This is a genomic window from Pseudovibrio sp. Ad26, from assembly GCF_001623285.1.
Classification (GTDB): Bacteria; Pseudomonadota; Alphaproteobacteria; order Rhizobiales; family Stappiaceae; genus Pseudovibrio; species Pseudovibrio ascidiaceicola.
The window spans coordinates 57,672-98,715 of the sequence record NZ_LMCE01000043.1 but is presented as its reverse complement, the minus strand read 5'-3'; the positions used below and the strand labels follow the sequence as shown (position 1 = coordinate 98,715).

The window sequence follows — 41,044 nt, the reverse complement described above, 5'->3', positions numbered from 1 at the left end:
TCAGACAAACCTGAGATCTTCAACGTATGTTTTGCAGCAAACACAGTCGCAAAAATCGACTTAACATCATAACATGACCGTCACCCATGTCCCCGAACAAACGTCAACCATCTCTCCGGGACAAACACTCGGGGCTGGGTATCCACCACAAATATCCATGCCCCCCTCGCAATCCGCCAAGGCCTGTTTCAGTGAAATCAGACGTAATGAGGCTTGTCCAGTTTTCTTCAAGAATGTGTTGTCTGCCAGCAAGTCCGCGATTGAGATAGAGATTTCCAATTCTTGCAAGGTCACGCGAAGACATTTTGAACATCGCCGCCCTATGCTCAGACTGCTGAGGATCAAAGGTATAAGACACGGCGGAGCGTTCAAAATCTTGCATTCCGACTGGTTGTGCTATCCCGATATCAAACGCCTCTGCAACCTCGGAGCCTGTTGTATTTTCAAAAACAGTCGTCAGCGCGTTATAGTCCCAGTTGTTGTAAGCCCAGATAGTACCTAGCTGGTTTTCTGTGTGTCCCAAACGCCTGTCGATATCTGCTTGCAGACTACCCGATGCGGCAGCCGGGTGATTAATACCTGAAACACTATGCAGCAAATGACGCACGGTTGTCTGTCGCTGCAACTCCGTCAGCGAAATCGGGGCGTCATCAATTCCCAGCTCCAGAAGTGTGGCATCAGGGTGCAGTTTGTTTGTAGGCGAAGCCAGTTTCTGGCCGAATAGAGCGCTTAGAAGAGGTTTTCTTATAGAATGAATACTGTAGGGTTTTGAAAGATCACCGAAGGCACCAACTCTTTGACCATCGGTGATGATCATGAAGGAATCTGTGCTTAAACTAGCAGCGTAGTTGAAAACTACATCCAACCCTTTTGCATCCCAACCTAAATTCTTTATTTTAGTTGCGTCAAGTTGAATCACGCCCAAACTTCGGGTAGGCCGCGCTTGACGTCCTAGTCCACGTTCTCCGGTCTGTATGAGATAAGTCAGCACGGATGCAGCAATCAATACGAAGGCTAGCACAACTAACAGATAACGGCGATTCATGCTAAGTACACTCCCAAAAATTCAGCCCTTGGAATTCAATTTCCAGCCACCTACAAGACATGTCCCCGTGCTCCAAGGCCTTTAAATGATGCCGACGTTGCAATGAAATCACTTAGGTTGGCACCAGTCACAGTAGCGAGTGTAACATGCTTCTCTTGGTTGATAGCACTGCTAGGAACAAGAAGTACCGTTGGCAATGTGGGCATATGAACTGGAAAGGCAGAGATTTTGCCGTGATCCGTGGCAGGCGTGATGATTTGAGGGGCAACAGCCCATAACTGGAGTGTCGGGCCATCAGCAGACCATCGAGCGGTTCCATCATTGGTTAAGGCGACACCACAGAAGTGATGCAATAGAGCTCTTACGACAATAGTAACTGGATGAACAACGGAAGAGCGGGCCAAATCAGAAGTTGAATGGTAGCTGCTGGGACGCTAAAAGAACGAAATGAACGCAAACTGGCTTGTCACTCCCTTTTTCTTCGATGAACGCGATGAGCGCTTGAAAGAAGCTGTGCCGTTGCCTTTGTCTTACACAACCAATGACTCCGAAGGCGTAGTGGACAGAACACCAGAAAGCTTATCCAAGGTACATCGCCCAATTGCTGATTTCGTATGTTCAGTGGTCAAGCAGAGCAGAGTTCCTGTCTCAATTGCTGGCGATTGTGCTGCAAGCCTGCCGGTCATGGCAGGATTGCAGCGAGCGGGCTTGGAGCCGATACTCGTCTGGCTTGACGCTCATGGAGATTTCAACACTCTCGAGACATCTCCCTCGGGCTTTTTGGGCGGCATGCCATTAGCGATGATGGTTGGACGCGGCGACCTTTTGATTGCTCAGAAATCAGGGCAAACACCAGTCCTAGAAGAAGACGTATGGTTGATTGGTGCTCGCGACCTTGATCCGTTTGAAGAAGTTGCCCTCGGATCATCTCAGATAAATCGTAGATCTTTAGACAGTCTGGACGAGTTAGTATTCGACAGACAGGTCTATCTCCATGTCGACAATGACATTATCGATGCAGAGGACGTACCCGCAAACAATTACCCAGTACCCAACGGCCCCAGTCTCTCTGAGACCATCGAAAAATGCATGACCTTCGCGGCGCGGAACTCAATATGCGCAGTTTCACTTAGCGGATGGAACGGATACCTGGATCACGATGGAAGAACGGGGCGCGCTTGCCAGAAACTGCTTTCTTCTATTGTTTCTGCAGCACGTTGATTGATGCCATCCGAGTGGCGACTTCGTTCTGCAATCCGTTTGTGGAAACGAAATGAACCAGTATTTCTGCCTCGAGCAACGAGATATTTGATATCGACTTTAAGTTGATCTTTTACTTGGATTGAGACTGTCTTAGCTCAAAGTCAAAATCCGCAATGGTCACGCTACTACATGCTAGAAATGTCTAGAAATTTGTCCGGTGGTTTCAACTGGTCGCGGCAACACACTGTGAGAACTTCTCAGCTGGAGTTTGATATTGCAAGGTCTTGCATGGTCGTTCGTTGAGTTGTCTTGCGATTGCATCAAGTTCAGGCCGCGTGTGTACAGATAAGTCAGTGCCACGGGGCAAATACTGCCGCAGCAAGAGGTTCGTGTTTTCGTTTGATCCGCGTTGCCACGGTGAATGTGGGTCGCAGAAGTATACAGCAACATCCGTTACTAATGTCAGGCTTAGATGATCTGCAATCTCCTTGCCTCGATCCTAAGTCAAGGATTTGTATAGCTCTTTGGGTAATTTGTGGGTGTGTTTGATCAACCCGGAAATAACACTGCTCGTGTCTTTGTTGGCAACCTTGATCAACATGACAGAGCGTGTTTGCCGCTCAACAAGAGTGGCGATATAGCTATTCTTGGATCCTCCGATCAGATCGCCTTCCCAATGCCCTGGTATTGCACGGTCTTCTACGCAAGCAGGCCTTTTGCTGATCGAAACAGCATCCTTAATTTGGCCTAGCCTTTTTCGTTTGAGGCTTGCGTGTCTGGACCGGCGTATCGTGCGTTTAGCACGCAGATGGTCCAGCAGTTCTTTCTTCAATACGCCGCAGGCCTGTATGAAAAGGCTTCGATATATCGTCTCGTGGGACACCTGCTTGTTTACGTCTCCTGGAAGGCTACGTTTGAGCCAGCCAGAAATCTGTTCTGGAGACCACTTGCTGCGCAGCTTCACCGATACTGCGTGGCTCAAAGAAGGATGGCAAGCGAGTTTGCATGCCTTGGGCCGCAGAGCGCGGTCCCAGGCGGCCTGATCCGCCGCTGCTGCGCGATAAGCGACCTGACCACCATTTCGCTGCACCTCGCGACTGATCGTAGACGGGCTCCGATTCAACTTGCGGGCTATAGATCGTAAAGAGGCGTTGATGCTGAGACCGCGCGATATTTCCTCACGCTCCTTCAAACTTAGCGCCAGCTTACCACGATGCCGATCGGTAGGGCGAATGCCTCCGGTTGGCGAAATGACAGAAAATACCGAGGAGGAGTTTCGGTCAAACAGGCGGTCAATCGAACTCATCGCCTCTCCCCGCTGCCATCGATCCCAAATCTGTGTTCGTTGTGCGGAAGAATAGTAAATACGGCGGCGATACTTCATGTAGAACACTCCATCTCTATTTAAAGATTAAAGTGTTGCACCCACCGCCAACTGCGGACATTCAAGCAGTTCTATCAAGAGTTGAGGCAGTTTTCGTAGAAGGTGTTAATTAGATGAGGCATCGACATATACAGCGCCTCATCTGTTATCGTTATTACCCGCCAAATCCACGGCCTGATCTGGATCCGAAGCCACCACGGGACGCGATGGAGGTTCTGGTCTGAACTTTGGGTGGTTTTGGGAGTTTTGCCGTCGCTTTTTTAGGAATACGAGCTGAACGATTGCTCGACGACATGTCGAGAAGGTATCCGCTGCTGGTGTAAAAATGGCGTCGATTGCGATCTGGATAAACAGGGCGAACGCGATACTTCCAGTCAGACAAACCTTGCGCAGCATTAGCAATAAAGTATCCAGCCGCGATTGGAACAAAGTAGCTGCTATACGAGGTTCCAGTCCCATGCGCTGGAACACATGCATACCGTCCATGCTGATCTTCACAAAGGCGGTTGGTATTGTAGCGCGGTGCGGAGGCATTGTCTGCATCTTTGGCAACCTTGAAGGCTGCGGTGCATTCATTCACGCTATATTGCTCAGCAGAAACACACTGCTCCTGATCGACAAAAACTTGTCCGTCTGCCTTTTCCTCGAACTTATCACAAGCAGCAAGAGACACCCCAGCTGTTGCCATGATTACGAGTTTTAGAGGTCCTGAACGTTTCATCTGGTTTCCTCCAAGGCTCAATAGGTCATGCAAGCGGCATTCAAAAGTCCGACGCTAATAGAAACGCCACCAAGATGGATACCAATTGCGGTTTCACCCTTTTCAATTCTGCTAGAGACTTGCGGGTAGAACGCTCGGAATACCAAAAATGTGATGATTTGCAGGACACCTGCAACAACACCCCAAACAGCAAAATCAATCAAGCCAACAGAGTTGGCAGCGGCGCTTGCGATAGGAATGGAAAAGCCAAGAACAGTGCCTGTGAGCGAGAGAGAGGCAGCACTATTATTTTCTTTGATAAGTGCCATTTCCTTATGAGGAGTGACAAACTTGTAGATCGCCACGAAAATCACAAGCATCACAACGGCGACAATAAAATAGGCCAGAAAAGGCAGTAAGCCAAATAAGGAATTTTGAAGTTCAGCCAAAATATTCTCCATAAAGATCAAATATGCAATTCGTGTTGTGAAAGACTACGCCCGAGCATAAAGGCCACACTGCGCTCGTTTGTACCTTCCACCTCTTCCATGTTTACCAGTAACATCTCGTCTTTGCCGTCGCTTAGCTCTCGTGCGAACAACATAGCGCTCTGGAAAATTCTACGTCCAGATTTACCAGCACGATCTTCACTCACACTTTCCCAGTACTGCATGGGTTCTTCCGGCTGGTCAGAGCTGTCAAACCATGCCCGCTCGAACAGCACATCGCCCTGAGGGCTGGAGAGTGAAAAGGTTTTTTGGCAGATAGATCGATGGATTTCGCGCCATTGGTGATCTGTACTGGGGTACTGAACATCGTAGTAAGACCACAGCATGATCTCGTCAACACGCTCATCAGTGACGCCATCCCCTCCCTGAATTTGCAAGAGAACGGCGTCGTCATCCGGGTAGAAACGGTGCAAATGTGACTGCTCGCCAAGATCGCAATGGCCTTGCGCAACAATTGAAAACGTCAGCTGTGGCACCTCGATCAAACTGTCCTGAGGCAGCAGCTTAACGGAGATACTGTCAACAGTAACAGCCCTGCCAATGGTGATGCCGAGCACTTCAGGTAATTCATTTTGAACTTTTGATTTACGCCAGAACTTTAGCATCAAGCTTCTCCATTAAACGAGACCATGTCTCCGGCTCAAGACGTTGCTGAGCCACATAATAGACGGTGGTACCGCCCCCCAAATCACGTGGAAATGGCTTGAAAGACACATCATCCGCTCCATTCTGTCCTACAGCAAGCAAAACGGCATTGACCGAAAGAAGTTGCTGTTCAACTTCCGCAGCCAGATACGCCCGTGTCCCTTCAAGAACACCAGAATAAATGGTGGCATTGTGCGTTGCGCTGCTCAGCGCCATGATGACCCGACTTGCGCCTGGATCCTGCGCAGCACGCACAAGCGTTTCCGTTGCACTCGAAACCACTGCTTCCACATGCGCCAGTTTGGTTGCACGACGAGCTGTGTCTCGGTCACCGAAATAGGCAGCAACATGTACGTTGCCGGAAAGCTCTCGGATAGCAAGGCAGGTGTTGAAGGTTTCCGCATCACTCTCGGTATAAACGATGATCTTTTCAGCATACTCCACCGCAGCCCGTTTCAGTGTTTCCAGCGTATCGAGCCGGTCACCGCGCACATAACGAACCCCTTCAGGCACAGTGATATCGGCGGAGGTGGCAAGCAGCACAATCTTGGTGTCGTTGTCTCTGCCTGCAATCAGGTCTGTAATCATGCGCTCGGTACGGTCCCTGTGATACCCGATGATGACTGTGGCACCCGTAAGGCTTTTGAAGTTACCTCTGCCATCGACCATGCGTCTTACCCCTTGAACGAGAGAGCTGGTGAGCTTGCTCAACACAGCCGTGAAAATAAGCAGTGCACCGGGCACAAACCAGAGCGCCGAAATCAGCCGTCCAGCCTCTGTTGCCGGTGACAGATCACCGTAGCCGACGGTTGAGGCCGTGGTGGAGGCAAAGTACAGGAATACGACAGGGTCAGACACCAGATCTGTCTCACCCGCCCACACAAACAGTAACCACGAGATCAGCAGATACGCGCCTATGAGCGAGAACAGCACCCAAAGACGCAGCTCAACAAGGTGCTCATAGAACTTGGAATATATCCGCTGTATAACTGGCACTGATAAAACGTCCTGTCGCCTGTACACCATAGAACGGTCACTGAAGAAACTTGTGGCGAACTATTGAAATTAACCCCGTGAGTAATAGGTAATTATATTGACTTGGTGAATAGGGAAAAGCATTTATTTGTATTAAATAAGTGCATTCTCTGAGCCCACTCAAGACAGTCGGGTGGTAATCTACTAAAGACTCGCATCTTATAAAGCGCTTTGAACCCATACGGTTTTGAATTGGAGAATTTGTAATGGCTCAGTCGGTTAGCCAATGGACGGCCTCAAGTTTGCTGGAAGCGCTGAAGAGCGCAGCAGGCCTTTCAGAGGAAATGGAGTTTGTTGCTGCACCTGAAGCACAGGATGTTTTTGAAGTTCACATGAAGAGCATCGGCGATGTCGTCCTCTTTGTAGTTGTCAGCACTGCACAAATCACCACTACCACCGTGCTCTGGGATCGCGATGAGCTGGAAGATCCGGAAGCGTTTGAATCACTGATGCTGCGCTCTCACCGTACACTCATGCCGCTCAGCGCCCTCTCCATCGAGAAGATTGGCCACCGTGAGTATCATGAGCTGTTCGGCACCATGTCCTCCACCTCTCCGATTTCTGAGATCGTCGGGGAATTCAAAGTAATCGCAGAAAACGCAATCGAACTGGCCCGTGAACTCGGTCCAAAAGCCAGCGCATAATCAGGAGGCATCTATGAGCATCTGGGGCAAACTGTTTTCTGCGGTGAAGGGCCATGCCAACAACGCAGCTGAGAGCATTCAGGATTCCAACTTGATGGTAATTCTGGAACAGGAAATTCGCGAGGCGAAAGACGCCATCGCCAAGGCCAAGGACGAGCGCTCGCGCATGACCGCCAACAGGGTGCTGAAAGAGCGTTCCGTTGCCGAGCTGGAAAGCGAAGTACAGCGCCGTACAGACGCCGCGCGCACCGCAAAATCAACCGGTGATGAAGCACTGGCTGTCGAGATCATTGAGAGCATTCTCAAGCTGAAAGAAAAGTCGATCTCTGAACAGGATCTGGCGGATCAGTACAAATCCACCGAAGAGAAAATGGATGCTTCTATCCGTCAGTCTCAGGATCGTATTGAAAACCTGAACCGAAAGATTGAAAGCGCCAAAGCAACCGAAGCTTTGATCAATGCTCAAAAAGCTTCCTCCACCAGCACAGTGGCCTCCAATGGCAAACTGGCAAGCGCGGTGGACAGCCTTGACCGTCTTGAACAGCGCCAAGCCCACCAGCAGGCTATGCTTGAAGCTGCCGAGCAGGAAGCGCGGGTTGATAGCGGGGCAGACCTTGAAGAGAAGATCAAGCGCCTTGAGCGTCCGGGACAGGGCGACGTGCAAAAACTTCTTGAAGCACTGTAAGAATCTGAGCTGATTTATGAAACGAATATTGTTGCCTGAGCGCTCCGACTGGAAACAACAGGCAGAAACGTTAGGCTTCAATTTTCACAGTATGTACGGCGAACCCTATTGGGATGAAAGCCGTGCATACCAGTTCACACTCAGGCAGATCGAGGACGATCTGGAAGACGTAACAGCAGAGATCTATGGTCTGTGTCTGGAACTCGTCAACAAAGCCGTCCAAAATGAGCAGATGATGCGTGCGCTACAAATTCCAGAGAAATACTGGGACTGGATCGCGCAATCATGGAAGAACTCCGAGCCAGCGCTCTACGGGCGGTTTGACTTTGTCTACGATGGCAACGGTCCTGCAAAGATGCTGGAGTTCAACGCCGATACACCAACCTCTTTGTATGAGACAGGCTTCTTCCAGTGGAACTGGTTGGAAGACCAGCTCTCCCGCGGCGGGATCCCGCAGCAAGCCGATCAGTTTAACTCACTTCAGGACAAGCTGATCAGCCGCCTCTCAAAGATTCTAGAAGCTGGAGACCACCTGCACCTGTCCTGCGTGACGGATGCCATTGAAGACCGCGCAACCGTGCGCTACTTGCAAGACTGCGCACGTCAGGCAGGTCTCCAGGACCATTTTGTCTATATCGAAGATATTGGCGTAGATGAGCAATTCCAGTTCGCGGATCAAGAAGAGTACGTGATCGAAAACCTCTTCAAGCTCTATCCCTATGAAGACATGTTCCGTGAGTCTTACGGGCCTATCCTGCCCAAAACCAACATGCGCCTCATCGAACCTCCCTGGAAGGCCATTTTGTCCAACAAGGCCATGCTCCCACTGTTTTGGGAAATGTTCAAAGGCCACCCCAACCTGTTGCCATCCTATTTTGAGCAGGATGAAGACAAGAGCGATCTCACCGACCGCTATGTACGAAAACCCATCTTCAGCCGAGAAGGGGCTAACGTCTCCATTATGGAGGGAGCGCAAGTCACCGAGGAAGCGCAAGGCCCATACGGTGTTGAGGGCTTCATCCAGCAAGCCTATTGCCCAGTCCCGCAATACGGTGAAGACTTCACGGTAATCGGATCCTGGGTCATTGGTGACGAGCCCGCAGGCATCGGCATCCGCGAAGACCGCTCCCAGATTACAAAAGATCTATCAAGGTTTGTGCCACACTATATTTGCGATTAACGCTTAATTGAGGCACCTTAACTTTTTCATACTGTTTGCCTGCTGCGAACGACAGTTAGTCAGTATCGCGCTTGTCAACTCATGGGAACAGATGATCTACCACTGCTTTCACAGGAAATTTAAGGAGATCGTCTTGAAGTTGAAGTCAAACATTGGCTGCGACTGCCGAGGAACAGCACCAATGGCAGCTTTTGGTCACGAGCGACTTGCCGCTTCTGCGAAGCTTTGTATTCCAATCAACGTCAGCAAAGGGCTCTTCAGTTTGAGCTTTTATTAGTTCCCCCGCAAAGAAGGCATGCCTGAGGGAAGACCTCAGGCGATTTCTTCTGCGTAGAATGGGAGGTGTTTGCGGAGGCGGATGTAGGTGATTTCGCATTTGAGGTCTTCGTCGAACTTGGTGGCCTCGCGTACGTCCTCGTATCTCATGTGGTGATAGAGGCCCAGAGCGCGTTCGTTCTGGATGAGGACCGAGATTTCTGCGGTGTGGTAGCCACGGGCGGCGATGCGGCGTTCCGCTTCTTCTGCCAATGCGGTGCCCAGTCCGCTGCTCTCGTAGTCCGGGTCAATCCAGAGATCGGTGATGAAGTTGTCGGCATGTTCTGTTGCTGCGAAGCCGAGCACGCGATCTTCTTTGACTGCCACCACAATCTGATCCAGACAGGCGCTTGCAAAATCGGTGAAGGAGGCTTTGCTCATGGTGTCGTGAGCAACCTGTGGCACGTGGGGGCCGATGCCCCGTTTCCATGAGGCGAGACCGACCTCTCCGATCTGCGGGATATCTTTTGAGCGAGCACTACGAATTTCAAAGGACTTCATCAGACTGATCCACCTCTCTGCGGGCCTTTCAACATCTCTCGCAAGTCTCGCTTAAGGATCTTGCCATAATTGTTCTTGGGCAACTGATCCATGGCGACGTATTGCTTCGGACGCTTGAAACGCGCGATGTTATCAATGCACAGCTGATCCAGCTCTGCAAAAGCGACGGTCTTTCCCTTCTCTGGCGAGATGATTGCCACCACCTCTTCGCCCCACTCTTCATGGAACCGACCGACAACTGCGACTTCAGATACATCCGGATGCAGCAGAAGGATCTCTTCCACTTCGCGAGGATAGATATTGGACCCGCCCGAGATAATCATATCCTTCGAGCGGTCGTGCATGGTGAGGAACCCATCCTCATCCAGCGCACCCATGTCGCCTGTTTTCAACCAACCATCGACAATCGTGGAAGCGGTTGCTTCCTCATTGTGCCAGTAGCCTAGCATGACCGCCGAACCAGACACGACAATCTCGCCAATCTCACCGACGGGCAGGTCTTTCATGTCCTCTCCTACCACACGGACATTCGAGACGACTTGAGCTACCCCAACTGATTTCAATCTTTCTTCCCAACGGGGATGTTTTCTGTCGCAGACCTGCTCTCGGCTGAGGACCGTGATACCCATTGGGCATTCGCCCTGCCCGTAGATCTGTGCGAAGCGTGGGCCGAGAACGTCAACGGCTTCAACGATATCAGCAAAATACATTGGTCCGCCAGCATAGATGATGGTGTCCAGCCCCTCGCCCGTTGCGCCTGTGGTTTTGGCCACTTCCACCAGCCTGTGTACCATTGTGGGTGCCGCAAACATGGCGATCCTGCCGATCTGTGGGGCGATCTCCAGAATCTCTGCAGCGTCAAACCCACCAGAGACCGGACAAACGTGGCGACCACCAGCCACAATGTGCATGAAACTGTAGATTCCCGCTCCGTGGGACATGGGAGCTGCGTAAAGCGTGGCGTCTTCGTGCGTTGGTGTGCCAATGCCTGCATAATACCCGAGCATCATGCTCTGGATGTTTTGCGAGGACATCATCACCCCTTTAGGGCGGCCTGTTGTGCCGGAGGTGTAAAACAGCCAGACCATGTCCTGCGCATCAATGGGCACCGGCTGCGCCAAAGGCTCTGCGGTGAGCATCTGTTTGTAGCTGTCCTGATCTACCGAGATAACCTTGGTTTTGGACTGGTCGATTTCCCTGATCAGATCCTCACCCACATCATCAGAGATGAAGACGGTGGTGGCTTCCGCGTTCTCGATGATCCATGCCGCTTCTTTGGGATGCAACTTGGCATTGATCGGGATTGCAGCAGCACCGGACCACCAGATGCCGTAGCTCGCTTCCAGATACTCCGTGCGGTTCTTCATGAAGATGGCAACGCGGTCGCCCTTGGCTACACCGTAATTGTTTTGCAGTGCCCCTGCGATGGCTGCGGAGCGCGCGCCGAACTCGCCATAGGTAGCTACGAGCTGCGTTCCGTTAAAGAGCGCAGGTGCGTCCGGTGTTATTCTGGCTGTACGGGTCAGCCACTCTGCCAGGTTCATTCGGTCTCCCCCTCAAATCAGATTACTTTCCTCAAAAGCAATCCTGCTGCCGCCGTCTCATCGCCTTGCAGTTCATGACGATAACGCACTGTTCACTCACGTATTGTTATTGGTCTGGGAGCGTCGTGGTGACGAAATTTGGTTGGCAGCTTCACTCAAACTTTAAGATGCGCATACTATAGTTTTTTGCAAGTCTGGGTATACGCCTCTTGTTTAACGCAATTTCCAAGTTTACGCTGCGGCTTTCTGCACTTTACATTTCTTTGCTGCACAGAACATCCCATGTTCTGCATAAATTCAACTAGTGGTTTTATAAGGACGCTTGTGATGAACCTTCAAAAAGCTGGCGGAATAGCATCTCTTATTGAAGCGGCCACCTACATCATTGGCTTTGCTCTTTTAACGACTTTACTGGCAGACGCTGGCTTTGGCGAAGACGGCAGTGATGCGAACCTGCTGGCATTCATCGTTTCCAATCAGAGCCTTATGTATCTCTGGAATTTCATCATCTACATCGTCAATGCAGTGTTTCTGGTAGTGCTGGTGATTGCGCTGCATGACCGGCTGAAAGCTGCAACACCGGGGCTCTCTCAGGTCGCCGCTGCTTTCGGGTTGATCTGGGCGGGTCTGATTTTGGCCAGTGGCATGCTAGCCAACATTTCTCTGGCAGAAGTTTCAGCGCTCTATGCACTGGACCATGACGAAGCACTGGTGATGTGGGCAACCCTGAACAATGTGCAGGAAGGCATTGGCGGCGGCAATGAGATCACCGGTGGCCTGTGGGTGTTGCTGCTGTGCTGGGCGGGTCTGCGCGGTTCCAGCCTCTCCAAAGGCCTTGGCTGGCTTGGCATCATCGTAGGATTGGCCGGAATTGCAACGGTTATTCCGGGTATGAGCGACTTGGGCGGCATCATCTTCGGGCTTGGGTTCATTCTCTGGTTCACCTGGACAGGCGTGTATCTGCTCAGACATGGTGAAGCTTCTGCGTAAAAAATTATTCCCCTACAGCCTGAAGAAACGGTCTGCGAATAGGTCTTAGTTGCATTTGTAACAGGTAACACTTACCTGTGATGGATATTCATTTGATTATTGCAGAGGCATTTATGGGAAAAATCAGTAGAAGAGCATTTCTTCTTGGTGGCGCAGCATTTGCAGGTGCTGCCGGGTATCATTTTCTTTCACCCTCCCCTCGGTCCTATGGCGGCGCACTCCCAGAAGATCCGCAAAATGAAGTAGCTGACACTATTTTGAGTGACGCTGGCGAACTTACTCAAGTAACTGTCAAAAAGCACGAGACCTTCTCCGGCCTTTCCAGCGATGCGCTGCGCACAGAGCTGTCAGCGCAATTGAAGCAGGCGGCCGACGAAAATCACCCTGCGATGGCGAGTGTTGCCCGCCATTCAATGGGTGGACAGTCTCTGCCAACCAATGGGGCTGCCCTTTCATTGCATGGCGGGACCATTGAGCTTCACCCAGAGCGCAAAACTTACACCGTTTCAGGTGGCGTGCGGTGGTATGAAGTAATCACAAAACTGGACGCAAATGGCTTTTCACCTGCTGTGATGCAGTCCAACAATGACTTTGGCGTGGCCAGCACATTTTCCGTTAATGCTCACGGCTGGCCAGTTCCGTTTTCCGGGTGCGGGTCAACGGTTCGGTCTTTGGAAATGGTGCTTGCAGATGGTCAGACACGGCGCTGCAGCCCATCTGAGAACAGTGAGCTGTTCAACGCTGCCATGGGTGGTTACGGGCTCTTTGGCATCATCACCGAACTGGAGCTGGAGATGGTTCCAAACAGTCGGTTGCTTCCCGAGTTCATCGAATTGCCCTCTGCCGAATATGGTTTGCGCATGCAAGAGGTGCTCACGGAAGATCCGTCCATCCAGATGGCCTATGGCCGCATGAACATTGATATTGATCGCTTCTTTGAAGATTCATTACTGATTGTCTATCGCCCGGATGAAGATCAGTCAGACCTGCCTGCGGCAAGTGGTTCTGGCTTTATCAGCAAGGCCTCCCGGCATATTTTCCGAGGTCAGCTGCATTCCGAGTCAATCAAGAGGATGCGCTGGGATATTGAAACTGGCATTGGCGCCTCATTAGGCAGTGGTCCCGTTACTCGCAATAGCTTGCTCAATGAGCCGGTTATTACGCTGGATGATAAAGACCCCAACAGAACGGATATCTTGCACGAATACTTTGTTGAACCTGCACGGTTTGCGGAGTTTATAAAGGCTTGTCAGGATGTCATTCCTTCCTCCTATCAGGAATTGCTCAACATCACCCTGCGCTACGTTCGCAAAGACACGCAGAGTGTATTGCCTTTTGCCCCAACAGACCGGATTGCGGCTGTAATGCTTTTCTCTCAGGAAAAGTCGAAGCGCGGCGAAGCGGATATGGCAAGGATGACCCGCGCCCTTATCGAGCGCACACTGGCAATTGGCGGAACCTATTATCTGCCTTACCGCCTGCACGCAACGCAGGACCAGTTTGAGCGTGCCTACCCTGACCACCAAAGATTCATCGCGCTGAAGCAGAAATATGACCCTCAGATGAGGTTCACCAATCAACTTTGGGATACGTACATGTCTGCGAAGGAGCCTTTGAATGTATAGAAAAATTGCATTTGCTTATGCCTTGATCCTTTTCGCTGTTACAGCTCTCAATTACATTCCAGGCATTCCTGATGAGAATGGGTATGTTTTCGGCATATTTGCATTGGATCTGTTTGATGACAGCCTTCATGCAGCAAGTGCCACATGGGCTCTTGTTGCTGCTCTGATTTCACAAAATGCATCGCGAATATTCCTACGCTACTTCGGCGCTCTGTATTTAGCGGATGCTGTGTTCGGGCTTCTGACGGGGTCTGGTTATCTGGATTTTGCGATCTTTACGATCGGGTTCCAATCTTTCCCGCTCGGCCTGAAAATTCTTGCGAACCTGCCACACTTTGCACTCGGCGGTTTCGCTCTGGCAGCAAGCTTTTGGGGACGTGAGAAGTTTGTAAGGGAGAGCCAACGTGAAGCTTCTTAAACGGCTCTCCATCGGCGTTTTATGTTTGGTTCTGGTCATTGGTGTTGGTGCTGCAGCGCCCATTCTATACGTGGAGCAGGCCTGCACGTCACCACAAGTTGCCGATAACTACCAGAGTCTACTGGAGCCTGCTCACAGGCGCGAGGAAGCCCGCAGTTTTCTGACTTACCCGGAATGGCACATTGTTTATGCTTATGAGGACTATGCCGCCACACTCGCAAACGGCATGCCGCACGATTTCAACTATCTGAATGCCATTGGCAGCTTCTGGTCCAGTTTGTGTGCGCTGAAGAGTGAAGCGGATACGCGGGGGGCGGCTCAGTTTGACACCAAAGCCACCATCTACACCATCGGGGTTAGCTTCTCCTTCGAGATGCTGATGAAAGCGGCCTATGAAGAGACTTTGGGCAGGCTGGCAGCAGCGACCAGCACGAACAATGCGTCGTTGCAGGACCAGCTTGAGTACAGCGTTTCAGCAGACTATGCCAAATTCCTCCACCAGACACCCTGGTATAGGTTTGACTTCGAAGGCGCGCGTCAAAAACTCAACGCCGCAACAACCGATGATGGCGTACGGAGTTGGGAACGGTGGTTTGCATTGAATCTGGAGTGGTGGGCAAAGGCGCAGTACGCCAAAGCCATAGCGGCTGCGGTGGACACGATTGGTCATGATGAATTGACCATGCAGTCCGTCATCAGCAGTCCGGGTAGCCAAGATGTTCTTTCAGAGTATGATCTAGCGGTGGTTAAACAGCTTGATGATAAACTCATTATTCAGACGCCCCGGTATCGCAAGTTCACTGAGCTTGTGCTTCGCCTTTCGCAAGACGGCGTCATGTTCCACGAGATTGCTGGCAACGATGACATTTTAATGTCTGCGCTTACTGGAGGTTCCGCAAAAAAACCGAGTTTGTCAGCGGCTTCCATCCTGTCTGAAACCGATAGGAATACGGGCAATCAGCAGAGATTGCTGATAGAATCAAAGGTTCCAGCTCTATCGCGGACACTTCAGGAACTGGCGCAGCAAGGCGTCATTGTTGAGCACATTTACGATTACTAGCGGAACTCTGGTTTGCACAAGTCAAAGCAAATAGCTCTTATCCTCGTTCTCATCGGATTGGCATGGGGCGCCATCGGGCTCGCCGTGCCAATCCTTGGCAATGCAGATGAAGTGGCTGTGCCCTTTCCGCAAAACCTACAGATGGAACTGCTTCCGGCTTCAGTCAGGATTCTGAGTTACGACGATAAGATCGCGGTGTTTGCGAGTGAAGAACCACAGCTTGCCTCCCACCTTTACGAGGCTGGCGCCTGGGCGGTACTTCCCTCTTCAAACGGCAGCTGTATTAATCTCTCAGAGATTTCTAAACCAAATCGCAAGCGCCCTCCCCCTGCCAACGCAGGACTCTCAGGCAACTGATTGGATTGTTGGTAAATTAGTCAGCGTAACAGTTCTCAGATTGCAAACTTATGCTTACGCTACAATTTACCGAATTAAATTTTCAGGAAAAAATGGCTGGGGTGGTAGGATTCGAACCTACGGTACACGATACCAAAAACCGTTGCCTTACCACTTGGCTACACCCCATCGCTGTGTGTGGGGCGGGTTATAGCTTTATGATTTGGAATAGGCAACCACTCAATTTCTTTTTGCTGTGAGAAACTTACAAGTGTTCCACAGGTGAGCATAAAAGCGGATTGTGTGAGTGCTGGAACTGGCCTGTTGCCTCGAGCTATTGCCTTTGTAAATTCTTATCTGAAAACCGCTTATCTCTTTTTCTTGGAGCGTTGAAACCTCCCAGAATTCTGCCGTTTTGAGGGTTTCACCTGTCAGACAGCACTAAGAGGTCGGGTCAGGTTCACCGTTTCCTTTTGGCAATTCCTCCGCTTTATCATCGGGTTGTGGCAGTTTGGAACGATCTTGTGCGATGAGCATGTAGACGTTGGGGACAACGAACAAGGTGAAGAGTGTTCCGATGGAAAGACCAGTCGCAATTACCAGTCCCATGTTGAAACGAGAGGCTGCGCCTGCTCCGCTTGCCAGCACCAGCGGGATCACTCCAAGCACCATGGCGGCGGTGGTCATCAGGATGGCGCGCAGGCGGATTTGCAGGGCGCCAATCACAGCTTCACGTTTGGATGCACCCTGATTTTCCTGAAGTTCGCGGGCAACCTCTACAATCAAAATGCCGTGCTTGGAGATCAGGCCCATAAGCGTGATGATGCCAACCTGCGTGTAGATGTTAATGCTGGCGCCGCCCAACCCGATGTTGATGAAGAACAGAGCCCCTGCGATGGACATAGGGACCGAGATGAGAATGATGATCGGGTCGCGGAAGCTTTCGAACTGAGCTGCAAGCGTCAGGAAGATGATGAGCAAGGCAAAGGCAAAAGTAACGACAAAACCGCTGCTTTCCTGCTCAAACTGGCGCGACTGTTGAGCATAGTCGACATCATAACTTTCTGGCAGTTCTTCTGCTGCAATTTGTTGCAGGACTTGCAAGGCCTCGGCCAAAGGCACGCCAAAACTGGGCACGCCGGAGAGTGTCATGGAGTTTAGCTGCTGGAAGTGCGGGATGAACTCTGGCGTAACCTCCATATCCAACGTTGCAACGCTGGAGAGCGGCACGATTGTACTGCGCGGGGCATTGCTGCTTGTGTTCGTTCCTGATGCTCCTGCTGCCGACGCACTGGCGGCAGAGCTGGGTGACGAGGTTCCGCTTTGCGCCGCACTGCTGACAGCTGCACTGCTTGGAGATGCAGAGCTGTTTGGCACCCGAATATAGGTATCCAACAGTTGTTCCGGATTGAGGCGATCATACTGAATGATTTGCGGGATGACCCTGTAAGAGCGGCCATCAAAATCGAAGTAGTTGATGTAACCACCACTCATGAGCGCTGTGAGGGATTGTCCTACATCCTGCAAGGTGAGGCCTAGCTCGGCAACGCGGTCACGGTCGATGTTGATTTTGCCCTGCGGTTTATCGATCTTCAGATCCTTATCAATGAAGATAAACTTGCCGGTGGCCTGTGCCTTTTCCAGTATTTGAGATCCAACGACATTGAGTTTGTCGACGGGTTGGGTGGTTTTGATGACAAACTGCACAGGCAAGCCGCTGCTGCCCGGTAAGGGTGGGTTTTGGAACATCACGGTTTTGAAGCCTGCCACACCCTCCATTGGGGGCTGCATGGCGTATTGCAGCTCAGTGGCGGTCCTGGTGCGCTCATCCCATGGAGTGAGCAGCACGCCTGAGAGTACGCTGGAAGAGAGAACCAGCTGGAACACGCCTTCAACCTCAGAATATTTCTGGGCGATGCGATAGATCTCTTCTGTGTAGAGCATCTTCTGCTGCAAGGTGGCCGAAGGCGCTGGTGTTGACTGGGCCAGAACAAGGCCCTGATCTTCCTGCGGTGCCAACTCTTGCTGCGAGGTGGAATAGAGCACTGGGATACTGGAGAGGATCAGAAAGGCAAAGGTGAGCACGACCAGTCTGTTGTCCAGTGAGGCTTCCAAGGCGCGCAAGTAGCGTTTGCGGAACCGGTCGTAGATATCATCAACCGTGCGGGTCATGGCATCATCCCAGCCTGAGGTCTCCTGTGATCTCGCTTTCAGGATCTTGGAGCTCATCATGGGTGTCAAAGTGAGCGCTACAATGGCTGAAATGGTCACCGAACCAACCACTGTGAAGGCGAATTCTGTAAACAGGGCTCCCGTCAAACCGCCCTGAAAGCCAATGGGGGCATACACTGCTACAAGCACGACCGTCATCGCGAGAATGGGTCTGCCGAGATCTTGTCCGGCCTGAATAGCAGCCTGAAACGGGGTACTGCCTTCCGAGATGTGTCGTTCCACGTCCTCCACCACGATAATTGCATCATCCACCACGAGGCCGATGGCGAGCACCAGGGCCAAGAGTGTGAGCAGATTGATGGAGTAGCCCAAAACCAGCATGATGAAGAAGGTGCCTATGAGCGATAGCGGGATCGCGATGATGGGAATGGCCACCGTGCGCAGGGAGCCGATGAAGAGGAAGACCACGAAGGTTACGATCACTAATGCTTCAAGAAGGGCGCTGATTACCTCATCAATTGCGGCGTTGATAAAGAGACCGGAGTCGTAGACAATCCGTGCTTCCAGTCCCGGGGGCATTCCATTTTGGATTTTGGGCACGACCTGACGTACTTGGTCCAACATGGCAAGCACGTTTGCGGCTGGCGCGGCCTGCACCCCAATATACACGGCCACCTTGCCGGAATAGAGCACAGCCAGATTATAATCTTCTGACCCCAGCTCCACTCTGCCCACATCACGCAGGCGAATGATCGCACCATCACTTTCTGCCACAGCAAGCTGACGGAAATCTTCAACATCTGTCAGATTGGTGTTGGCAGTGAGTTCCACCTGCACCATCTGGCCCTTGGTGTTGCCTACGCCGGAGATAAAGTCATTGCGGGCCAGAGCATTTGCGATGTCTGTGCCAGTGAGGCCATAGGCAGCCAGTTTATCCGGATACAGCCAGGCGCGGATTGCAAAGCGTTTTTCGCCAATAAGTTCGGCGGTTTGAACTCCGTTGATCGCCTGTATTTGAGGCTGAACAACACGGACGATGTAGTCCGTGAGCTGGTTACGGTCGATCACGTCGGATGTGAAACCGATGTACATAGCATCGATGGTCTCACCGATTTGAATTGTGAGTACCGGGTTCTGCGTTTCCTGCGGCAGCTGGTCCAGCACCGAACTGATGTGAGTGTTGATCTCCGTAAGGGCTTTGTCCGCGTCGTAATTGAGCACCAGATTGACTGTGATGGTACTGACCGTGCTGGCACTGGTCGAGGTCATGTAGTCGATGCCGTTGGCCTGCGCGATTGCTTCTTCCAGCGGGGTGGTGATGAAGCCCGCGACAGTCTCAGCGCTGGCGCCGAACAAGGTGGTTGAAATGGTGATGACAGCGTTTTCCGTCTTTGGATACTCCAACACCGGTAGTAAGAAGATTGCGCGCAAGCCCAGCGCCAAAATCATCAGGCTGATGGTGGAGGCCAGAACGGGGCGACGAACATAAATTTCTGTGAAACTGTTCATGGCCCACCTATTGCTCTACGGGTTTCGGGTCAGGGTCATTGAGTGGCAGCACTGAGTTGTCGATGACGACCTTGGAGCCATTGCGGAGCTTGAGCTGCCCTGCACTCACTACGAGTTCATCCACCTTAAGACCTTTTGAAATCACGATCTGGTCACCTCGTTTTGCACCGACCTCGATGAAGCGCTGCTTGGCAGTGTAGACAGGTTTATCCATGTGCTTTTCGTCGGTCTTAGTCAGCACATAAACGTTGACCCCATAGGAGTTGTAGGTGATTGCCGTTTGCGGCACTGTGACCTGCTCTTTTGGCGCAGATATCACTGTTTGCACATCGACGAACATGCCCGGGATCAGTTCTTTATTCGGATTTGCAAAGCGACCACGTACTCTGGCGTTGCCGTTGTTGATGTCAACCTGCGCATCTATGGCAACCACTTTGCCTTTGATGGACTTTCCCGGATAGGTATCAGCCGAGACCTCAATTTCCTGAGCGCGCTTGATGGTGCCCAGAAAGCGCTGGGGGATGTAAAAATCAACGAAGAGATCATCAAGCTGCTGAAGGTTGACGTAGGGCTGGGCCACATTGAGATACTGGCCAACGCTAACCTGGCGGATGCCCAAACGGCCTGAGAATGGAGCACGGATGTTTTTCTTGGCAATGATCGCAAGCTGGTCTTGCACTTGTCCCTGAAAGTCTCTCAGGCTCGACCAGTCGGAATCGATCTGCTGTTTGCTGACGGCGTTGACTTTGTATTGCTTCAGGTCTCTGTCCAGTGTTTGACGCGCCAGAGTTTCCTGAGCCTGTAAGGACTTTAGTTGCGCAATCTCCTGTGTGGTATCCAACTCAATCAGCAGCGCGCCTTTCTGGACGTCCTCACCAGATGCGAAGTTGATATGGGTCACCGTACCGGGAAGTTCAGGCGACAAATCAGTACCCATGATTGCTACAAGCGTGCCAACTGCCGAGACTTTTTCGGTCCAGAGTTGTTTGGTGGATTTGTAGGAGGAGACGGTCTCGATCTTGTTTTGCAGACCTGACACGACCTTCCCAAGTATTCTGGATTTGTAGAGCTGAAATCCGTAGAGCCCACCAAACGCTATACCGACGCAAATCAGCATAATGATCATGTGTTTTTTGGTGTTGGGCTTTTTGCGTTCATTCATGGCTGGTTCACCGGCTGAATCTGTTTGCGATTGAACGGCGGGACAGCCGAGATGATGGTCAGAGGTCTTCCATCCCTTATTGGTGCGGCATTGGGACGGTTCCACCACCCTCCGCCGAGCGCAAAGAACAGTGCGACAGTGTCTGTGAAACGTGCGGCTTGTGCCTGCACCAGATTTATCTTCGCTTGCTGATAGGTTTGGACTGCAAGCAGCAGTGTTGTGAGATCGATAGCGCCTAAATTGTACTGTTGCTGGGTCAGGCGCAGGCTCTTTCTGGCAGAGCGTTCGGCTGCAAGACTGGCCTTCAGGGCGCGGGCATCATTCTTCAAAGCGCTGACCGCATTGGAGGTGTCGCCAAATGCGGTCAGCACAACCTCGCGATAATTAGCGGCAGAGGACTCGAACGCTGCAACCGCAGCTTTACGCTGACTGTTGAGCGCTCCAGCATCAAACACGGTTTGAGCTACGGATGTTGTTATTTGCCAGGCACCCGTTCCGGAGAAGAACAGACGGTTGAACACGTCGGAGTCGTTGCCCACGTTGCCGGTAATCTGGAAGCTTGGGAGCTGGTTGGCTAATGCAACACCGATGTTGGCACTGGCTTGCCAGAGTTGCGCCTCAGCAGAGCGGATGTCTGGCCTTCGCGCTACGAGCTGCGAAGGCAAGCTTAGCGGCAGTTTTCTTGGCAGTTTCAGATCAGAGAGATCAAACTCCTTCACGATGTCCTGGGTGGGGTAGAAGCCGCCCAACGTTTTGATCTGATTTTTCTGCACCACCAATTGTTGCTGGAGTGGTGGCAAAGTCGCCTTGGTTTGCTCAAGCGTTGCCAGTTGTTGCAGGACCTGACTTTCATCCACGCCGCCTAACCTGAACTGTGCTTGGAGAATGGAGAGTTGCCGCTGTTGTGCCTTGATTATCTCTTCAGTTGCGCGGATCTGACCTCTGAGTGAGGCTTCCAAAATGACGGCATTCAACAGGTTGGATGTGAGCGTCAGGTGTGCTGCCTCGACCTGAAACTGCGAGTACTGAATGTTAGCGACCTGAGATTCAATGTTCCGGCGTGTGCCCCCCCAAACATCAAGTGTATAGGAGATGGCCAATGACAAGCTGTAGGTCGTGAAGAAAGGGTTCAGGTTCGCAACAATCTCACTTGCTCCGCCGCCACCTATGGGGAACTTCTGTCTGTTACGGCTTGCATTGCCAGTGACGGTTGGGTAGAGCCCAGCACCAGCCACATAGGCATTTTCCTGTGCCTGTCTGAGATTGGCTTCTGCCTGCGCAATTGTGGGACTGTTGGCGACGGCAAGGCTGACATACGTGTTGAGGGCATTTGACTCAAACAACTCCCACCATTCGCCTGGCAGATCTCTTTGGGTAGAGAAGGATTGAGAGGCTCCGCCTTGTATGTCTGCGGACACAGTTGCTCCGGGATCATTGCGGGTAAACTTGGCTTCTGGTGAGAGCTCTGGCCTTTTGAAATCCGGGCCTACCATGCAGGCTGACAGCAGGAAGAACAGCATAAGAGAGGAACGCCGACGCACCGTAGGCGCAGGAGAACTCCTCGTCTTGCTACAAAAACCGAACCAGACACTCAACAGTGGTGCTCCAATGACCTGTATCTATTGTTAGCGGAGAACGAAGCTGTACGCACACTCAAACACTGGCCAAGAACACGGCTGACCTTATGGTACTTGATGCAGATTTTGCAGGTCAAACACGCTTGTGGTCTGTGCCGGGTTATCCCACGTTAATGACGTGAGGCACCCTATTTTACCTAGTTATATTAACTAGTTAGGCTGAAAATTCCATGGAGGTCACTCTTAGTGCAGATCTGTGACACGCTCAGAAATCATGGAGAGGAGCAGTTTCTCATAGGCATCAATTGCACGTTCCTGAGAGAAATCACGTGCTCTGGTGGCCAAAGTGTCGTCAGATCTGTCGCATTTCACTGCGGCGAGGATCGCTTCTGATAGTTTGTCCGCATCACCTGATGGAACGAGCCAGCCATTGCGGACATCGCTGAGCACTTCGCGGGCACCAGCGCCACTGTCGAGCGCTATGATGGGTGTTCCCAGGGCCATTGCACGCACCAACTCGCCGGACACGCTGTCTTGTTGAGATGTTGAGACATACACATTGGCTGCTCTAAGGAACCTCTCCGGTTTGACGACTTCGCCCGGCATGGTGACGATATCATCGAGTGCCAGATTGGATGCCAGCAGCTGGAGTTCTTCCTGCTCCTCTCCCTTACCCAACAGATACGCCCGCAGATTATCCTTGTAACGGCTGAGTGCCATGGCGCGGAGGAGTTGGTGATGGGCATTGCGACTGGACGGGGCCCCGACGCTTATCACCTTGCTGGTGCCGTGCGTTTCGAACCACTCCTCTTTAATCGGCTCTGCTGCCGTTTCAAACACATTCATTTCGACAAGAGGATTGTAGATGACACTGATCTTTTCTTTGGGCACCTGCTCGCAAAGATCAACGACATGTTCGATAGACTTGAGCGTACAGATCACCCGCTCTGCTTCACTGTAAATCAGCGGCACTGCTATGGTGGCTGCGCTCTTTTGGGTTTTCAGTGCGAGACGATCTGAAATGTTAACCGACGAATGGAGCGTGATCGCCACAGGCACCTTCAAACGCGAGCGTGTCTTGACCGCGGACAGACAAGCTATGTTACTGCCTGTGCCGTGAGAGAGAATGATATCCGGCTTCTCTTTCTCGACCAGTCTGGCAACCCCTGCTGCTGCGGCTGCAGCTCTGGCCTTTTCCAGAAAGACCGGCGTAATTCGCGGTGAGTAGTGGGAAAGGTCTCTTGGTTTGCCCGTCAGAGTGATCAGAGTGATGTTGTGTTGACGCGCAGCAAGGCCGTTGGAGACCACCTCGGTGATCTCAGTAATGTCTTCATCAAGGAAGCTTTCCTGTACTATAAAGAGCTTCATGACGCGCCCCCGGCCCACCGGTCGAACAGATGCGCCTCCAGACACTCGAAAATCTGGTTTTAAGAGCACGCACCGAAGCTCAATCTAGAAATCTACGGTGTTGTTCTCAATCTGGTTGATTTGATACCCAATTATCTCCCAATGCATTTATCAGGGTAATTCTCTACTTGGCACCCTATCTCCTGTGTATCTGGATCTGTCTGCACAAGCTTAGTGGTTTTAGTGGTTTCTACCGTGAGTATGAAAAAGAATCACATTGTTGCAGCACAATGCTTTTTTCTGCGTCCCAGTGTTGATTTACCCTTTAAAAATTAGGTACTCCCGCCTATTGTGCGCGGCAGCAAATTCAGTTCAAACGTGTAGATTAAGCCTCTTATGAACACCAAGGCCAACTATGTGCTCACCCTTTCCTGCGGAGACAGAAAAGGGATCGTGGCAGCGGTTGCAAACTCAATCGCTTCTCAAAACTGCAACATCTGTGAAAGCGCTCAGTACGGCGATGCAGAGACAGATCGCTTTTTTATGCGCATCTCTTTCAACGCACCGGACGGGATGATCAAAGAACAGTTTGAAGAGGGCTTTGGCCCTGTTGCAACCGGCTATGGTTTTGACTGGAAGGTGCATGATCTTTCCAAGAAACCTCGTGTTCTGGTGCTGGTCTCACAGATGGGGCACTGTCTGAACGACCTGCTCTACCGCAACTCCACTGGACAGCTGCCGATGGATCTTGTGACGGTTGCTTCCAACCACACTAAGTATCAGTCCCGCGTTGAGCATGAGCAGATTGCCTTTCACTATCTGCCAGTGACCAAAGAGACCAAAGCGGAACAGGAAGTCCAGATTGTTGATTTGGTAGAGCGCGAAAACATCGATCTGGTGGTGCTCGCGCGTTACATGCAGATTCTCTCCAATGAGCTCTGTGAGAAGCTTGCAGGCAAGGTGATCAATATCCACCACTCTTTCCTGCCAAGTTTTATAGGTGCAAAACCGTATCACCGGGCCCATGCACGCGGCGTCAAGATGGTTGGTGCCACCGCGCACTATGTGACCGCAGACCTTGACGAAGGACCAATCATCGAGCAAGACGTGAGCCGGGTTGAACACTTCCATTCGGTGAACGAACTCATCGCCCAGGGGCGTGATACGGAAAGTCAGGTTCTTGCTCGTGCTGTCCGCTATCATCTGGAGCACCGAATTCTCCTTAACGGTGACCGTACCGTGATCTTTAAATAGGACTTGCCATGAGTGAGGCTCTTATTATCGACGGCAAAGCCATTGCTGCATCTGTAACCGACGAGATTGCTGCGCGTGCTGCACGGCTTGAATCTGAGACAGGTATCAAGCCGGGGCTGGCTGTTGTGATTGTGGGTGAAGACCCTGCCAGTCAGGTTTATGTACGCAACAAGGGCCGAACCGCGAAAGCATGTGGTTTCAACTCCGTCACGCACACACTTTTAGCTGATGTGAGTGAGGAAGAGCTTCTGGCTCTCGTGTCATCATTGAACGAGGATGAAACCATTCACGGTATTCTGGTTCAGCTGCCTCTGCCAAAGCACATCAGTGAGAATAAGGTTCTTGACCTTATCAAGCCTGAGAAAGACGTTGATGGGTTTCACCCGATCAATGTTGGTCTATTGGGCAGCGGCAATACGGACCGCGCGCTTGTGCCATGCACTCCTGCGGGCAGCGTGCTGCTGGCAAAGAAAGCGCTTGGCGATAACCTTTCCGGCAAAACGGCTGTGATCGTCGGGCGTTCCAACATTGTGGGCAAGCCGATTGCTCAATTGCTGTTGCAAGAGCATTGCACCGTGACGATTGCGCATTCCCGCACAAAAGATCTGCCCGATGTGGTTCGTTCTGCAGACATCGTTATTGCTGCAGTGGGGCGTCCGCAGATGATCAAGGGTGATTGGCTGAAGCCGGGCGCAACTGTCATTGACGTGGGCATCAACCGCATTCCTGCACCTGAAAAGGGCGAAGGCAAGACCCGTCTGGTGGGTGATGTGGCATTTGATGAAGCCCTCGGCCATACAGCTGCCATCACACCTGTTCCACGTGGTGTGGGACCTATGACCATCGCGATGTTGATGAGCAATACTCTGACTGCTGCACGCCGCCTGATGGGACTGGACGAAGAGCCACCGCTCTTTGAGGCCCTGAACAGTTAGAGCATTGCGCCAGCCAGACAAACATTCTCTGTTTTCAGGCGCGCTTGTTCAGCTGAAATAGATTTATTGATAAGGCTCCGAAACATCTTCGGGGCCTTTCTTATTTGTAGTGATGTTTAAGTTCAGAATGCGACTGTGCTTTGCAGCAGTTTGTTTTATTTGCATTCTCCCGGCCCAATGTTCCTTTCAGCACATCGCAGGTACTGGTGACTCGCTAGCTTCCTCTCAAGCACCGGTATTGAGGGCATACATGATGCAAAACGTGGACCGTATCGTCCCAGTTATTCGCGAGACGCTTGGTCTGCCAGAGTTGATGTTTGATGAGGCCGGGCATGTGGCACTTCTTTTTGAAGGCAGCTTTTCTGGTGTGATGAGCCGCATTGACGGCAACAATCTGGAATTCAGTTTTTATCTGCCGGACCTGGACATCAACCAGCCTCACATCCTGAAAGCAATGCTTGCTGCAAACTGCCTTGGCACATCAACCGCAGCGGGACGTCTGGCCATTGATGAGGACAAGATGCAGGCGCTTTATTGCGAGCGTTGGAGCCTTTTTGATGTGCACGCCGATACGATTCCAGAGCGGCTGATTGATGTGGTTTCGACAGCCGCCTTTTGGCTTACTGAAGGCACAAACACCTTACTTCAGAATGACTTCGTATAAACGCGTAATGCCGATTTTGAGTGCTGAAAAGAACAGAGTAGCCACCAGAGAAATACTAGTCTGACCTTAACAGCAGGAAATGTTTAAGCAGCACGGTTTGGTCTGCTTCAGAAAAGTCGAGAAAGCAATGCGTCAACTACTGGATGAACTCTTCAACGAGATCGGACGAAGAATTGGCCTTGATGGTCTGTCTTTGGATGAAGACAACACGCTTCTGCTTGGATTGGAGCAAGAGCTCTTCATGACCGTGCAGTGGCGCGATGAGACGCAGACGCTGTTGTTCAATGCAGTGTTGTGTATGCAGCCTTGCAATGATCTGGAAAAGCTACAGGCCCTCATGCAGACGAACTGTGTTCTGACACACGGGTACGGCATGAGCTTCAATCTTGACCCTGCGACAGACCATATCAACCTGTCTCAAGTAGTTAGCATTACTGATAAATCTTCCTTCACGCTGCAAGAGAAGCTGGAGCTGTTCATTAGCACGTCTGCCGCCTGGCATGAACGATTGAACAGCACGGCACCTCTTCAAATGGACTGGCAACATTCCGCCAGTGCTGCAGCCGAGTCTTCTTTTGAAACATTGGGTATGAGAGTATGACCAATATTAGCCTTGCACATTTTCAAAGCGCAGCCGAAAGCGCTGCAATAAGCGGTAACCTGAACCAGAAGCTGACTGTTACAGACAGTGGCGATCTGCAAACACGCGAAGCAAGTTCCAGCCTCGCCGGAAAGTTGGTTTCCTGGCACAAGCTGAGCTCTTCTGAAGGCACTGCAAAAGCTCAGGATCAGGGCGCATTTCGCACTGCCCTGCAAGATAAGTTTGGCAAGGAACTTGGCGATCAGGCTTACAAGCATGCCTGCTCCGCTTGCGGTTACACAGATGGCAAGGCCCACAGCCTGACGGCAAAGCAGATTTCAACTGGTATCGACTTCGCTGTAAGGCAAGACCTGCAAAAGCAACTGGCTGAAGCGCAGAACAAGGGTATCGTTGAGCATTTTGAAGAGAACCCAGAGCTACTATTGAGCGAAGGCGTGACCCGCAAATCAGGTAAGAAAACTGAAATTGAGGGACTTATCGCCAATAGAAAAGCTGAAGGATTTGACGGCATTTGTGAACATACTCTTGCTGGCGTGTTTAAGCAAAATCTCAGAGATAACCTGACTGATACAGAGTCTGAAAAAGTGCTCGATTTTGTGAAGGCATACGATCCTAAACTCAGTAATCTGCCTGCATTGAATGAGCTGCCAGACTCCATTCAAGGCGCAGTAAAGCTGTCCAAAATGGTGCTCGGTCATCAAGAGGAAAATAGGATGAATGCTAATAACATCGGCATCGTATTTGGGCCTAACATCGCGAAAGATGACGGCATAGATCCTATGGCAGCACTTACTCTCAATCAGGTGAAGACCCAGTTCTTCACTGCACTGATTAACCGCGCTGATTAACAGTCGGCACTCAAACAAAAAAAGGCCGCTGAGAAGAGAACTCAGCGGCCTTTTTTGTATCTTACTGGCTGAATTACTTGCTCAGTTTTTCAGCCATAATCTGGATTGTTTTGACATACACACCTGCACGGTTCCAAGAGCGGATCACCTCGTAGTTAGGTGTGCCCGGTCCCCAAGATTGACCCGGCTGCCAGCCGTAAGACATGAGGAAATGTGCAGTGGAAGCCAAAGTATCTGAGGTGTTGTACAGCAGATCCCGTTTGCCATCGCCGCTGTAGTCAATCGCGAACTTGATGTAGGAGGATGCGAGGAACTGGGTCTGGCCCAACTCGCCTGCCCAAGCGCCCTTCATTTCACTTGGCTTCAAATCACCCTTCTGGACGATGAGCAGCGCATGATAGAGCTCGTTGCGGAAGAAATCAGCACGGCGGCAATCATAAGCCAAAGTTGCCAGAGAGCGTATGGTGCTCATATTGCCTATGCCGCGACCATAACCAGTCTCAAGACCCCAGATGGCGGTGATGATCTCACGCGGAACACCAAATTCATTCTCGATGCGAGTGAAAAGCCGGTTGTGCTTTTTCATCAACTTGCGGCCCTTGTTAATGAGCGCATTGTTGACGCGGAGCTTGTAAAATTCGTCAAAGCTGAGTTTGAAAGATTTCTGGTTCCGGTCATACCCAATCACCTTGCGGTTATAGGTTATGCCATTCAAGGATCTGTTCAAAGTTGCCTTTGAAATGCCCTGAGACTGGAGTGTTTTTTTGTAGGACGCCAACCAGCGGTCAAAGCCTGCCCCTGTATCGCCACAGGTTGCGGCTTGAGCAGAAGACACGCCTAGCAACACCAGACCAGCGCCAAGTAATAGCCCAGCTTTTCTGGTTTTGAACTTAACCTTGTCAATAAATGATTCGAACACCCCAAACTCCTGCATGTTCACTAAGCAATTTTGATCGTTATAACGAATAAAAGTAGCCAAATTGGCGGATAACTGAAAATTTTTGCAGTCCTAATATATTTATTCGCATTTTAACCTTGATCCTAACACCGGCATGTGTCCAACTAAAGGCCGTACACATAACTGTTTTCAACATGCCTGATCGTTTTGGACAACCTATAGGCGCATAATTAAGGACAAGCTAACACTTAGCTGGACTTACGCAGGGGAAGTTATGCACTTAGACGTTCACCTCAATGAGGTGAGTCTCCAGGTTGGGATTTAGTGGTGAAGACGGACTTGGGGACAGGGCAACGTGAAGGTTTCCCATTGGGATATAACGGAGGAATGGGTATGAAATCCATCAAAACCATCGCTGCAACCGCAGTATTGGCAGCAGCAATGAGCACAACTGCTATGGCAGCGGACTTTAAGCCTGCAGTTATCTTTGACATGGGCGGCAAGTTCGACAAGTCATTCAACGAAGCTGCTTATAATGGTGCTGAGGCTTTCAAGGCTGAGACCGGTATCGAGTATCGCGAATTTGAGATCTCCAACGCTTCTCAGCGTGAGCAGGCTCTTCGCAACTTCGCTCGCCGTGGCATGAACCCAATCGTAGCGATGGGCTTTGCGCAGGCTGCTCCAGTTGAAAAAGTTGCTAAAGAATTCCCAGATGTAAGCTTTGCTATCATCGACTCTGTTGTAGATCTGCCAAACGTACGTTCTGTTGTCTTTAAAGAGCAGGAAGGTTCTTACCTTGTTGGTATGATGGCAATGCTCTCATCCGAGACCGGCAAGGTTGGCTTTGTGGGCGGCATGGACATTCCGCTGATCTCCAAGTTCTCCTGTGGTTACAAGCAGGGCGCACTGACCACCAACAAAGACGGTGAAGTCTTCGCAAACATGACTGGTACTACTCCAGCTGCATGGAACGATCCGGTTAAAGGTGGTGAGCTTGCTAAGTCTCACTTCGCACGTGGCGCAGACGTAATCTTTGCTGCTGCCGGCGGCACCGGCCTTGGTGTTCTTCAGGCAGCTGTTGATGAAGACAAGAAGTTCATCGGCGTTGACTCCAACCAGAACCATCTGGCTCCAGGCAAAGTGCTGACCTCCATGGTTAAGCGCGTTGACGTGGCTGTTGCAAATGCATTCATGGATGCAAAAGAAGGCAATTTCACCACCGGCATCCAGTCTCTTGGCCTTGCTGAAGACGGTGTTGGCTACGCAATGGACGAAAACAACGCTCCACTGGTTAGCGAAGAAATGAAAGCAGCTGTTGAAGCAGCTCGCGCAGACATCATTTCCGGCAAAATCACCGTTCATGACTACATGAGCGACATGGCTTGCCCATACTAAGATTTGCTTAGTATGCTGGCTTAGGTCAGAGATTAGCCCCTGCCTGAACACAGGCAGGGGCTTTTTTATGCTCTACCCCACCATTGGCCTTGGGGCTTGTATATCTTCCAGATGTTCGATTGATGCTTTCAGAAGAGATATCGCTTCTTCAAAGTGCTTATGATGCGCGATCGTTGACAGGCTGACCCGCAATGCGTTGATGTCCGTGCGCGGCATAGCCTGAAAATTGCGATGTGATAGCACTTCCACGCCTCTCAAAAGAGCCGCTTGTGCCACCAGCTCCGCACTTTGCTGCTGGGGGAGTTGCAGCCATGTGAAGAGTTTCTCCTCACCCCCTTGCAGCGTGTTGTCCGGAAACACCTCTTTTATGTACTGATAGCGCTGTCTGAGAACTTCTCGTTTTCTTTGCAGTGTTTCTTGCAGTTCCCCACCTGTAATCCATCTGGACACGATCTCTACATTGAGCGGGGCTGCCATCCATGTGCTCTCGCCGATGGCGTTGGCAAAAGCCGTTTTGACATTGCCCGGCACATGGATGTAGCCGGTGCGCAACCCGGCTGACATGACTTTGGACGGGGAGCCAATCAGGACAGTGTTCTCGGGCACCAGCTCCAAGAAGCTCTTCTGCTTGCAAGAAATGAAGGGCGTATAGGGATCGTCCTCAATGACGGTGAGGTTGTGCTTTTCAATCACAGTTGCCAGTCGCTGGCGCTCGGCGTTACTCAAGGTATGAGTTGTCGGGTTTTGTGCGTTCGGTATCAGAAAGACGCCGCGGATATCATGTTTGGTGCAAGCATCCTCCAGCGCCTCAGCAGACATAGCCCCCATATGCCCGTTCTCATCCCGTTCAGCTTCGATGGGTACAATTTGCAGGCCCAGAGCCGGGAGAACAGACAGAATGGGCGGATAGATCATCTCGTCTACTGCAATGGCATCGCCTCGGTTGAACATAGCCAACATGGCGATCTGAATGCCGTGTTGCGCCCCGCATGTAACCAGTGTCTGGCTGGCATTTGCCGGAGCACCATAAAACTCTGAGAGAAACTGAGCGCCTATCTCCCGATGATAGAACGTTCCCTCAGACGGGCCATATTCGTTCAGGGAGTTGACCAGAGGATCATCGCTCAATTGCCTGAGCATTTGGCCAAGATCCGGGTTGAGGTGTGCCAGACCCAAGTTGCGAGCTAAATCATAGCTCTGAATGCCTTCTGTATTGGGCATCAGCATCAGTGGTGAATGCACATTTGCCGTCTTGGCAATGAATGTGCCCCTGCCCGTTTCTCCGCGCACCAGTTTTCTACGCTCAGCCTCGGCATAAGCCCGCGTGATTGTACCAAGCGTTACTCCAAGCTGATAGGCGAGCTCGCGCTGAGGCGGAAGCTTGTCACCTTCCACAAGGCGGCCAGTTTGAATGTCTTGTTCCAAAGCCGTTGCAATACTTAGGTATTTTGGGCTTGAGAGCTTGTTTGGGTCAGGCTTCCACATTGTATTCATAACAATAAAGAGATTGATAGATACGATCGATACAATAATTTAGCACATCGTGTAGATTGTATCAATTGACTGGAATAACAATATGGATTGGGCAACGCTCAGCGCATTCGCGATTTTTGTAGCCATTATGACCGGCACTCCGGGACCGGGAAACCTCACCTTCATGGCGATTGGTGCCAGCGCGGGTTATCGCACTGCCTTTCCGGTGATCATTGCGGCAGAGCTGGGCAGCCTCCTGCTCAATCTCTGTGTAGCTTTCGGATTGGGGCAATTGATGGCGCGCGGGGGGCTGATGGTCAATGCCTTCAAGTTTGCCTCGATGGCCTACATGACATACCTAGCCTGGCGCATTGTGCAGCTGAACATCAAGCCGAAGGGCGAAGTTAGCCTTCCGACATTCTGGGAAGGACTGCTCATTCACCCACTCAGCCCTAAAACATGGGCGATGAGTCTCGTGGCGTTTACCAGTTTCTTTGCGGCCAACGGAATGGGACTTTACGAGAACGCGGCCATTCTGACTGCCGGTTTTTTGATCGGCGGTATGATCTCTCACAGTGTGTGGGCAATGGTTGGGGTTTCAATTCTTAAGGTGATTGGTGAAGGCGCTTTGATGCGTGGCATCACAATAGCCATGGCTATCGCGATGCTTGCAGCAACTGCATGGTCCTTGTTGCTTTAGAGGCGTCACTGGTGGCGCGAGGCTAGCGCTGCCAGTGTTCCTTCTAATATACGCTCCACTTTTGGGCGATCTGCCCGCTCCATGATGCCGATAATGGGCGCCTGCGTTTTACCTTCATGATCCAGAATGGTCGCACCGCGGGCAAACTCTCCACCTGTTTCAACGAGTACGCCGCAAACAATGGTTCGGGCGATGACCTCAGAGTCCAGTAGTGCAGCAGCGGCCAATGGATCAGGCAGGATGAGAAGATCTTCATGGTACCACGTCTTGCCGCGCTCTCGCATGAACGCGCACATATGCTCCGCAAACTTAGCCGGAATCGTATCCCCTAAACGCTCAAAAATACCATCAACAACATCCCCCGGGAGGGCATCATGAAGGCTTGGTTCCCATGGAATGAGCGTTGTGTTGATCGCCTGTGATAACACTGCTTTTGCCGCTTCCGGGTCACAAAGGATGTTAAACTCGGCGGCAGGTGTAACGTTACCGCGTCCATGACAGGTTCCACCCATGGACCAGATGCGATCAACACCTTCGACCAGATCCGGTTCCTCACGCAGGACTTCTGCCAGATTTGTGAGTGGTCCGATGGTCAGGATCTGAAGCTTAGGCCCACCGAGTGCAGCTTTGCGCAGAACATCCCGGAGAGCATTGTGTGCTGTCTCCCCTGAAGGCCTCAGGAGGTGCTGGGGGCGCTCCACTCCGCCTAACCCATCTGGTCCATGAACATAAACCGCATCGATACGCTCACCAGAAATTGGATCAGATGCGCCTTTATGGACCGGAATATCTGCATTGCAGATGGCGAGCGTGTCCAGAATATTCTTTGTTGCCTGTTCCAGATCAACATTGCCGAATGTAGTCGTGATGAAATCTATCTTCTTGCCTGAGCCAATGAGCATCATGAGCGCGATGGCGTCGTCAACACCGCCATCCGTGTCCACTGCAAAAACAAAATTATCCGGCACGTCATTCTCCTGGCACGCTTTTTTGGCAGTGCGTATCCGTCAATCAAGCTCAGTTTCAGCATTTTGCGTTGGTGAGCAAGCCCTCGTTTCCTCAGGTCTTCAGGCCACCTTGCCGTTATCCATATAGGGCGGAAGATACCACGAAGGGTTATTCAAATGATTTAACTGCACATTTGCCAAATTCAGCCGCCTTGCAATATCCCCCTAGGGAGGATAAAAGCGAGACATGACTGAAAAGCACACACACCAGTCCCATCCGGGAATTGTTAATCGCCTTAAACGCGCTGATGGGCACCTCAAATCCATTATTGGTATGATTGAAGATGGTCGTCCGTGCGTGGAAATAGCCCAGCAACTTCATGCAGTTGAGAAGGCTGTCATGCAGGCAAAGAAGACCCTGATCTACGATCATCTGGACCACTGCCTTGATGATACGGTCAACAATCCGGATGCAAATTCCGAGCAGACGATTGAAGAGTTCAAAGCAATCTCCCGTTACCTCTAGGGGATATAGTCAACTCAAGAAAACAAGAAGCCAAAGGAGTTTCCGCGTGCTGTCCGTACTCGCGAACCGAACCTATCGCCACCTGTTTCTTGCTCAAGTCATTGCCTTGTTTGGTACTGGCCTTGCCACTGTCGCCCTAAGTCTGCTGGCGTTTAATATCGCCGGAGAAGACGCTGGTTCGGTGCTTGGAACTGCCTTTGCGATCAAGATGATTGCCTACGTTGGATTGGCCCCGATTGCAGCCGCGTTTGTTGAACGGTTGCCGCGACGTGCTGTGCTGGTGGGGCTGGACCTCATCCGTGCAGCAGTTGCTCTTGCCCTGCCGTTTGTGACTGAGATCTGGCAGATCTATCTGCTTATCTTTGTGCTGCAGTCCGCTTCTGCTGCCTTCACGCCCGCATTTCAAGCCGTTATTCCTGATGTGCTGCCGGAAGAGAAAGACTATACCAACGCCCTGTCCTTAAGCCGCCTTGCTTATGATCTTGAAAACCTTCTCAGCCCGACGATTGCGGCTGGCTTGCTGCTGGTGATCAATTTTCATGGTCTGTTTGGTGGCACTGTGATCGGTTTCCTCGCCTCTGCAGCTCTCGTCGTTTCGGTGACTTTGCCAAAGCTCAAACCGGTCGAAAACCAGCGCACAATCAAACGCATGACGCAAGGCACCCGCATTTACCTCAGCACCCCTCGCTTGCGCGGAATGTTGGCTGTTTATCTGGCTGTCGCGGCTGGTGGATCCATGGTGATTGTAAATACGGTGGTGATTGTACAAGGCACGTTTGGCCTGCAAGCTGATGACGTTGCCATTGCTCTTGCTTGTTTTGGTGCAGGCTCCATGATTACAGCGCTCAGCCTTCCTAAAGTTCTGGAGCGTTTTAAAGACAGAAGCGTTATGATCTTGGGCGCCAGTGTCATGGCCGTTTGCCTCAGCTTCGGTTTTTTATTGAGCAGCTTTACACAGTTGTTGCCGCTCTGGTTCCTGATGGGCCTTGGTTATTCAGCTGCACAAACTCCCTCGGGTCGGGTTCTACGCCGCTCTGCCACTGGCAGTGATCTTCCATCAGTGTTTGCAAGCCAGTTCGCGCTCAGTCATGTGTGCTGGTTGATTGGTTATCCGATGGCGGGTTGGGTTGGCGCTCGTTTGGGGATTCCAGTCAGCTTTCTCTTTATGGCGGTATTGGCTTGGATCAGTGTTTTCGCTGCAATGCTGTTGTGGCCGAGTAAGGACGCAAAGAAGTTGCGGCATTCCCACGAGGACCTGCCAGACAACGATCCACATTGGTCAAAGGGCGTCGACAAAGTAGGCAAGAGTCACGTGCACGAGTTTAAGATAGACGACCTGCACACGCGATGGCCAAGCAGCCTGTAAAGCGCTGTTATTCAGAGACGGCCCAACCGCATTGCGATGGGCCAACTGATCTTGCGGAGTTGCTGCGGATCTCCCCAGAGGCTGGTCAGCTCCTCTGCAAAGCTTTCCATCAGGCTTTGCTTGCCAGCTTTTGCAGCTGCTTTGACAGAGGACCACGTGCGCACGTAACCGATGAATTGCTCCAGCGTCCAATCCCGCTCAATAGACATCTCCGGATACTCCAGTTCCTGAAACGGGAAATCAAAACTGGCGTATCCATTGTCAACGTGCCGGCGCTCTGGTGGCCAAAAAGGACCGATTTCATCGTAATAGAGCTGGTGAAAGCGGGCGTTGCATTCGGCATCATTGATGGAGAGAACACCATAGCTGACGAGTGCGAGCACACACCCTGGTGCAGCAACACGCCTGACTTCCTCATAAAAGCTTACCAGATCAAACCAATGCGCAGCCTGTGCAGCAACAATCAGATTGAGGCTCGTGTCTTCAGCTGAGCAATGCTCTGCTGGTTCCACTGCAAAGCGAATGTTTGGAACAGGTGCTGCGTTTTCGATTTGAGAGGCACTGACATCTGTGGCAAGCACCTGCCTGAAGTGCTGGGCGATCATGCTACTGAACTGACCATTCCCGCAGCCAACATCCAAAGCGAGATTGTGCTGCTGGCATTGTGAGGCCAAAAACGCAACAAGCTCGTCAGGATAGGTTGGACGATACTTCGCGTAACTCTCCCCGGCATTCTGGAAATGTGATGCAGCCAGATTGTCCTGTGTCATGTGCAAGCCTCCCCTATTGCCGGAGGCAGACTAACAAAAAACGCGGCCCCAGTAAGGGACCGCGTTCTAAAACTTTCGCAGTCTGAAGGATTAGTTCAGAGGAGACAGGATGATCTCTACGCGGCGGTTCTGCGCGCGGCCAGCTTCTGTTGCGTTGGAAGCGATCGGGCTGGTCAGGCCGTAACCTGCAGCGGAGATACGTGCACCATTTACACCCTGGTTAAACAGGTAGTTGCTGACGGAGTCTGCACGGCGCTGAGACAGCTGCAAATTGAACTGAGCGGAACCGGTGTTGTCGGTGTGGCCGTAAACGTTCAGACGTGTCTGCTGGAACTCTTTCGCCACCAGAGCAACACTGTTGAGGACCTGCATTGCGCGGGAAGACAGAGATGCCTGACCAACAGCGAAGGTCACATCGTTTGGCATGTTCAGCACGATCTGGTTGCCGTTACGGGTTACGGAAACACCAGAGGACTGAAGCTGCTGACGAAGCTGAGCTTCCTGGCGGTCCATATAGTTACCGATACCGCCGCCGATCAGACCACCAGCAGCTGCACCAACGAGTGCACCTTCAACACGAGCACTTTTACCGCCAGCGATTGCCCCGATGATTGCGCCAGTGGCTGCACCAAGGCCTGCACCGCCTGCAGTTTTGGAAACGCGGGACTCACCCGTGTATGGATTGGTTGTCGTACATGCTGCAACGGAAAGGCCGAGAACAATAGCAAACGCGGCGTGCATCAGTTTTTTCATTTAAAATTCTCACATCGTAATTTTTGAGGGACAGATGAATCACAATGAATCTGTCCCCCTATCGAACATTAACCCTATCAAAAGCCACTGAGCGCCTAATACAAGTGCCCAATAGGAGTGTGTCCTTGAATTCCACCGGATTTGTCGCTGAAAACAGCCATCTTCTTTGGTTTGTGATGGCAGTCACACAAATCATCACTGAATTAAACAAAGCCTTTTGACACTCTAAAATTTGCCACAATTTCGGCAAGGCAATTTAAAGCATGCTGTTTAACGCCGTTTTTTCCTAAAAGATGAACACTGGAGGAAGCCCAAAAACAAATAAGAAGGTGGGGTTCCATGAAAACGGTGCTTGTCCTTGCATTCAGCATTCTCAGCATGACGTGGTCATTTGCTCAAAGCCCAAATGCAGATGACCAACTGCTTTTTGCCCCTGACCAGCCAGCACCGCCTGAGCAGCCCTGCATCACTCTTAGTAATAAGAAGATCCTTTGCGGAAAAGCTGATGATGCCGGAAGCCAGCTTCTTAGCGTGTTCAAGGGCGTGCAGTATGGGCAAGCGACCCGATGGCAGCCTTCCAGTGTGTTTGATGAGTATGAGCCCAACGGCTACGAGGCATTGCAGTACGGCGCTCGTTGCCCGCAACCGATTTGGAATCCCAAAGATCAGCTGCGTGGTGAAGAAGACTGCCTCTATATGAATATCTGGGCACCGGCGGACGCTATCAAGAACCTCAGCAAACTGCCTGTCATGGTATTTTTCCATGGAGGTGGTTTTATGGCTGGGGGTGCAGACAAGGCCTATCACGCTGCTGATAAAGAGATCATTGAGCTTTATTCCGGTAAATCGTTTGCTGCTGATCAGAACATTGTGCTTGTGACCATCAACTTCCGCCTTGGTATTCTTGGTACATTGGCGACACACGGGATCACCGGACAAGAGCCCTCCAACGGTGGCAATTACGGTTTGCAGGATCAGCAGACTGCATTGAAGTGGGTGCAAAAGCACATTTCATCATTTGGCGGAGATCCTGAGCAAGTCACGATCTTTGGTGTGAGTTCCGGCGCGATGGCTGTTGGCCTGCATATGTTCAGCGCTGATAGCTCTCAGGATCTGTTCCGCGCTGGCATCATGCAAAGCAGCGCTGCCGCCTATAAGTATCGCAATAAAGAGGAAGGGCGTGATCTCTTCTACTTCTACCTAAAATGTCTGCGAGCTGTCATTCGCAATCCAGATTCGGATGAATGTGCGTTAACTGCACACCTTGATGATTTGGAAAAAGCGAATACGCGACAAATTCTTCTGGCTCAGGCTTTGCTTCAGGATACGCTCTTCAAAAAAGGAGTATTCCTGAGCGCTCTGCCTGGCAGCATAGCCTTTTCCCCCATCATCGATGGCAGTTTCCTTAAAGAACAGCCCAATGTGCAGATGGAGAAGGGCAATGAAAAGCCGCTGATGTTGGGCTTTAACAAAAACGAAGGCGTTCTATTCGCGAACTTTATTGACGCGACCGGGAAGCTAAACGCAGTAACTTTCAACGGGATTTTGGGTCGGGATTACGAAAACCCAATGTTGATTGTGGGCCGCACTGGGTATGGCGCACAAACCCCTGCTGCATATGGTTTGCGCCCAAAAACACCGGCCACAGCCCTTTCCAACCTGATTGGGAACTCAGTGCTCACCTGCCCTACCATGTCTGCCAATATCGAACGGGAAAAGCCGAGCGATAACACGTGGCTCTATTTCTTCGCGCAGACATCCGTCGAGAATATGGAGAAACCGCCCACTAACCCGAAGGTGAATAATGTTTGCGGCCCACACAACCAGTGGGACAACGCCTGCCATGCTTCAGAATTGCCGTTCGTGTTCAACACTATGCCGCCGGACGCGACACAAGAAGACAAAGATCTTGCTGTGAAGATGAACGCGCTTTGGGCGCAATTTGCAAAGACACCCACAGAGGGTCCGTCCAAAGATTGGAAACTGTGGAGCTGGCCGAAGATCGGGAACCCATCGAACTTCAATGTCTTGCAGGGTGCGAACCTCGAGACAAACTATGAGGATCTCTTCGAGCAATCCGACTGCGCGTTCTGGCTTGGGGAAGTGATTGAAAGGAATGCAAATGCCATTCTTATTCCCAAGCAAATACCCGAGCAATAATCCAGTCTTTTCAAGGAACTAGGGAAAAGAACTGGCGAAGCAGATGATCTCAACTATCTCACTAAGGAGCCTTAAGAAGAGATGGTACAGACGAGTGGATTCGAACCACCGACCTTCGGAGCCACAATCCGACGCTCTAACCAACTGAGCTACGTCTGCTTGCCAGTGGCGCGGAACATAGGTAGAATTTTTGAGGTTGGCAAGTCCCTTGAAACATCAAAATGAAAAAAGTCCACAACACTGATAAAAAATCGCCAGTTACACACTGTGACTAGGTGGTTTCACTCTGTTTTTCAGAGGCTTAAACACAAAATCCTCCCGTATGAGTTGCAAATTGTTGTGCAATCCAATCGGGAGGATATGTATGTTCTTGAAAAAATTTAGCTGGAATTATGCCAGCTTCATATCTTTCATAGATTTGTCGAAAGCTTCTTTTGCAGGCTGAGACATCGTGGTCGCAAGTTTCGTTGCAGTTTCCTGCATCTCTTTCACCTGCTGGCTCATCGCATCATACTGTTTACGGCTGTAAGAAGACTGAAGCTCGATTGCTTCAGACAAGCTCTTCACACCGAACATGTCGCGAATGTGAGAGAATGCAGCTTCGGAATTGTCTTTCGCTGCATCGACAGCTTTCAGATTGATTTCCATGAAGCTGTCACGTGTCACTTCCATGGTTTCTTCAAGCATAGCAGATGCTTCTTCAGAAGCAGACTTCACTTTGGCATAACCTTCACGCGCCTGATCAACGCTCTTTTCGGTCATTTCCTGGATAAATGCAGGCACTTCCATCTTGTTCATTGCAAACACCTCATTCTCTATAGACTTGGCGGCTTTTGGAGCAGCCTGTTCAGTTTTCTTCTCGGATTTAGCAGTATCAATTTTCGCAGTAGTCATTTGGATTGCTCCTTATCGTCTTGGGAGAAACATAAAGGATCAAGAGGGAGAGAACTGTCTCCCCTAAGGTCAACTTGAGATTAATATAGGAGTTATTTTGTGCATTGCAACATTATTTTGCATCGCAACAATATCGATCGTACTTAAGCTGCTGAAACGAAGAAGAAAACTTTTTTATTCTGGTGGTGCAAATCGCGACTTTGCAGCGAAGGGTTTCAATCGCGCACCTCGAACGAGGTGCTGATACACCTCATTCGACTGTTGGTTCGAGCTGGAATCAACCCCTCAAGACCAGACTTCCTCAGAAGTCTCCTGCTTTCTTCGCTGCATCTTTAACTGCGCGGGAGGCCTTCTCGCCCATCTCGCGTATTTGGGCTCCACTTTGCTCCATCTGCTTGTGCAAGTACTCTTGCTGCAAGCCTACGAGCTCTTCCATGTCGCGCGCCTGAAACATGCGCTGCGCTAATTCAAAAGCGGAATTCACATTTTGCTCGGCGAATGAAAGGGCCTGGCGGTGCATGTCTGAAGAATCCACATGCATGGTGCTTGATGCATCTTCCATGCTGCTCACCGCATTTTCGGTTGCATCCATGAAATTATCAAAAGCCTTGCGTGCTTGATCAATGCTTCGATCAGCAAATTCACGCATTTGATCTGAAACTTCAAAAGGAACTTTTGTATCTACCATGCTCAAGCCTCCACCCTTGTTGATTAAGGTTTCATTCGCATTTTGGAAAGGGCCTATTCCCTCCCCTATTTGCAACTCGTTTACTCTGGTGTGGCAATGCTATACTTAACCATAGGGAAAGAAAATAGGAGCTTAGACGAGCACTGCAGTTTACGGTACTTTAAGTATACAAGAACTGTGGGGTGAATAATTGAGCGGCTCGTATCTATTGGAATTGACAGATGCGAACTTCGACGCTCAATTGTTAAAGTCTAAGCCTTTATCAGGATTTAGCTTTTGAAAATGCCGGTGGGTGTGTTGCCATAAATGGCAGGCTCTGGTTTTTCAAAGCTTACAGATAAAGTAGGGTGGGGCTATAATTGGGAAAATGTACCCCTGATAAATTGAGGCAGGTTTCTTTAGTAAGCTTACAGCAAAACTGCTGAAGTCGCTTACATGCCCGTTTCAAACCGGATATCATTTGATTGCACCGCCAATTTTGCGTCTTGGTGCCTGTGAAAGAGAGTAGATTGCGTTTCTCAACCAACCCCTTCTTGGGAAACCTTCAGAGTAGGGACCGAGCTCGTGGCTGACTTTGTCTTCAAAC

Annotated in this window: 39 protein-coding genes, 2 tRNA genes and 1 pseudogene (1 of these 42 running past the window's edge); 21 read left to right on the top strand and 21 right to left on the bottom strand. The window is 51.1% G+C overall.

Annotation, left to right across the window (positions count from 1 at the left end; translation table 11 throughout):
* Positions 1 to 103: 103 nt before the first annotated feature.
* Positions 104 to 1,045 carry a serine hydrolase gene (locus PsAD26_RS06275; RefSeq protein WP_063309714.1) on the bottom strand — a complete coding sequence of 314 codons (942 nt, stop codon included), beginning with the start codon at positions 1,043 to 1,045 and terminating at the stop codon, positions 104 to 106.
* Between the two features lie 447 nt (positions 1,046 to 1,492).
* Between PsAD26_RS06275 and PsAD26_RS06270 the strand changes: the two genes are divergently transcribed.
* Positions 1,493 to 2,266: an arginase family protein gene (locus PsAD26_RS06270; protein WP_063309713.1), complete on the top strand. Its 774-nt coding sequence runs from the start codon at positions 1,493 to 1,495 to the stop codon at positions 2,264 to 2,266.
* 205 nt (positions 2,267 to 2,471) lie between these two features.
* Here the strand turns inward: PsAD26_RS06270 and PsAD26_RS06265 are convergent.
* The 5 genes and pseudogenes from PsAD26_RS06265 to PsAD26_RS06245 all read right to left on the bottom strand — a co-directional run bounded on the left by PsAD26_RS06265 (position 2,472) and on the right by PsAD26_RS06245 (position 6,482).
* Positions 2,472 to 3,632 (bottom strand): annotated as a pseudogene (locus PsAD26_RS06265) (IS30 family transposase).
* Between the two features lie 154 nt (positions 3,633 to 3,786).
* Complete coding sequence (locus tag PsAD26_RS06260) at positions 3,787 to 4,353, bottom strand: DUF1190 domain-containing protein (RefSeq protein ID WP_084403594.1); 567 nt, start codon at positions 4,351 to 4,353, stop codon at positions 3,787 to 3,789.
* Between the two features lie 17 nt (positions 4,354 to 4,370).
* Entirely contained in the window at positions 4,371 to 4,793 is a 423-nt protein-coding gene (locus PsAD26_RS06255; RefSeq protein ID WP_063298146.1) for a DUF350 domain-containing protein, read from the bottom strand.
* A gap of 5 nt (positions 4,794 to 4,798) precedes the next feature.
* Complete coding sequence (locus PsAD26_RS06250) at positions 4,799 to 5,446, bottom strand: DUF2491 family protein (RefSeq protein ID WP_063309711.1); 648 nt, start codon at positions 5,444 to 5,446, stop codon at positions 4,799 to 4,801.
* Positions 5,427 to 6,482, bottom strand: coding sequence for an ion channel (locus PsAD26_RS06245; protein WP_063309710.1), 1,056 nt, complete (start codon positions 6,480 to 6,482; stop codon positions 5,427 to 5,429). The genes PsAD26_RS06250 and PsAD26_RS06245 overlap by 20 nt, the downstream gene beginning before the upstream one ends.
* 245 nt (positions 6,483 to 6,727) lie before the next feature.
* Here PsAD26_RS06245 and PsAD26_RS06240 point away from each other — a divergent pair, with 245 nt between their 5' ends.
* The 4 genes from PsAD26_RS06240 to PsAD26_RS29635 all read left to right on the top strand — a co-directional run bounded on the left by PsAD26_RS06240 (position 6,728) and on the right by PsAD26_RS29635 (position 9,307).
* Complete coding sequence (locus PsAD26_RS06240; protein WP_084403593.1) at positions 6,728 to 7,165, top strand: DUF2170 family protein; 438 nt, start codon at positions 6,728 to 6,730, stop codon at positions 7,163 to 7,165.
* 13 nt (positions 7,166 to 7,178) lie between these two features.
* Positions 7,179 to 7,850 carry a PspA/IM30 family protein gene (locus tag PsAD26_RS06235; RefSeq protein WP_063309709.1) on the top strand — a complete coding sequence of 224 codons (672 nt, stop codon included), beginning with the start codon at positions 7,179 to 7,181 and terminating at the stop codon, positions 7,848 to 7,850.
* A 16-nt stretch (positions 7,851 to 7,866) separates the two neighbouring features.
* Positions 7,867 to 9,030: a glutathionylspermidine synthase family protein gene (locus tag PsAD26_RS06230; protein WP_063309708.1), complete on the top strand. Its 1,164-nt coding sequence runs from the start codon at positions 7,867 to 7,869 to the stop codon at positions 9,028 to 9,030.
* Between the two features lie 133 nt (positions 9,031 to 9,163).
* Positions 9,164 to 9,307, top strand: coding sequence for a hypothetical protein (locus tag PsAD26_RS29635; RefSeq protein ID WP_193758262.1), 144 nt, complete (start codon positions 9,164 to 9,166; stop codon positions 9,305 to 9,307).
* A gap of 35 nt (positions 9,308 to 9,342) precedes the next feature.
* Here PsAD26_RS29635 and PsAD26_RS06225 read toward each other — a convergent pair whose 3' ends face one another.
* Both PsAD26_RS06225 and PsAD26_RS06220 read right to left on the bottom strand, forming a co-directional pair.
* Positions 9,343 to 9,846: a GNAT family N-acetyltransferase gene (locus tag PsAD26_RS06225; protein WP_057464785.1), complete on the bottom strand. Its 504-nt coding sequence runs from the start codon at positions 9,844 to 9,846 to the stop codon at positions 9,343 to 9,345.
* Positions 9,846 to 11,390 (bottom strand): AMP-binding protein, encoded by a 1,545-nt coding sequence (locus PsAD26_RS06220; RefSeq protein WP_063309707.1) that lies wholly within the window; start codon positions 11,388 to 11,390, stop codon positions 9,846 to 9,848. The genes PsAD26_RS06225 and PsAD26_RS06220 overlap by 1 nt, the downstream gene beginning before the upstream one ends.
* A 327-nt stretch (positions 11,391 to 11,717) precedes the next feature.
* Here PsAD26_RS06220 and PsAD26_RS06215 point away from each other — a divergent pair, with 327 nt between their 5' ends.
* The 5 genes from PsAD26_RS06215 to PsAD26_RS06195 all read left to right on the top strand — a co-directional run bounded on the left by PsAD26_RS06215 (position 11,718) and on the right by PsAD26_RS06195 (position 15,840).
* Complete coding sequence (locus PsAD26_RS06215) at positions 11,718 to 12,380, top strand: DUF4386 family protein (RefSeq protein WP_063309706.1); 663 nt, start codon at positions 11,718 to 11,720, stop codon at positions 12,378 to 12,380.
* A 113-nt stretch (positions 12,381 to 12,493) separates the two neighbouring features.
* On the top strand, positions 12,494 to 14,005 hold the full coding sequence (locus PsAD26_RS06210; RefSeq protein WP_063309722.1) for an FAD-binding oxidoreductase: 1,512 nt from the start codon (positions 12,494 to 12,496) through the stop codon (positions 14,003 to 14,005).
* Positions 13,998 to 14,423 carry a DUF4383 domain-containing protein gene (locus tag PsAD26_RS06205; RefSeq protein ID WP_063309705.1) on the top strand — a complete coding sequence of 142 codons (426 nt, stop codon included), beginning with the start codon at positions 13,998 to 14,000 and terminating at the stop codon, positions 14,421 to 14,423. The genes PsAD26_RS06210 and PsAD26_RS06205 overlap by 8 nt, the downstream gene beginning before the upstream one ends.
* A complete protein-coding gene (locus PsAD26_RS06200) occupies positions 14,410 to 15,483 on the top strand; it encodes a hypothetical protein (RefSeq protein ID WP_063309704.1) in 1,074 nt (357 codons plus the stop codon). Before PsAD26_RS06205 ends, PsAD26_RS06200 begins: the two co-directional genes overlap by 14 nt.
* Positions 15,484 to 15,495: 12 nt before the next feature.
* Entirely contained in the window at positions 15,496 to 15,840 is a 345-nt protein-coding gene (locus tag PsAD26_RS06195) for a hypothetical protein (RefSeq protein WP_063309703.1), read from the top strand.
* A gap of 93 nt (positions 15,841 to 15,933) precedes the next feature.
* Here the strand turns inward: PsAD26_RS06195 and PsAD26_RS06190 are convergent.
* The 5 genes from PsAD26_RS06190 to PsAD26_RS06170 all read right to left on the bottom strand — a co-directional run bounded on the left by PsAD26_RS06190 (position 15,934) and on the right by PsAD26_RS06170 (position 23,607).
* A tRNA-Gln gene (locus PsAD26_RS06190) sits at positions 15,934 to 16,008 on the bottom strand.
* Between the two features lie 252 nt (positions 16,009 to 16,260).
* Positions 16,261 to 19,500 carry an efflux RND transporter permease subunit gene (locus PsAD26_RS06185; RefSeq protein ID WP_063309702.1) on the bottom strand — a complete coding sequence of 1,080 codons (3,240 nt, stop codon included), beginning with the start codon at positions 19,498 to 19,500 and terminating at the stop codon, positions 16,261 to 16,263.
* 7 nt (positions 19,501 to 19,507) lie between these two features.
* The gene (locus PsAD26_RS06180; protein ID WP_063295311.1) at positions 19,508 to 20,662 is read right to left on the bottom strand and encodes an efflux RND transporter periplasmic adaptor subunit; all 1,155 of its coding nucleotides are present in this window, start codon (positions 20,660 to 20,662) and stop codon (positions 19,508 to 19,510) included.
* Positions 20,659 to 22,203 carry an efflux transporter outer membrane subunit gene (locus tag PsAD26_RS06175; RefSeq protein ID WP_208985536.1) on the bottom strand — a complete coding sequence of 515 codons (1,545 nt, stop codon included), beginning with the start codon at positions 22,201 to 22,203 and terminating at the stop codon, positions 20,659 to 20,661. Before PsAD26_RS06175 ends, PsAD26_RS06180 begins: the two co-directional genes overlap by 4 nt.
* 279 nt (positions 22,204 to 22,482) lie before the next feature.
* Positions 22,483 to 23,607 (bottom strand): glycosyltransferase, encoded by a 1,125-nt coding sequence (locus PsAD26_RS06170; protein ID WP_063295310.1) that lies wholly within the window; start codon positions 23,605 to 23,607, stop codon positions 22,483 to 22,485.
* A 375-nt stretch (positions 23,608 to 23,982) separates the two neighbouring features.
* Between PsAD26_RS06170 and purU the strand changes: the two genes are divergently transcribed.
* From purU to PsAD26_RS06145, 5 genes are all read left to right on the top strand, one after another.
* Positions 23,983 to 24,840 (top strand): formyltetrahydrofolate deformylase, encoded by an 858-nt coding sequence (gene purU, locus PsAD26_RS06165; protein WP_063301367.1) that lies wholly within the window; start codon positions 23,983 to 23,985, stop codon positions 24,838 to 24,840.
* An 8-nt stretch (positions 24,841 to 24,848) separates the two neighbouring features.
* Positions 24,849 to 25,775: a bifunctional methylenetetrahydrofolate dehydrogenase/methenyltetrahydrofolate cyclohydrolase gene (locus tag PsAD26_RS06160; protein WP_063309701.1), complete on the top strand. Its 927-nt coding sequence runs from the start codon at positions 24,849 to 24,851 to the stop codon at positions 25,773 to 25,775.
* A 250-nt stretch (positions 25,776 to 26,025) separates the two neighbouring features.
* The gene (locus PsAD26_RS06155; protein ID WP_208860224.1) at positions 26,026 to 26,439 is read left to right on the top strand and encodes a type III secretion system chaperone; all 414 of its coding nucleotides are present in this window, start codon (positions 26,026 to 26,028) and stop codon (positions 26,437 to 26,439) included.
* Between the two features lie 127 nt (positions 26,440 to 26,566).
* A complete protein-coding gene (locus PsAD26_RS06150) occupies positions 26,567 to 27,040 on the top strand; it encodes a type III secretion system chaperone (protein WP_063309720.1) in 474 nt (157 codons plus the stop codon).
* Positions 27,037 to 27,888, top strand: coding sequence for a RhoGAP domain-containing protein (locus PsAD26_RS06145; protein WP_063309700.1), 852 nt, complete (start codon positions 27,037 to 27,039; stop codon positions 27,886 to 27,888). The genes PsAD26_RS06150 and PsAD26_RS06145 overlap by 4 nt, the downstream gene beginning before the upstream one ends.
* Positions 27,889 to 27,961: 73 nt before the next feature.
* On the opposite strand, the gene PsAD26_RS06140 is transcribed toward PsAD26_RS06145, so the two are convergent.
* Positions 27,962 to 28,807, bottom strand: coding sequence for a lytic murein transglycosylase (locus tag PsAD26_RS06140; RefSeq protein WP_342210633.1), 846 nt, complete (start codon positions 28,805 to 28,807; stop codon positions 27,962 to 27,964).
* A 420-nt stretch (positions 28,808 to 29,227) separates the two neighbouring features.
* Between PsAD26_RS06140 and PsAD26_RS06135 the strand changes: the two genes are divergently transcribed.
* Positions 29,228 to 30,181: a BMP family ABC transporter substrate-binding protein gene (locus tag PsAD26_RS06135; protein WP_244272490.1), complete on the top strand. Its 954-nt coding sequence runs from the start codon at positions 29,228 to 29,230 to the stop codon at positions 30,179 to 30,181.
* Between the two features lie 72 nt (positions 30,182 to 30,253).
* Here the strand turns inward: PsAD26_RS06135 and PsAD26_RS06130 are convergent, their stop codons facing one another.
* Positions 30,254 to 31,666: a PLP-dependent aminotransferase family protein gene (locus tag PsAD26_RS06130; RefSeq protein WP_063309698.1), complete on the bottom strand. Its 1,413-nt coding sequence runs from the start codon at positions 31,664 to 31,666 to the stop codon at positions 30,254 to 30,256.
* 91 nt (positions 31,667 to 31,757) lie between these two features.
* On the opposite strand from PsAD26_RS06130, the gene PsAD26_RS06125 reads away from it, so the two are divergent.
* Entirely contained in the window at positions 31,758 to 32,354 is a 597-nt protein-coding gene (locus PsAD26_RS06125) for a LysE family transporter (protein ID WP_063309697.1), read from the top strand.
* A 5-nt stretch (positions 32,355 to 32,359) separates the two neighbouring features.
* Here PsAD26_RS06125 and PsAD26_RS06120 read toward each other — a convergent pair whose 3' ends face one another.
* A complete protein-coding gene (locus PsAD26_RS06120) occupies positions 32,360 to 33,322 on the bottom strand; it encodes a nucleoside hydrolase (protein WP_063309696.1) in 963 nt (320 codons plus the stop codon).
* 226 nt (positions 33,323 to 33,548) lie between these two features.
* Here PsAD26_RS06120 and PsAD26_RS06115 point away from each other — a divergent pair, with 226 nt between their 5' ends.
* Together PsAD26_RS06115 and PsAD26_RS06110 are read left to right on the top strand one after the other, a co-directional pair.
* Positions 33,549 to 33,827 carry a metal-sensing transcriptional repressor gene (locus tag PsAD26_RS06115; protein WP_063286897.1) on the top strand — a complete coding sequence of 93 codons (279 nt, stop codon included), beginning with the start codon at positions 33,549 to 33,551 and terminating at the stop codon, positions 33,825 to 33,827.
* Between the two features lie 46 nt (positions 33,828 to 33,873).
* The gene (locus PsAD26_RS06110) at positions 33,874 to 35,193 is read left to right on the top strand and encodes an MFS transporter (RefSeq protein WP_063309695.1); all 1,320 of its coding nucleotides are present in this window, start codon (positions 33,874 to 33,876) and stop codon (positions 35,191 to 35,193) included.
* An 11-nt stretch (positions 35,194 to 35,204) separates the two neighbouring features.
* Here PsAD26_RS06110 and PsAD26_RS06105 read toward each other — a convergent pair whose 3' ends face one another.
* Both PsAD26_RS06105 and PsAD26_RS06100 read right to left on the bottom strand, forming a co-directional pair.
* Complete coding sequence (locus PsAD26_RS06105; RefSeq protein ID WP_063309694.1) at positions 35,205 to 35,963, bottom strand: class I SAM-dependent methyltransferase; 759 nt, start codon at positions 35,961 to 35,963, stop codon at positions 35,205 to 35,207.
* 90 nt (positions 35,964 to 36,053) lie between these two features.
* A complete protein-coding gene (locus tag PsAD26_RS06100; protein ID WP_063309693.1) occupies positions 36,054 to 36,716 on the bottom strand; it encodes an OmpA family protein in 663 nt (220 codons plus the stop codon).
* Between the two features lie 339 nt (positions 36,717 to 37,055).
* On the opposite strand from PsAD26_RS06100, the gene PsAD26_RS06095 reads away from it, so the two are divergent.
* Positions 37,056 to 38,876, top strand: a complete 1,821-nt coding sequence (locus tag PsAD26_RS06095) for a carboxylesterase family protein (protein WP_063309692.1) — start codon at positions 37,056 to 37,058, stop codon at positions 38,874 to 38,876.
* 82 nt (positions 38,877 to 38,958) lie between these two features.
* Here the strand turns inward: PsAD26_RS06095 and PsAD26_RS06090 are convergent.
* From PsAD26_RS06090 to PsAD26_RS06080, 3 genes are all read right to left on the bottom strand, one after another.
* Positions 38,959 to 39,035, bottom strand: a tRNA-His gene (locus PsAD26_RS06090).
* Between the two features lie 231 nt (positions 39,036 to 39,266).
* A complete protein-coding gene (locus PsAD26_RS06085) occupies positions 39,267 to 39,770 on the bottom strand; it encodes a phasin (protein WP_063309691.1) in 504 nt (167 codons plus the stop codon).
* 301 nt (positions 39,771 to 40,071) lie between these two features.
* Positions 40,072 to 40,458, bottom strand: coding sequence for a phasin family protein (locus PsAD26_RS06080; RefSeq protein WP_063309690.1), 387 nt, complete (start codon positions 40,456 to 40,458; stop codon positions 40,072 to 40,074).
* Between the two features lie 564 nt (positions 40,459 to 41,022).
* On the opposite strand from PsAD26_RS06080, the gene PsAD26_RS06075 reads away from it, so the two are divergent.
* A protein-coding gene (locus tag PsAD26_RS06075) for an ATP-binding protein (protein WP_063309689.1) crosses the window boundary here: on the top strand, positions 41,023 to 41,044 show its beginning. The gene runs 3,212 nt beyond the window's last position; 22 of the gene's 3,234 nt are visible here — the first part of the coding sequence; its start codon is at positions 41,023 to 41,025; the stop codon falls past the right edge of the window.

Coding starts and splice junctions, on each gene's coding strand:
- PsAD26_RS06275 (WP_063309714.1), bottom strand. CDS start 1,045: ATGAATCGCCGTTATCTGTTAGTTGTGCTAGCCTTCGTATTGATTGCT.
- PsAD26_RS06270 (WP_063309713.1), top strand. CDS start 1,493: ATGAACGCAAACTGGCTTGTCACTCCCTTTTTCTTCGATGAACGCGAT.
- PsAD26_RS06260 (WP_084403594.1), bottom strand. CDS start 4,353: ATGAAACGTTCAGGACCTCTAAAACTCGTAATCATGGCAACAGCTGGG.
- PsAD26_RS06255 (WP_063298146.1), bottom strand. CDS start 4,793: ATGGAGAATATTTTGGCTGAACTTCAAAATTCCTTATTTGGCTTACTG.
- PsAD26_RS06250 (WP_063309711.1), bottom strand. CDS start 5,446: ATGCTAAAGTTCTGGCGTAAATCAAAAGTTCAAAATGAATTACCTGAA.
- PsAD26_RS06240 (WP_084403593.1), top strand. CDS start 6,728: ATGGCTCAGTCGGTTAGCCAATGGACGGCCTCAAGTTTGCTGGAAGCG.
- PsAD26_RS06235 (WP_063309709.1), top strand. CDS start 7,179: ATGAGCATCTGGGGCAAACTGTTTTCTGCGGTGAAGGGCCATGCCAAC.
- PsAD26_RS06230 (WP_063309708.1), top strand. CDS start 7,867: ATGAAACGAATATTGTTGCCTGAGCGCTCCGACTGGAAACAACAGGCA.
- PsAD26_RS06225 (WP_057464785.1), bottom strand. CDS start 9,846: ATGAAGTCCTTTGAAATTCGTAGTGCTCGCTCAAAAGATATCCCGCAG.
- PsAD26_RS06220 (WP_063309707.1), bottom strand. CDS start 11,390: ATGAACCTGGCAGAGTGGCTGACCCGTACAGCCAGAATAACACCGGAC.
- PsAD26_RS06215 (WP_063309706.1), top strand. CDS start 11,718: ATGAACCTTCAAAAAGCTGGCGGAATAGCATCTCTTATTGAAGCGGCC.
- PsAD26_RS06210 (WP_063309722.1), top strand. CDS start 12,494: ATGGGAAAAATCAGTAGAAGAGCATTTCTTCTTGGTGGCGCAGCATTT.
- PsAD26_RS06205 (WP_063309705.1), top strand. CDS start 13,998: ATGTATAGAAAAATTGCATTTGCTTATGCCTTGATCCTTTTCGCTGTT.
- PsAD26_RS06185 (WP_063309702.1), bottom strand. CDS start 19,500: ATGAACAGTTTCACAGAAATTTATGTTCGTCGCCCCGTTCTGGCCTCC.
- PsAD26_RS06180 (WP_063295311.1), bottom strand. CDS start 20,662: ATGAATGAACGCAAAAAGCCCAACACCAAAAAACACATGATCATTATG.
- PsAD26_RS06170 (WP_063295310.1), bottom strand. CDS start 23,607: ATGAAGCTCTTTATAGTACAGGAAAGCTTCCTTGATGAAGACATTACT.
- purU (WP_063301367.1), top strand. CDS start 23,983: ATGAACACCAAGGCCAACTATGTGCTCACCCTTTCCTGCGGAGACAGA.
- PsAD26_RS06160 (WP_063309701.1), top strand. CDS start 24,849: ATGAGTGAGGCTCTTATTATCGACGGCAAAGCCATTGCTGCATCTGTA.
- PsAD26_RS06155 (WP_208860224.1), top strand. CDS start 26,026: ATGATGCAAAACGTGGACCGTATCGTCCCAGTTATTCGCGAGACGCTT.
- PsAD26_RS06150 (WP_063309720.1), top strand. CDS start 26,567: ATGCGTCAACTACTGGATGAACTCTTCAACGAGATCGGACGAAGAATT.
- PsAD26_RS06145 (WP_063309700.1), top strand. CDS start 27,037: ATGACCAATATTAGCCTTGCACATTTTCAAAGCGCAGCCGAAAGCGCT.
- PsAD26_RS06135 (WP_244272490.1), top strand. CDS start 29,228: ATGAGCACAACTGCTATGGCAGCGGACTTTAAGCCTGCAGTTATCTTT.
- PsAD26_RS06130 (WP_063309698.1), bottom strand. CDS start 31,666: ATGTGGAAGCCTGACCCAAACAAGCTCTCAAGCCCAAAATACCTAAGT.
- PsAD26_RS06125 (WP_063309697.1), top strand. CDS start 31,758: ATGGATTGGGCAACGCTCAGCGCATTCGCGATTTTTGTAGCCATTATG.
- PsAD26_RS06115 (WP_063286897.1), top strand. CDS start 33,549: ATGACTGAAAAGCACACACACCAGTCCCATCCGGGAATTGTTAATCGC.
- PsAD26_RS06105 (WP_063309694.1), bottom strand. CDS start 35,963: ATGACACAGGACAATCTGGCTGCATCACATTTCCAGAATGCCGGGGAG.
- PsAD26_RS06100 (WP_063309693.1), bottom strand. CDS start 36,716: ATGAAAAAACTGATGCACGCCGCGTTTGCTATTGTTCTCGGCCTTTCC.
- PsAD26_RS06095 (WP_063309692.1), top strand. CDS start 37,056: ATGAAAACGGTGCTTGTCCTTGCATTCAGCATTCTCAGCATGACGTGG.
- PsAD26_RS06085 (WP_063309691.1), bottom strand. CDS start 39,770: ATGACTACTGCGAAAATTGATACTGCTAAATCCGAGAAGAAAACTGAA.
- PsAD26_RS06080 (WP_063309690.1), bottom strand. CDS start 40,458: ATGGTAGATACAAAAGTTCCTTTTGAAGTTTCAGATCAAATGCGTGAA.